The following is a 45,406-nucleotide window of genomic DNA, read 5'->3' on the forward strand; positions in this document are numbered from 1 at the left end:
TCTGAGATTTAAGCGTTACTTCATACCATGAAATATTAAGAATCTCAGCACAATCTTTAATCTCTACGCAAGTATCTTTAATTACAGTAGATAGAATTTGAGAAGTTTCAAGGGGGCTTAGATATAGACTACAAGTACTTTTAGTAGTTCCAGTCCTAAAAAGAGATGGTTTGTACTTTATTACTATAGGGACATCAGAGTCATGTAAACTTGAAATTTTTGATTTGTAATCTCTATTTTGTTTAGAACTAATCCTTAATTGAGTTTTTTGAGTTGATAATTTTTGGTTCATTGTACAATAATATACACCAAAGCATATCAAAAGAATTGAAAATAAAAAAATAAGCAAAAATATCTCTCCTTGTAAATTACTTATATGATTAAAGTCTGTTGCATATTAGTATATAGTATTCAATACTATGCAAAAAAATTCGTAAAAAAACCCATGTTTAAACATGAGTTTTAAATTGTTGCAATTAATTCATTATATTCTAGTATATACATATCTGAATTTATGATAATATCTTCTTTTTGATCTTTAGATGAAGAATCGTATACAGCTACTACCTTCATGCCAGCAGATTTTGCACCTTTGACTGCTGGAAGTATATCCTCAAATACAATGCACTGCGCAGGGTTTACCCCCAATTTCTCAGCAGCAAGTAAATATACATCAGGAAAGTTTTTGCCTCGAGACACCTCATCGGTGAGTGTTATAGAGTCAAAATAGTGGAATATGCCATTAGACTTAAGAACAACTTCTAATAGAGATTTACTATTACTTGTAGCTAGTCCAATTTTTATATTCATTGTTTTGAGTAATGATAAGAATTCAACTACACCGGGTTTTAGTTTAACGTGATTAAGGTACTGATTATAAGCAAAATCGTTCCATTCCTTTTTGATTTCGTCTATTGTGTCTAATATGCCAAAATTGTTTTTAAAATAATTTGCAGTTTCATCAAAACTAAGATGTTCTATTTGGCTTTTTAAATCTTTAGGTATTGTAATATTCCTACATCTAAAATAATTTTCATCTATTTTATTCCAAACCCACATAGAATCGATAAGGGTTCCATCTAAATCAAAAATTGCAGCTTTAATATTAGTTAGCATTTAATCACCCCTTATGTAAGTCTGATACATTTTAATTTTAAGATGATTCAAAAGAACTTATAAGTAAGTAAAGAACAAGTGGTTCCAATAAAAATACCCACAATAACATCTGTTGGGTAGTGAACTCCTATGTATATTCTAGAAATTCCTACGCATAGAGCTAAGGGTATAGTTATAAACCCAAATATAGGAAAATACAAGGCGATTATGACAGCTAATGAAAACGCACCGGTTGTATGCCCAGATGGGAAGGAGTATTTATCAATACCTATCTTCTTTATATTTAAGTTTGGAATTTTTATAAATGGTCTTAATCTAGTAACGGTTACTTTTAGTATTTTACCAATGCCAGTACTAATTGTTATTGAAATCATAGCATTAATAGCCATAGTATGAAGTAAAGCGCTATGAAATAAAAAAGTAGCAGTACAAAATATAAACATAAAAGGGAAGGAGCCTAAGTAGGTCATAGATGGCATTGTAATATCTAAAAACCTACACTTCCAAGAATTGTTTATAATTCTAAGTATGTTAATATCTTTATTACTTATATACTCAAATAATGCTTTCATAAACTCCTCCCTTTGTCATAAAAAATCATTTATATATATTACTGTATATTGTATCATAAATAAACCTATACATATAATTTTAAATATTATTTAAAATTCTCTACCAAATATTTTGGTTTTTTCTTTATCTTTAAAATCATCAATAGTATTAATCCCAATTCTACTTAGAATATCTTTCATACAATCACTATCTATGGATGTTTTAATTTTTGAGTCTTCTGCAAATTTATTTACTCTGTTTCTCCCAGAGGTTGAGTCAATCAAAGCTTTAGGCCCACCAACGCAACCACCAACGCAGCCCATACCTTCAATAAAGTTTGCATCAACTTCTTTAGTTTGAGCTTTTGTAAGCAGTACCTTACATTCTTTTACACCATTTCCTTGAATAGCATTTAATAAATGGTGTTTTTGCGGAAATAACTTCTCTATCATTTCGCCAACAGCTATAGATACTCCACCGGTTCTTGCATAAAGCCTACCACCACGAGATGCGTATTCGGTAGAGACATCTTCTTCAAGTTTTTCAGGGTTTATGCTAAGTGTCTCAAAAATATCCTTAAGTTCTGCGAAGGTAAGTACATAATCTATATCACCTAAAAGGTCCCTTTCTTTAGCTTCACCTTTTTTTGCAATGCAGGGTCCTATAAAGACTACTTTGCAGTTAGGGTTCAGTTTCTTTAATACTCTACCAGATGCAATCATAGGAGATACAGATGGGGATACATACTTAACTAAATCATTGTACACTCTCTTAACCATTCCTACCCACATAGGGCAGCAACAGGATGTAAGCATTAGATCTTCTTTTATTTTAACATGTTCATCAAATTCTACTGCTTCTTTTATTGTAAGCATATCTGCAAAAAATGCAACTTCAACCATATCTGCGAAACCTATTTTTTTGAAAGCGGTTCTAAGATTATCAACGTTAACATTTTCACCGAATTGGCCAGTAATGGCAGGGGCTACAGCTGCTATCACTGTAGAATTTCCTTTTAATAAATTTAAAAGTGGAATAAATTCTACTTTATCCATTAAAGCACCACTAGGACATGCATCTACGCAAAATCCACATTCTGTGCATTTATCATTATCAATGTAGGAAGATTTGGTTTTATTATCTATTAATATAGCATCAAAAGGGCAAGATGCTTGGCAACTTGTTTTTCCCGGGTTATCTGAACAATTCATAGTACAACCTTTAATTTTATTTACAACTTTATGATTTGTTTCATAGGTCGAGATAGCCTTTTTCAAATTTTCTATGTAATTAAGCGAAAAATCTACATCAACACCACAAAGTGAAGAAATTATGGCACTTAGGTCTTTTTTATTAACATCATCTTTAGATAGTAACTCATGAACCTTATTTTCAAAATTATCTTCATTATAAGATTTAATTAGGTCCTTAAAAAGTTCGTTATATATTTTATTCAAAATAATCACTCCTAATTTGTTATAAGTTATGTAATGATACTCCATGATATTGGGAAAACACAATAAAATGGAGTATCATTATTAATTTTGTCAAGAATGAAATTTTTTATACATTTTAATAGTGTGAAAAAGCTTGAAATAAAAAAAGAGTTGTCATTAGACAACTCTTTTTGGTCGGGGTGACAGGGATTGAACCTGCGACCTCATGGTCCCAAACCACGCGCGCTCCCAGCTGCGCTACACCCCGAAGACAATTTTAATTATACAAAACAAACTGATAAATGTCAACAAAATTTTCAAATTATTCTAAAAATATTTAATATAAAATCTATAAAATATAAATTATATTCGTTGAAGACAATACCTATTATATAAAATAAATGTATAAATGTCAAGATAATTTATATATTTACTTTTAAACACAATAAATATCAATTATCGTGTATAAAAGTAAATATAGTATTTTCAGTATACAATCCGAAAAGTAGCAATGTGTTAATTACTTTTTCTTAGCGTCAGTTTCCTTATCGCCGGTGCCTCGGGTAGGTACAGTAGACATAACAAAACCCACCAATATAGAGACTAAGACAGGAGCGGCAACATTAATATACACTATATATTGCGTCTTATATAATACTAGAGCAGTAAGGGATGTGACCAAAACACTTGCTACAAAAATAATAATTATAAATTTCGCGAAAGAACTCATAAATTTTTCATACAATCTATGACGGGTTGGTCCACTTATAACATGTACAAATAAAAAATATGAGGCAAAAATTATTACTATATCAACTACAGCCGAAACTAGAAAATTTCTCATTATATATACCTCCAAAACATTTTTTCAAGTTTAGTGTTACCCCGAAATGATATTTTTACGCAATATAATCGAAAAAAAAATCATGGGCAAGTAGCCCATGATTTATATTTATGAATTATTAAGAATATTTTATTAAGATATATAATTATTTTAGGTACATTTCTCCTACGTTAACAACGTCTCCTGCACCCATAGTTATAAGAATATCTCCCTTTTGTAAATTGGCTTTAAGATAACTTACAATTTCATCAAAGCTATGAATATTTATGCAATCTACGTTTTTTTCTCTTATTCTATCGCCAAGCATGTCTGAACTTACAACACCGGTATCTTTCTCCCTAGCAGCATAAATATCTGCGAGGATTAGAGTATCTATATCATAAAAAGAATTTGAAAAATCCTCAAATAAGCTTAAAGTTCTTGAATAGGTATGGGGCTGAAAAACACAATAAATTTTATTGTGGGGGTAATGCTTAGTAGCACTTAGTGTTGTTTTTATTTCTGTCGGATGATGAGCATAATCATCAATAACAGTTACTCCGTTCTTAGTTCCCTTTAACTCAAATCTTCTATGGGTACCATTAAATGCTGAAAGACCGGAAGTGATAGAGTTTTGCGAAAAATCAAGAATTAGTGAAGCTCCTATACTTGCAAGTGAATTTAGAACATTATGTTGCCCAGGTACATTAAGATTTATGTGAAACAGCAATAAGCCTTCTTTATATACATTAAAGTTTGCGCAACCTAATTCGTTATAAATAATATCTTTTGCTCTAAGATCTCCGTGATTTAGACCATAAGTAAGTATAGTACATTTATATTCATTATTATGGAGAATAGTTTTAACATTCTCATCTTCTATATTTGCAACTAAGTAGCCGTCTTTTGGTATGAGATTAATGAATTTTACAAAAGTGTCTTTAATGTGATTTATGTCCCTATAGTAATCTAAATGATCTGCATCTATATTAAGTATTGTTGCAATATATGGGAAGAATTTTAAAAACGAAGCCTTATATTCACAGGCTTCTGTAATAAAATAGTCACTATGTCCAGCTAGAACATTGCCGGAAATAGCATCTAATTCTCCACCGACTAATATTGTAGGATCTACATCTTCTTTTAAAATTATATGTGCAAGCATTGAAGTTGTAGTTGTTTTGCCATGTGTACCAGATATCGCTACGTTATATTTATGACCTTTCATAATTTGACCTAGAAATTCAGCCCTATCCATTAAAGGAATATTTAATTGAATAGCTTTAATATATTCAGGATTTTCAGGAGGGATAGCAGCAGTGTAAACTACTAAATCAACATCCTTTATATTAGAGGCATCATGTCCTATATATATTTCAACATCATGTTTTTTTAGCTTATCGGTTATATGTGAAGAATGCATATCAGAACCTGAAACATTATATCCGTTTTTTACAAGTATTTCAGCAAGGCCGCTCATGCTTATACCGCCAATACCTATGAAATGAATTTTTTTGCTCTTATCTTTTATAAAATCAAAAGACATTATATCAACTCCTTAAAAAAAATTATTATTATTGTTATTTAATATATGTAAATTATATTAGTATTGCTTATATTAAATAATTATTATAAGCACTTCTTAATTATATACAAAATAACAAAAAAACTATACACAATTCAAAAAAAACTAAATAAAATACAAAATAACGTTCTGGAATTGGGTTTATAAGCATTGTAATAAAGATAAAAAAGATTTACAATTAAAATACGAATGATATTATGAATTTTACTAGGCAAAATTCGTAAAATAAAAATATGGGTGATATATTATGAATAAATATAGTAGAAATCAAAGGGTTACAGGTATAACAAAGGTATTAACAGAAAATCCTAATAAAACAATAAATCTAAAAACTTTCACAGAATTATTTAATGCAGCTAAATCTACAATTAGTGAAGATATTGTTATTGTCAGGGAAACGCTTAATGAGTTATCGATGGGAAGAATTGAAACAGTAGCTGGCGCAGCTGGTGGAGTAAAATACATTTGTGGAGTCTCAAAGCAAGAAAGTAGGGTATTTGCAGACGAGATATGCAAAATTTTAATACAAAAAGATAGAGTAATACCAGGAAATTTTATATATATGACTGATATTATGTATAATCCAGAAATAGTGCACAAAGCAGGAGTGATACTTGCCTCTGCTTTTAGTGAGTTAGATATAGACTATGTAGTTACGGTGGAGACTAAAGGAATACCACTGGCATATGAAGTGGCAAAGATGTTAGGCGTCCAACTAGTTATTGTACGTAGGGATCCTAAGGTTACTGAAGGAAGTACTGTTAGCATAAATTATGCTTCGGGTTCTAGTAATAGGATTCAAACAATGTCGTTATCTAGAAAATCTATAAAAAAAGGGAGCAAATGTGTTTTTATAGATGATTTTATGAAGGCTGGAGGGACAGCAATAGGCATAATTAATTTGCTTAAAGAATTTGAAAGCGAGCTTTTAGGTATTGGGGTTCTTGTCGATAATATTGAAAGTGGACATAAATTAGTAGAAGAGTACATATCAATTATTCAGTTCACAGGAATAAATAATGAAGGCATCGCAGAGTTAACTCCATCAGAAATATTCGAAAAAGTGTAATATTCAAAATATTTAATATTTATTTATAATTTTAGAAGGAAAAATACAATTTATAGAGAAATAGTATAAATATAACGTATAATGCAACTTGGAGGTGGAGTGTATGGAAATCACAGATGTTAGAATTAGAAAAATAGCTACAGAAGGTAAAATGAAAGCGATTGTATCGATAACTTTTGACAATGAATTCGTTGTTCATGATATTAAAGTTATAGAGGGTCAAAGTGGTCTTTTTATTGCTATGCCAAGTAGAAAGACACCAGATGGAGAATTCAAGGACATAGCTCATCCAATAAATACTCAAACAAGAGAGAAAATTCAAACAGCAATTTTAGATGAGTATGAAAAAGTGAGAAATGAAGAATCCGTGGCAAGAGTAGTAGAAAAAGTAGTAGAAAAAACAGAAGAAAAAACAGAGAAAGTTTTAGAAATATAAAAAAGAGGGGGAGACCCCTTTTATTTTTTGAAGAAAAATAATGAAAAACAGTTAAGGCTAGTTGCAATTAAATGCTTTATAAAATATAATATAAAATATAATATAATGTATTTTAATTAAAGTTAATGTAATTTTTAATCTGTAAATATGTCGAATTATTGTATAAAGAGGTGTTTTATTTGTATAAATGCGCTATAATATTAGCTGCAGGTGAAGGAAAAAGAATGAACTCAAATACTCCTAAGGTTATGCATAAAGTTTGTGGTAAAGAAATGATAAATCATGTTATTGATACCATGAGAAGTGCAGATATTGATATGGTAGATGTGGTAATTGGAAGAGGAGCCGCAGAGGTTAAAAAAGGAACAGAAGATAGAAAAATCAATTATTCTGTTCAAGAAGATCAGTTAGGAACAGGTCATGCAGTTATGTGTGCCAAAGAATTTCTAAGTGGTAATGAAGGTATCGTCGCAATATTTGTTGGAGATGGGCCATTAATTAGTGAGCATACAGTTAGAGAGCTCTTAGATTATCATGAAAAAGGGAATTATAAAGCTACTATATTAACTTCAAGGATGAATGACCCTGCAAAATATGGTAGAATTATTAGGGGCGAAAATGGAGAGGTTAAGAAAATAGTTGAGTTTAAGGATTGTACTCAAGAAGAAAAATTAGTTGAAGAAATAAATTCGGGAATGTACTGCTTTAACATAAAAGAGCTACTTATTAGTTTAGATAAATTAGATAATAATAATGCTCAAAAGGAATACTATTTAACGGATGTTATTGGTATATTAAAGGATCAAGGGCTTAAAGTTGGGGCGTTTGATGTTTCAGTAGATGAAATTACTGCTGTTAATTCTAAGGTAGAGCTTGCAAATGCTGAAGCGATTATGAGAAAAAGAATAAATGAAAAGCATATGGAAAATGGAGTAACAATAATGGATCCAAGTAATACATATATTGACTGCGAAGTTATAATAGGTAAGGATACGATTGTATATCCAGGGAATGTAATACAAGGCAAGACTATTATTAAAGAAGAATGTGTTCTTTATCCAAATAATAGAATTACAGATAGTGTTTTGGAATCTGGAATTGTAATTCAAAGTTCGGTAGTAATTGAAAGCAAAATAGGAGAGAAAACAACGGTAGGACCTTATGCATATATAAGGCCGGAAAGCAATATAGGTAAACATGCTAGAATAGGAGATTTTGTTGAAATAAAAAAATCAACTATTGGGGATAATACAAAAGTATCTCATCTTACGTATATTGGTGATGCCCAGGTTGGAAGTGGATGTAATTTTGGTTGCGGAACTGTGGTTGTAAATTATGACGGGAAAGCAAAATATAAAACTACAATAGGTAATAATGTGTTTATAGGTTGTAATACTAACTTAGTATCGCCTGTAACAATTAATGATAATGCATACACTGCTGCTGGGTCTACAATTACAAATGAGGTTCCTAAAAATACTTTGGCAATAGCTAGAGCAAGGCAGAAGAATATTGAAAATTGGGTAGTAAAAAAAGGACTTAATAAATAAGTTAGCAAAGTATTCAGTAAGTAAATTACAAAGGGAGGTGGAAAACTGATTTTCGCAGTAAAATGGGTATATAAAAAATTACGTTATATAGTATGTGAGATTTTAATACTCTACACTGCCACTCTATTTAGTAAATAGAATGAAAATATATATAAATTATACTAAAATATGATTTATGAAAATTTTGAGAATCAGGACTGCAGATGATAAGCCATGGCAAAAACATTAAAATTTTCACAGGTAACTCAAATCCTAAATTAGCGTCAGATATAGCAGATATACTCGGAGTACCACTCGGAGATTCCAATGTAGGAACTTTTAGTGATGGAGAAATATCTGTTAATATTCACGAAACAGTTAGAGGAGCAGATGTATTTGTTGTTCAATCAACTAATGCCCCAGTAAATGATAATTTAATGGAATTACTTATTATGATTGACGCATTTAAGAGAGCTTCAGCAGGAAGAATAACGGCTGTTATTCCATATTATGGATATGCAAGGCAGGATAGGAAAGCAAAAGCTAGAGATCCAATTACAGCCAAACTTGTGGCAGATATTATAACAACTGCAGGAGCAGATAGAGTGCTTACCATGGATTTACATGCAGCTCAAATACAAGGATATTTCAATATCCCTGTTGATAATATGACAGGAACACCAATACTTGCAAAATATTATATTGAAAATGGTTTTAAGGATAGGGATGATGTAGTTGTAGTTGCTCCAGACCTTGGAAGTGTCGCTAGATCAAGAAAATTTGCAGATAAATTACATGCACCAATAGCAATAATCGATAAAAGAAGACCAAAAGCTAATGTTGCAGAGATTATGAATGTTATAGGTGATATTAAAAATAAGACGGTTATCATGATGGATGATATGATAGACACTGCAGGCACAATAACTAACGGAGCTAATGCCTTAGTTAAACTAGGAGCAAAAGAGGTTTATGCTTGTTGTAGTCATGGAGTGTTATCAGGTCCTGCTATTCAAAGAATAAACGATTCTGTAATAAAAGAATTAATAATACTAAACACAATTGAGATACCGGAAGATAAGCAATGCTCAAAATTCACTACATTATCAGTAGCACCAATTTTGGCTGAAGCTATAAAGAGAATATATGAAGATGTTTCTGTAAGTAAGCTATTTGAAGATACTACCAATATATAATTACATAGTTTAAAATAGTGATGTTTTATTATCTTTATAATAAAACATCGCTATTTTTTATTATAATAATATTTACAAAATATTTAAACAATGATTATAATATACATAAATGGAATTAAAAAAATAAGGAGATTACTCCATTGTAACGGTGAATAATTTGTAACATTTTAAAAAAACTAATAAGATAACATTAAAGTATGATAAATTAGTAATAAGGTAAATTATTTAGAAGAGAATTTATTCGAATTTAATTAATAAAAATAATAGATAAAAATAGATAAAATAATTTGGAGGTAATGATATGGAAGGAACTATAGGTAAAATACTAATAGTTGATGATGATAAAAATATTGCCGAGGTAATTAAAATGTATCTTGAAAGCTCTGGGTATGCTACAAAAGTAGCACATGATGGTAGGGCTGCACAGGAAGCCTTTTTAAGTTATAAACCAGATTTAGTGCTTTTAGATATAATGTTACCTTATGTTGATGGGATTGATGTTTTGAAATGGATAAGAAAAGAGCATGAAACACCTGTTATTATGCTTACAGCTAAAGGGGAAACTTTCGATAAGGTATTGGCTTTAGAACTTGGAGCAGATGATTATGTAGTAAAACCGTTTGAGCCAAAAGAAATAATTGCGAGAGTAAAGGCCGTACTTAGGCGTTATAACTTAGATAACGGTGGTAAAGAAGTTTTGAATTTTGAAGACCTAGAAATAGACATTAATTCGTACAATGTTACATATAAAGGCGCGGAGGTTAAAATGCCGCCTAAAGAATTTGAATTAGTACATTATTTAGCACTTAATAAGAATAGGGTGTTTACTAGGCAACAGCTTTTATGTGAGGTTTGGGGATATGATTATCCAGGAGACTCTAGAACTGTGGATGTTCATGTTAAAAGAGTAAGGGAAAAACTTCAAGGTGGACCTAATTGGCAGATTGAGACTGTTTGGGGAGTAGGATATAAATTTGAGGTGAAGTAAAATGGTCAAAAAAGGGCTGTTTTTTAAGATGTTAGCAACATATACTATCATAATATCTATGAGCCTAATAATTATTGCGTCATTTTTGTCTTATTGGTTCCAAAGTTATTTTTTTGATCAAAAAAAAGAACAATTTCTGGATAAGTCATATATGATACAAGGAATTGCTATGAAATACATGGAGAGGGATGGTGACGCTACGTCTCAACAAGTAAACGACATAATAACCATAATTTCCAAGTATATAAAGTCAGATATATGGCTTACAGACAGTATGGGTTATGTTTATGCTGTATCGAATAAAGATCATAAGGAGTTTATAGGGAAACAAGTTTTTGGTGAAGAATTAGATCAACTTAGACAGGGGCATACATTCGAGATTACAGGACCTTATGCTGGGATATTTGATAAAACTGTAAGAGTTTATGGTACACCAATAATTAATGATGCAGGTAGTTTTAAGGGCTCAATAATATTATACAACTCCATTGATGAAATAAGTTCCCCTTTAAAACGTGTTTATGAAATAATTTGGATATCTGCAATTTTCGCAATAATATTTTCTTGCATAGTTATATACTACTTTTCTCAAAAAATAATTATAAAGCCATTGGCAGAGATTAATTCTGTAGCTAGGAAGATATCTAATGGGGATGTTAATAAAAGGGTTTATTTAAAATCTGATGATGAAATCGGAGAACTAGCTCAAACATTTAATTTTATGGCGGATTCTGTTGAAAAAAACGAAAAAAACAGACGTGAATTTATATCAAATGTATCACATGAAATTAGGTCGCCTATAACATCAATTAAGGGGTTTATTGGAGGAATACTAGATGGAGTAATTCCAGAGGAAAAGGAAAAATACTATTTATCCATTGCATATGAAGAAATTCAAAGATTAACAAGACTCGTAAACGACTTACTAGATATGTCTGCAATTGAAGCTGGAGAGTTTAGTTTAAAGATTATTAAAGTGGATATTAACGAAATAATTAGACTTACAGTTATAAAAAATGAAACGAAAATTAAAGAGAAACGTGCCTGTGTGGATGTGTGTTTTGAAGAAGATAATTTATTCGTAGCAGGAGATCAAGATAGGCTCGTGCAAGTAATTACAAATTTATTAGATAATTCAATAAAATATGTTAATGAGGGTGGAAAAATAAAAATTAGTTCAAAAACTAAAGGTAGGAAAGCTTTCATATCTGTGTTTAATGATGGTCCACAAATAGCAGAAGAAGATTTATTGCATATTTGGGATAGGTTTTACAAAGCAGATAAATCAAGAACAGTAAAAGACAGTACTGGACTTGGTCTAGCTATAGTTAGAAATATAATAACGCAATTACAGGAAGATATATGGGTGGAAAACAAAGATAAAGGTGTTTATTTTACTTTTACATTAATGAAAGTAGAATAATTTTAATAACTTCCATAATGTAATTATAACAAGAGGGGCGGGTGAGACTATGAATAACAAGGATAACTATAAATTTAATGAAGAAATAAGGGATGCTTTATGGAAGAATGCAGAGCGAGGTCAGGATATCTTTGGAGAAATTAAATTTAGGAAAAATAATAAAAGAAATTATTTTAAAACGTTATTAAAAGTGATACTTTTTATGTTAATAGCTGCCCTTTCTGGAGGAATTACAGCAAATTATGTTATTAGTAAAGATAAATTACAAGAAAATATTAGTGGTGATTTAACCCAGAGTAAATTAGAAGAAAATAATAAAGATATATATTCAAATTCCATCTCAGAGGTTACACGGAAGGTATCACCAACAGTAGTTGGCATAATTGTTAAAGAAAAAGGTGTAGAGGAAACACCTGAGGTCAGTGGGTCTGGAATTATATTTAAAAGTGAAGGGTTTATTATTACAAATTATCATGTGATTGAAAACGCGACAGAAATAGAGGTAAAACTTAGTAATTATAAGGTTTTGAAAGCCAAGGTAATAGGTACTGATTCTATATCAGATTTGGCAGTTATAAAAGTTGAAGCTAGTAATTTGCCTGTGGCAAAACTTGGTGATTCATCAAAGGTTAATGTTGGTGATTTAGCTATTGCTATTGGTAATCCACTAGGAGAGCAGTTTTCAGGAGTGGTTACCGCAGGGATTATAAGTGCAATAGATAGAAAAATTAATATAGTTGATAAAAAGACTGGTGAGCAAACCATATATAAAGTAATACAAACTGATGCAACTATAAATGAGGGAAATAGTGGGGGAGCATTATGCAATATTAATGGAGAAGTAATTGGTATAAATAGTTTGAAAATCGGTTCAGCTAGTGAAACTTCTGGGATGGGATTTGCTATTAATACAAATGTAGCTAAAGAAATTATAAGTGATTTGATGACCTATGGTAAAGTCATAAGGCCTGCTATAGGTATTTATGGAGTAGCTGCAATCTCAGTTGGTAATAAGGGGATAGAGGGAGTGTATGTGCAAGAAGTTGTAAGTGGTAGTGGGGCATACAAAGCTGGGATTATGCCTACTGATATTATAACTCAAATAGGTGGTGTTGGCGTTAAAAATATGGAAGAGTTAAGTAATGTCTTAGATAAATATAAAGTTGCAAGGAGTGTGCAGTGCAAGGTTCAAAGAAATGGTAAAGTTAAAGATATTAATATAATTTTATCTGAATTAAAAGCTACGAATTAAAATTAAGTAGAGCGATTTTATGTATAGTTGTAGATTATAACACTTATTGGTATAATATTATAAAAAAGGTAAATGAAAAAATAATTATGTAACAGATAAATAGTCTAATCATAATAATATTTGGAGGTAATGATGTATTTAGTAGTTGGACTGGGGAATCCAGGAGATGAATATAGACATACAAGACATAATGTAGGATTCGATGTAATTGATTTGATGGCAGATAAGTATAATGTATCAATTAATAGGATAAAATTTAAAGGTGTATGCGCAGAAATTAATATAGGTTCTAATAAAGTTATTTTATTAAAACCCAGTACATATATGAATTTGAGTGGGGAAAGTGTACGAGAAGCATCCTCATTTTATAAGATTCCGAGTGAAAATATCATCATACTACATGATGATATTAGTTTGGATGCAGGTAAATTAAGAATACGAAGTAAGGGTAGTGCTGGCGGACATAATGGTTTAAAAAGCATTATTGAGAATTTGTCATCTGACATGTTTGTTAGAATAAAAATAGGCGTAGGGAAACCAGAGAGGGCACTAATACCTCATGTTTTAGGAAGATTTTCTAAAGAGCAGCGAATACTTGTCGAAAAGACCTTTGAGGCGACTATACAGGCAACCCAAACTATAATTGAAAAGGGATGCAGTGAGGCTATGAATCAGTTTAATGGGTTTAATGCTTAAAAAAAGTAATTCTATTAAAATACTATTTATACATTTATGTAATGAGTGAGAGGTGTTAACATGAGACTAAGTGGGCTTATGAAGCCTTTAAAGGAAAGTAATCAATTTAAAGATATCCTAAGTAATATAGAAAAAAATGTATACCCAATTGGAGTATATGGACTTTCAGAATCAGCAAAGGGTTATTTAGTGAATGGTGTATATGAAGAACTAGATAAATCAATACTGATTTTAACACACAGTGATGTAGAGGCTAAAAATATTTATGAGGACTTATCTTTCTATGTAAACGACGTGTATTATTATCCAACTAGAGAAATGGGATTTTATAACGCAGATGCTGTATCAGGTGATTTAAGATGGGAAAGACTTAAGGTATTGAAAAAAATTACTGAAGGTGGCAAGAAAATAATAATTACATGTATAGAAGCAATATCGGCTACCTATATACCGGTGAATTTGCTTCAAAAATATGTTTTTAAATTATCGGTAGGAGGCACACTAAATTTTAATGCCTTTTCAGAAAAATTAATTCAATGTGGGTACGATAGAGTAGATAGAGTAGAGACTAAAGGTCAATTTTGTATAAGGGGAGGGATAATGGACTTATATCCTCCTATATCTGCGTTACCATTTCGGATAGAACTCTATGACGATGAAATAGATTCTATAAGGACATTTAATAGTGAAACCCAAAGGAGTATAGATAAGGTAAAAAAAATAGAAATATTCCCAGCAAAAGAAATTATACTAACTGAGGATAGTAGAAAAAAAGGTTATGACAAGATAAAGGAAGATTTAGAAAATATGATCGGAAGTTTACATAAGAAAAAGGATAAAGAAGCTATAGAAAGAATAACGTCTCTGGTTAATATTAACTTAGAAGCACTTAAAGAAACAGGAAGTTTTAAAGACGTTGATAGTTATATGCCTTATTTTTATGATACTACATCTACTTTTTTAGATTATATGTCAGGAGCATTTATAGTAGTTGATGATGCACAAAGATGCCAAGGTAAATTAGATAGTGTATATCTTGAGTTTGAAGAAAATTATGAAACTTCTTTAAGGCGAGGAAGTATACTTCCTAAACAAGCAGAAGTTTTAATTGAGAAGCAGCGTATATATGAAGAGTTAGAAAGTCTTGAAATTATGACAATAAACGCTATTGCTAAAACTACAAAAGTGCTTAAGCCAAGATCAATAATATCTTTTTCTCAAATTACTATTTATGATTATCATGGACAATTAGATATGCTTATCGAGGACATAAAGGATAAAAAAAGTAAGGGCTACAAGACTGTAATTTTATCGGGCACAAGAACTAGAGGCGAAAGACTTATAGATACGCTTCGTGATAAAGGAATTGAAAGTGTCTATAAGGACAGTATTTCTAAAATTGAGTTTGGAGAAGTGGTTGTAACCTTTGGTAATCAATTAAAGGGGTTTGAGTACCCGCAGCTAAAATTATGCATTATATCTGACAAAGAGGTTTTTGGTGGATCAAAAAGAAAAGCTGTTAGTCGTGCTAATAAAAAGGGAGCAAGTAAACTTAAAAGTTTTACAGAACTTAAATTGGGGGACTATGTTGTTCATGTAAATCATGGAATAGGTGTATACAAAGGAATTAAGCAATTAGAAGTCCATGGTCACAAAAGAGATTATTTAGATCTTAGCTATAATTCTGGAGACACACTTTATGTTCCGGTGGAACAATTAGATTTGGTACAAAAATATATTGGTAGTGAAGGTAAGGCTCCAAAAATCAGTAAACTGGGCGGAGCAGAATGGGTTAAGGCTAAAAATAAAGTTAAAAATTCAATTGCGGATATTGCAGAGGATTTGGTAAAGCTTTATGCTACTAGGGCTACACTTAAGGGACATAAATATAGCAAGGATACTATATGGCAAAAACAATTTGAAGATGAATTCCCATTTGATGAAACACCAGATCAACTAATAGCAATTGAGGAAATAAAAAAAGATATGGAATCGGATAAACCGATGGATAGGTTAATATGCGGAGATGTTGGATATGGCAAAACAGAAGTTGCCGTTAGGGCGGCTTTTAAAGCAGTTATGGATGGTAAACAAGTAGCATTTTTAGTGCCAACTACAATACTCGCAGAGCAACATTATAAAAATCTTACCAAAAGATTTTCAGATTTTCCTGTAAAAGTTGAGATGGTAAGTAGATTTAGAACACCGGCTCAGCAAAAAGTTGTTATTAAAGCTACGAAAGAGGGAAATGTAGATATATTAATAGGGACGCACAGGATTATTCAGAGCGATGTAAAATTTAAAGATCTAGGGGTATTAATTATAGATGAGGAGCAACGTTTTGGGGTGACTCATAAGGAGAAAATAAAAAGCCTTCGAAAAAACATAGACGTAATTACGTTAACAGCTACGCCAATTCCAAGGACTCTTCATATGTCACTTACTGGTGTTCGCGATATAAGTGTAATAGAAACACCACCAGAGGAGAGGTATCCGATACAAACCTATGTGGTGGAGTTTAATGATCAATTAATAAGGGATGCTATACTAAGAGAGATGAATAGAAAAGGTCAAGTTTTCTTTGTTTATAACAGGGTAGAAACAATAAAAGATATGGCGGCATACATTGGAAATCTACTTCCAGAAGCAAGAGTGTGTATTGCACATGGGCAGATGACAGAGAGAGAACTCGAGTCTATAATGATAGAGTTTATGGAGAATAAGTATGATATATTGATGTGTACCACAATCATTGAGACAGGAATAGACATCCAAAACACTAATACAATAATAATATATGAGGCAGACAAGATGGGGCTTTCTCAGCTATACCAATTAAGAGGTAGAGTTGGTAGGTCAAATAGAATAGCTTATGCGTATTTAACGTACAAAAAAGATAAGGTATTAACAGAAGTTGCTGAGAAAAGACTTAAAGCGATTAAGGACTTTACGGAGCTTGGGTCGGGTTTTAAGATAGCAATGAGGGATCTTGAAATTAGGGGAGCTGGAAATATGATGGGTGGTGCGCAACATGGTCATATGGCAGCTGTAGGTTATGATTTATATTGTAGAATGCTTGAAGAAACAGTGAAGAATATAAGGGGCGATGTTGAAAAGGAACCTATTGAAACCTCAGTTGAAATTAAGATAGATGCATATATTCCTGGAACTTATATAGAAGATGAGTCTCAGAAAATTGAAATTTATAAAAAAATTGCAGCTATTGATTGTCTGGAAGATATGCAAGAAATACAAGAAGAGATAGAAGATAGATTCTCAGACATACCATCTTGCGTTGAAAACCTTATGAATATTGCATACCTTAGATGTATAGCTGCTAAAGTAGGAATAATAGAAATTAAAGAGGTCAAGGATGAGATAATATTAGAATTTGATAGGGCTGAACGAATAAATAAAGAAGTAGTTAAAGTTTTGGTTAGTAAATATAATAGAAGTATTGTATTCAAATTAGGAAATAAGCCAGCGTTTTCATATAAATTTAAAAATTCAATTAAAGAGGAAGTACTTACAAGTTTGATAGAAATTGTTAATCGTATAAAAAGTATAGTTGAAATAAAGTAAATTAGTGTTAAAATTAATGGTATCGTATCAAAAAAATTAATGACGATATACATAAGAATGGGGGAAGTAAAATGAAAAACGTAAAAAAAATAATTAGTGCGGCTTTAATAACGTTGTTTGCTACATCGTTAATTGGCTGTAATATGATTGAAAAAACACCAGAAGGTATTGCAAAAACTGAAGTAGCAAAGGTTTTTGGTACTAAGATAACAAAAGGACAAATAGAAGCGCAATTACCAGGTGTTATTAAACAATTGCAAACACAATATGGAGCAAATTACACAACTAATACCGAGGCTATGACGGCGTTAACGACTCAAAAACAGCAGGTATTAGCAGGCTTAATTAATGAGGAGATTGTAACTTATAAAGCGAAAGAGCTCAAATTAGTGCCTACAGATGCTAAATTAAATGCAGAAATTAATAAGCAATTATTAGAGATTAAGAAAAGCTTAGGAACGGATGCAAAGTATAAAGCAGCGCTAGCGCAAGCTGGTATAACAGAAGAGGCATTAAAGGCAAGAATTAAGCCAAGCGTTATTCAAGATGCATTAAAGACTGAAACTACAAAAAATGTTAAAGTTACAGACGCAGAGGCAAAGGCATACTATAATGCTAATTTAGCGTTATATTCAACAAAGCCAAATACAATTCATTTAGCTCATATTTTAGTTAAAACAGAAGCAGAGGCAGTAGCTATTAAGAAGCGTTTAGATGCCGGTGAAGATTTTGCTAAACTTGCTAAAGAAAAAGGGACAGATGGAACTAAAGCCGCTGGTGGAGAGTTAGGAACTTTTAAATTCGATTATACTGGAATGGATGCAACGTTTATGGCAGCTGCTATTAAGGTACCTGCAGGTAAAGTTTCAGCACCAGTTAAAACTCAATTTGGATATCATTTAATAAAAGATGTTGCAAGAACAAATTATCCTGCAAAGAAATTTGAAGTTGTTAAGGCAGAATTAGAAAAAACTCTTTTAGCAAAAAATAAAGAAACCGCATGGACAGCAGCAATGACAAAATGGACGAAAGAAGCTAATGTAACAAAAATTGATAAAAACTTATAAATTTTAAATTTTAAATTTTAAAAAACAAAGAATACCGATATAAAAAAGGTATTCTTTGTTTTTTTTACTTTGTTAATATAGAATTATAAAATTATTTAGTGAAAAAAAGCAGTAAAATAAGTAGGAATCCTCCTTATTTTCTTTTTTAAAATTAAACATATACAAATGTGCATAAAATTTCAAGTTTTGAAAGATAATAATAGAGCTAGTATATTATATAAGGTTTTATATAAGGAGGAGTATTTAAATGAAAGCAACTGGTATAGTAAGACGTATAGATGATTTAGGGAGAGTTGTTATTCCTAAGGAAATAAGGAGAACGCTTAGAATAAGAGAGGGAGATCCACTAGAAATATTTACGGATAGAGAAGGTGGGGTTATTTTAAAAAAATATTCGCCTATAGGTGAATTAAGTGAATTTTCTAGGGAATATGCTGAATCATTACAACAAACTATTGGAAATGCGATAATTATATGCGATAAGGATAATATAATATCAGTAAGTGGGTGTCCTAAGAAAGAGTATGTTGAAAAAAAGGTTAGTATTGAATTAGAAAAAGCAATGGAAAATAGGAAACCCATTGTCTTGGGTGAAGGCTTTGAAAAAGTAATATCATTGTATGATGATGAAATTGAGAATAAATACAGTGCTCAAGTAATCGCGCCTATAATAACAGAAGGAGATGCAATTGGCGCAGTACTAATAATTTCGACAGAGCCAGGAATAAAGTTTGGGAATTTAGAATTAAAATTGGCTGAAACTGCAGCATCTTTTTTAGGAAAACAAATGGAACAATAGTTGTATTAGGTTATAAAGTATATATTACTAAGCAATTGAAACATAGTTGCAGTAATATATACTTTTATTTTTTGAAGTATTAGTAATAATAATCTCTTAAATTAAATAATTATAATCGTAGGATGTATAAATTTACAGCAATATAGGATTATAAGGAGGTTATTATGAAGAAACATTCATTGATAAAAGGAACTATTATACTTGGAATGGCAGGTATATTTGCAAGATTTTTAGGGCTGTTTTTTAGAATCCCAATACAAGCACTTATAAAAGATGAGGGGATGGGATATTATCAGATGTCTTATCCTCTCTACATGTTCTTTGTGGCGGTAGCTTCAGGAGTGCCAATAGCTATGTCTAAACTTATTGCCGAGATGAACGCTAAAAATGATCAGGAGGGAGCTGGGCAGGTCTTAAGACAAACGCTTATTTTTATGATTATATTAGGTTCGGTATTTACTACATTTATGATAATGTTTGCAAGGCCCATTATATCATTGCTTAAATGGGATAGTAAATCATATTATGCTTTTTTGGCAATAGCTGCAGCACCAATTTTCGTATCTATTATGTGCACATTTAGGGGTTTTTTTCAAGGATTACAAAATGTAAGGCCTACTGCGATTTCGCAAGTAATAGAGCAAGTTGGAAGAGTTGTGGCTGGAGTTTTTTTTGCATATTTATTATTTCCAAAGGGGATTGAATATGCAGCTGGAGGAGCAGCACTTGGAACATTGGTTGGTGCAATTATGGGAAGTATATATTTAGTTTCAACATATTTTAAGGTGATACGAGAAATACCAGTAAGAAAAAAAATCAAACATAAGCATATTTTGAGTGATTTAGGTAAGGCTGCAATTCCAATATCACTTGGTGCGGCAGTAGGGACTATTATGTCATTAATAGATTCTGTTTTAGTACCACAACAACTCCTAAAAGCAGGATTTTCACATTTACAATCGGCTGTTATGTATGGTCAATTGACTGGGAAAGCATTTACCTTGATGAATGTACCTTTAGCCCTTTCTGTGGCGTTATGTGCGTCTCTAGTACCTATAATTGCGGAGGCATTCTATTTGGGTAGGCGCAGAGAGTTGATTAAAAGGGTAGATATGGCTGTAAAATTGTCTAATGTTATATCATTGCCATCTTCTTTAGGAATGTTTTTTATGGCCTATCCTATAATGCATTTAGTTTTTATGAAGGATGCAGCAGGATATGAAATACTTAAATATATTTCAATATGTATACCTTTTGTAATCTTAACACAAACGAGTACAGCAATATTACAAAGCATAGGTAATTATATGAAACCTGTATATAATTTGGCTTTAGGATGTATCGTAAAGGTTATTGTGACATACATATTGGTTTCGGTTTCATTCGTAAATATTTATGGGGCAGTTATAGGAACAATTTTAGGATATATAACAAGTTGTTTATTAAATATGCATGATTTAAAGAAAAGTTTAAATATAAAATTCAACAAGATCGATGCTTTTGTTAAACCAGCCATTGCTGCTATTATAATGATAGTTGCAGTTGTATTTAGTGATGCTATTGTCTATAATTATACAATGAGTGGAGGGTTATCTTGTATAATATCCATATTAATAGGCGGTATTGTTTATTTAATATTTATATTTTTGCTTAGGGTATTTGAGTATCAAGAAATTAAGAATAAATTTTTAAGGAATAAATAAAAAAGGAGTGGAAGTTAATGATTAAAGTTGTGGGACTTGGGCCAGGGGCGATAGATTCACTAACTATAGGGACGCTTGAAATTCTTAAAAACAGTAAAAATATTTATTTAAGAACAGAAAAACATCCTACTGTAGACTACCTAAAAACATTGTGTATTGAATTTGAGACTTATGATAATAGATATGAAGAAAATAATAATTTTGATGATGTATATAGGTCTATTGCAGAAGATCTTGCCTGCAAGCACAAACTGTATGGAGACATTATTTACGGAGTGCCGGGTCATCCCCTTGTTGCAGAAACTTCTGTTAAACTTTTAATAGAGTTATGTGCAAAGAATAAAATTGATATAGAAATTTTCCCAGCAGTTAGTTTTATAGATGCAGTAATTCAAAGTTTGAAATTAGATCCTATTGAAGGATTAAAAATTATAGATGCCTTTGATATAGAAAACCAAGTTCTAGATAAAAGAGTAGGATTATTAATAACTCAAGTATATAGTCTTTCTATAGCATCTGATGTAAAACTTGCCTTACTTGAGTATTATGAAGCAGATATGGAAATTTATTTTGTTCGCGCAGCAGGTATAAAAGATCTTGAAAGTACTAGAAAGATTTATTTATATGAATTAGATAGGCAAAAGGATATTGATTATTTAACCTCAATATATATACCTAAAAAAATAGATGCTACAAAAGATTTTTACGATTTAATTAAAGTTGTGGATACGCTTCGAGATGAAAATGGATGTGCATGGGATAGAGAACAGACCCACGAATCTTTGAAAAAATGCCTTATCGAAGAATGTTACGAAGTTTTAGAAGCTATTGATGAAAAAGATGAGGATAATCTTATAGAGGAATTGGGGGATGTGTTATTACAGGTAATATTCCATGCCAAAATTGGAAAAGAAGAAGGTTATTTTAATATAAATGATGTTATTCGCGGAATCACAAATAAGATGATAAATAGACATCCTCATATATTTAAAAGTTTAGAAAGTAAGACTACGAAGCAGGTTTTAGAAAGTTGGGAAATTATTAAGAGTAAGGAAAAACAGTTTAATAGTTATACAGATGCTCTAAAGCATGTTCCAAAAAATCTTCCAGGTTTAATGAAGGCGGTCAAAGTTCAACAAAAAGCATCAAAAGTGGGTTTTGATTTTGAATGTCTTGAAGATGCTATGGAAAAGGTGATCGAGGAATTAGGAGAAGTAAGGGATGTATATAAAGGTGAAAACAGGGCAAAAATACTAGAAGAAGTGGGAGATTTGGTGTTTTCTACAGTAAATATCGCTAGACTACTTGACATAGACCCTGAATTTGCAGTAAATTATACTATAGATAAGTTTATTAATCGCTTTGGGTACATAGAAGAAAATGCAAGGAACAAAGGTTTGGATATAAATCAGATGTCACTTGCAGATATGGACAAATTATGGAACAAATCTAAAAGATTATAAATTTATTTATAAAATAAAAATTGGTCAAAAAGAAGGAATTTCAAAATTCGTGAAGAATATGCTTTAATAGTGTATTTTATAACAAGGAGGTAACAAAAGTGAATAAGTCAGAATTAATAACAAGCATTGCAGAAAAATCTAATCTAACAAAAAAAGATGCGGAAGCAGCTCTAAAAGGAATTATAGAAAGCATTGAGGAAACATTAGAAAAAGGTGAAAAAGTTCAATTAGTTGGATTCGGAACTTTTGAAACAAGAGCTAGAGCAGCTAGAATGGGTAGAAACCCAAGAACAAAGGAAGAAATTCAAATTGCAGCTTCAACAGTTCCAGTATTTAAAGCTGGTAAAGAATTTAAAGATATAGTAAATAAATAATTTTGCTATTATGTAAAAAACCTGGATGTATATCTAGGTTTTTTATTTTAGAAACTTTGATTTATAAATTCTTATAATGCTAAAAATATTAAAAAGGGGAAGTATAAATGAGATTAGATAAATATTTGAAAGTTTCAAGAATTATAAAAAGAAGAACCATTGCAAAAGAAGCCTGCGCGAGCGGTAGAGTATCTATAAATGATAAAGTTGCTAAAGCGGGTACAGTTGTATCTGAAGGTGACACTATAGAAATAAAATTTGCAAATCAAATTTTAACAGCTAAAATTATAAATATTTCAGAACATGTTACAAAAGAAAGTGCAAAAGAAATGTATGAAATGATTTCAGGTAAAGAAGACAAAGAATAAATGTTATTAAATATAATTCTTAATTAAGATTAATAAGCATATATATTTTATAAGAATATAATAATATGTCATTAATTAAGAATTGAGAATAGCTTCTTAGTTCCCGATTTTTAATGGTAAAATTAATAAGGAGGATATTATGGAAGCAAAAAAAGAAACAAAAATAGAAGATAAGAAAAGTAATTTAACGCTTGAAAATAGAAGAAAGTTAACTATTAATGGTGTTATAGAGGTTATAAACTTTAATGAAAATCAGATATTATTAAACACAGACGTTGGAACAATGATGGTAAAAGGACAAGAATTAAAGATGAATAAGTTAGACGTGCAAAATGGAGATGTTATAATAACTGGGAAAGTTGATTCTTTTGTATACACGAGCGATAAAGGCAAAGTTAAAAAAGATAGCGTAATAGCAAGATTGTTTAGGTAGACGCGTTATGATAATTTCTATTATAGACCAAGTCAGACTTATAATCTTTAGTTTGTTATCAGGAATAATAACAGGAGTATCTTTTGATATATATAGATTGATAAGAGGATTTGAAAATCCTAATAAAATCTTAACAATAATACAGGATTTACTATTTTGGACATTAACTTCTATAGTTGTTTTTGTATTTTTGATGTATACTAATGAGGGGTACATAAACTTTTATGTGTATTTATGTTTAATAATAGGGGTATACTTATATTTAAAACTTATAAGTAGAATTTTTATTAAATTGCAATATAGATCACTAAAATTTAATGGAAAATTATTTAGAGTTGCAATGAATGTAGTATTATACCCTATTAATTTATTGTTTTATAAGCTTAAAATAAAAAAAAAAGATAAATTATAAAGAAATAGCTTGAAGTAATGTGAAATACAAATTAGAATAGGTTTAGGAAACTTAAAGAATACTCATTCCATGGAAAGGAAAAGGGTATATGATATGAAAAAAAAGTTTAATATTAGAGGCCTTGTATTAATTTTTGTGCTTGTGTATGTAAGTTATCTTTTTATTCAGCAACAAGCAACCATGGGCAGACAAAAAAAAGAATTACAAAAGTACAATGTGGAATTACAAAAGAAAAAAGAAGAAAAGAAAACATTGCAGGATGAAGTAGAGTTATCTAAAACTGACAAATATATAGAGAAATTGGCAAGAGAAATTTTAGGTCTTGTTAAAGAAGGTGAAACTCCTGTAATGGACAATAAAAACTAAACGATATAATTAATGTTATACTTATTATTAAATTAATATATAAAATAAAAAACATAATTTTTAAGGAGGAGTCTTTTTAATATGACCTTAATGGCTGGAAGTATTGTAGAAGGTAAAGTAGTAAATATCACCAATTTTGGTGCGTTCGTAGAAGTGGAGGGCAAGACAGGACTAGTGCATATATCTGAGGTCTCAGATACATTTGTTAAAAATGTTAATGATCATCTTAAAGAAAATGATATAGTAAAAGTTAAAGTAATTTCTGTTGATGATAATGGTAAAATAAGTTTATCAATAAAACAAGCGGGAGTTCCTAAAAAGTCTATTAAACCAATGGAGATAGATTGGGATAAAGAAAAAAACAAATCAAATGTAAGTGGGTTTGAAGATATAATGACTAAATTTTTAAAAGACAGTGAAGAAAGATTTCAAGATGTTAAAAAACATCAAGAAGGAAAAGGCAGAGGATATAGTAAAAAAACTTCAAGTTATTAGTAAACAGTGAATAGAATCATTTTTAGGAACTAAGTATTTAGTTCCTATTTTAAAAACAAAAAGTTATTGACAACAGTTTATACATCATATATAATAAAACATGTTGCCAAGAGGTATCGTTTTATATTGAATTAAGAAGCTAGCAAGTAGGCTGGAGTGGCGGAACTGGCAGACGCACAGGACTTAAAATCCTGCGGTGGTTAAACACCGTACCGGTTCGATTCCGGTCTTCAGCACCAAATATCGCGGGATGGAGCAGTTGGTAGCTCGTCGGGCTCATAACCCGAAGGTCGTAGGTTCAAGTCCTACTCCCGCAACCAAACATGGCGGAATAGCTCAGCTGGCTAGAGCATTCGGTTCATACCCGAAGGGTCGTAGGTTCAAGTCCTATTTCCGCTACCATATATATATTTGAAACTAATATGTTTTTTATGCGAAGGCTATTGACAAATGTATATATATTAGTATATAATTGAAAATGATTTTAAAAATTCATTTAATAGCAAGTTAAGATTACATAGTTAATAATATTTTAACCTTAAACATTAATGTCGCGGGGTGGAGCAGTTGGTAGCTCGTCGGGCTCATAACCCGAAGGTCACAGGTTCAAGTCCTGTCCCCGCAACCAATGAGTTTTAGATAACTCATTACATAGGTTAAATAATATAAAATAGTTAATAATTTTAAGTGTTAATATCGCGGGGTGGAGCAGTTGGTAGCTCGTCGGGCTCATAACCCGAAGGTCACAGGTTCAAGTCCTGTCCCCGCAACCATTAAGTTATAAACAACTTAAAATGTAAACTGAGTGAAAGTTGCTAGTAAGTTTTACTTACAATTAAAAAAGCTGGAGTGGCGGAACTGGCAGACGCACAGGACTTAAAATCCTGCGGTGGTTAAACACCGTACCGGTTCGATTCCGGTCTTCAGCACCAATATCGCGGGATGGAGCAGTTGGTAGCTCGTCGGGCTCATAACCCGAAGGTCGTAGGTTCAAGTCCTACTCCCGCAACCATTAAACTTAAATCATTAGACCTAGTAATTAAATAAATTGTTTTAATAAAAACAGTTAAAAGTAAATAAGCTGGAGTGGCGGAACTGGCAGACGCACAGGACTTAAAATCCTGCGGTGGTTAAACACCGTACCGGTTCGATTCCGGTCTTCAGCATTAAATATCGCGGGATGGAGCAGTTGGTAGCTCGTCGGGCTCATAACCCGAAGGTCGTAGGTTCAAGTCCTACTCCCGCAACCAAATATGGCGGAATAGCTCAGCTGGCTAGAGCATTCGGTTCATACCCGAAGGGTCGTAGGTTCAAGTCCTATTTCCGCTACCATAACTCATAAGGAAACTTATGAGTTATTTTTTCGTTTATTTTAAAATGCTGATAAAAAAACATATAAGTATAAATTTCTTGAATATATAATTGCAAGAAATGACAAGCTTCATTTAATAATCTGAAACCCCCTATATTAATATAGTAGGTTTTTTTATATTATAGGGAAATGTATAATTATGGTATAAAAAATATAAATTTTATTGTCTCATAAAAAATATACAATCATCTCACTTTATGACAATTATTTCCATATGAATTTGTTATAATGAAGACCTAAATATTAAAGGTGGGTGATTTGTAATATGCAATACGGAATTGATATATTTCCATATGAAAGAGTTAGAAAGGTAAAGGGCGAAATACAAAAGAAAAATGCAGTGAATATTAATTTAATCTTAAGAGGAATTCTTTATTTTACGATTGGATTATTAATAAGCAGAGTTATTCTTATTAATAATACAGCACCATTTGGAGTAGCTTTCTTAATAGCTATAATATTTGTTAATGATGACAAAATTTCAATAATTACAGCAAGCGGTACATTTTTAGGATATATCACTTTATATAAAAATATAAATAATTTACCATCATATTTAGTAATAATAGTTACTATAGCCCTTTTAAGCCACGTATTTAACAAAATGGAAGTTAAAACTAAAGCTTTAGCTAGTATGTTTGTTATTATTATGTTCGAATTGTTTATTTATAATTTTTTTATAGTTAGGATAAGTCCTTTAATGGCGTTTCTAAATTCGTTTTTTCTGGTTTTATGTATCTTCCCTTTATATTTTATTCTTGATTATAGTCTTTTATGCTTTAAGGAGATTAAAACAAAACATATATTTTCAAATGAAGAAATAATAAGCATGTCAATTATAAGTTCATTAATTATAGCAGGTACCTGGGGTCTCAGTGTTTTCACTATATCAATCACCAATATTTTAGGTCTGACATTTGTTATAATGATAGCATACATTAATGGAAGTGGAGCAGGTGCTGCATCGGGAGTTGCTATGGGTATCATTGTAGGCATGTCATCGCCAAATATGATCGTGTTTATAGGGATGTATGGCATATGTGGTTTAATAACAGGAATTTTTAAAGAGACTGGAAAAATTTTAAGTGTTATATCTTATGTAGTAGCTTTCTCAATAATAAAGATATATTGTAGTACTGGATCTACCTTTATACTATTTGAAGCGTTTGTGGCAGGGGTAATATTTCTACTAATACCACAAAACACTTACGATAAATTATCTATAGAGTTTAATTCGGATAAAAAAAAGCAAAGCATAGAGCAGGGTTATATAAATAAAATTAAGGATACATTTGTAGGGCGGCTAAATAATTTTTCAGATGTACTTTCTAATATGTCTGATATAGTAAATAATTTAGTAGATAATGATAAGTTAGCTATGAAAGGTAAAAGTAGCGCGCTCGTTGAAAATCTTGCAGATAGGGTGTGTAGTAATTGTAATATGAAATCGATGTGCTGGAAAAGAGAATTACATTATACATATGCAGCATTCGAAGAATTAATTCAGAATTTTGAGAAAAAAAGTAATATTGTACCTAATGAAATTGAAAGAAAATGTATAAAGAGAACTGCCATACTTAAAAATGCAGAGGATATTGTTAATAAACACATTATAAATGAAATGTGGAGAACAAGACTTAGTGAGGGTAGGGAGCTTTTAGCAAATCAGATTGGTAATATGGCAGATTCTGTAGGAGAAATTGTTGAAGACTTTAATTCGGAGATTCAAATAGATTCTGCTATGGAGAAACTTGTATGCAGAGCTTTAGATAAAAATAGAATTAAGCATAATGATCTTATGTGTTTGAATGATAAGTTAGGAAGACTTAGTGTTAAATTATCACTTGATGCTTGTAGTGGAAGGCAAATGTGTGTTAAGGATTTATTACCTATTATAAATGGAGTTACAGGAAAATCTATGTGCGTTAGTGATGAGGGGTGCTGCATAGATTCAAAGACAAACATGTGTAAGGTAGATATTGAAGAAACACCTAAGTTTCATGTAGTATCAAGTGTGGCTAGGCAGTGTAAAGAAGGTGAAAAACAAAACGGAGATAGTTATAGCTTTGGTAAGCTTTCCGATGGAAGTTATATGTCAGTTATTAGTGATGGCATGGGATCGGGTCCCCAAGCAGGTAGAGAGAGCGAGGCTGCTGTTGAATTAATAGAAAAGTTTACATCGGCAGGATTTAGTAAAATTACGGCTATTAATACTGTAAATTCGATAATGACATTGAGATTTTCTGAAGAAGAAAAATTTTCGACAATTGATTTAAGTAGTATAGATTTATATACTGGCAAAATTGATTTCTTAAAAGTAGGAGCAGTTGCAACATTTTTAAAATCTGGTGATAGTTTAGAAATCATAAAATCTAAATCGCTTCCTATTGGTGTTTTAGATAAGGCGGATATAGACATTCAACAAATGAAGCTAAAAAATGGGGATGTTATAGTTATGATAAGTGATGGAGTATTAGATTATAATGATGAAAATGTAGGTAGAGTAGATTGGGTAGTTGATTATTTGGGTAAAAACAACTGTAATAATCCTAAGGATTTAGCTGAAGGTCTGCTCGCGCAGGCAAAAAAATTAAGCGGAAATAAGGTAAAGGATGATATGACTGTTCTAGTTTCAAAAATATATAGTTTATATTAGCATATACAAAATTTGAAAATGGAGAAAATAATTAAAGAAGGAAATAGTCTTCTTTAGATTCTTCATTTTTATCTTTTTAAAATGATGTTTAAAGAATGTTTAAAAAAATGGAGTATATAAGTTACTATATTATATTGTAGTATGATATAGTAATATGGGAATAATATATACAATAGAGGTACAGCGTAGAATATTTCAAAAATAAATTTGGGAAGTGAAAGTTTTGTCAGAAAAGGTAATGAGTTTTATAAAAGAAAATTCAATGTTTGATGAAGGCGATAAAGTTATAGTTGCGGTTTCTGGTGGACCTGACTCAACATGTTTGCTTTATATTTTGAATGAACTAAAAGATAAGCTTGGAATTACACTTGTAGGTGCACATTTGAATCATTGTCTTCGCGGAGAAGAATCAGATAAAGATGAAGAATATGCAAAAAAAACTTGTGAGAGTTTGAATATAGCTTTTTATAGCAATAAAGTGGATATACATAAAGTATCTAGGGAAAGAAACTTATCTTGTGAAATGGCAGGAAGAGAAGTTAGATATAATTTTTTTGAGGAACTTATAATTAAATTAAATGCTAATAAGGTTGCACTAGCCCATAATGCAAATGATCAAACAGAGACTATTTTAATGAGGATAATGAGAGGAACAGGCATTGAGGGAATGGTTGGCATTAAACCAGTTCGCGATGGAATATATGTAAGACCCATACTTAAACTTAGTAGAAAAGAAATTGAAAAATACAATTCTATTAATAATATTAATCCTAGGATAGATAAATCAAATTTAGAAAATATTTATGCAAGAAACAAAGTTAGGCTTGAGCTTATTCCATATATGGAAGAAAATTTTAATAAAGATATAATTAAAACGTTAAATCGATTATCAAATATTGTGAAAAAAGATAATGACTTTTTGAAAATTGTTTCTGAGAAAGAATATGAAAAACATTGTGAGATAAGTCAGCAAAGAGTTATAATAAATAAGAGTGCATTTAGTCTGCATGAAGCAATTCTAAGTAGAATAATTAGAAGTGCTTTACTTGCTGTGAATCATAATTTATACAATTTTGAAGAAATTCATGTATTAAGTATTATAGAACTTCAAAAACATGATACAGGTAAAAACATAATGTTACCCAAAAACATAATAGTTGAGAATTCTTATGGAGATATACATATATATATGTATGTAAAAGAGATTGAAGCTAATGATAATCAATATTACTTAAATATTAATGAGGAGAATATTATTCATTCTTTAAACAGGGTAGTTAAAATTGATGTTATACCCAAACTAAAATCTACTGAATTTACAGGAACTGATTATATTAAATATTTCGATTATGATCAGATAAATGAGCCGATAATACTAAGACATAGAAAAGATGGGGATAAATTCATGCCACTTGGTATGAATGGTAATAAAAAAATAAAGGATTTGTTTATTGATTTAAAAATACCCAAGTCTAAAAGAAATGAAATACCTTTAATATGTTTTGGGGACGATATAAGTTGGGTAGTTGGGTATAGGGTTAGTGAAAAATTCAAGGTGTCAAAGGATACTAAAAATATATTGCAGATTAGAATTGGAAGAGAGGAATAAAAATGAATAACGATATTAAAGAGGTACTTTACAATGAAGATCAACTAAGGGATAAAATCAGGCAAATGGGTGAAAAGGTAAGTAAAGATTATTATGGTAAGGATCTTATACTTATTGGTATTTTAAAGGGTTCAGTTATATTTATGTCAGATTTGTTAAAAGAAATTACAATTCCATGTAAAATGGATTTTATGGCAGTATCGAGTTACGGAAATTCAACTAAAACTTCAGGAGTTGTAAGAATTCTTAAGGATTTAGACTTTGAAATTCAAGGAAAAGACGTACTGATAGTAGAAGACATTATAGATTCAGGTGTTACACTCAAATATCTAATGAAGTGTCTATCTGCAAGAAAACCAAGTAGCTTAGAAATTATATGTTTACTTAATAAACCAGAAAGAAGAAAGGTAGATATAGATGTTAAATATGTAGGGTTTGATGTACCGGACTTTTTCATTGTAGGGTTTGGTATGGACTATGCGGAAAGATATAGAAATTTACCGTATATAGGAATATTAAAAGATGAAATTTATAAATAAGTGTGTATTATAATAATTACTTATTAATATATATATATTATTGTCAAGTGCTTTTTAATGTGATAAAATTTCATAATAAATGAAAAGAGAGGGGGGGTTCTAATGAAAAAGATTTCTAGTGCATCAGTTTGGCTCGTAGTATTTGTACTCGTGATTTTTGCAGCGGTGACCTTTAAAGATGCTGATAAAAAGGATACCACACTCAGTGTTGATAAATTCCAAGAACAGTGGATTAAGAAAGATATTAAAAGTGTTCAAGTAAGAGAAGATAAAACAATAACGGGAGAATTAGCTGACGGGACACAATACGAAACGATAGTTCCACTATCGAGATTAATGCAAGTTATGGATGAACATCCTAATGACAAAGTTACAGAAACATATATAAAACCAGCAAGCATGCCGATGTGGTTGCAAATAGTACCAACACTTCTTATTATTTTAATGCTAGTAGCATTTTGGTTTATGTATATGCAACAATCGCAAGGCGGCGGTGGCGGCGGTAATAGAGGGGTAATGAATTTTGGTAAAAGTAGAGCCAAGATTGCCACGCCAGATAAGAAGAAAGTTACATTTGATGATGTCGCGGGTGAAGATGAAGAAAAGGACGAGCTTGCGGAAGTTGTAGATTTCTTAAAACAACCTAAAAGATACTTAGATGCAGGTGCAAGAATTCCTAAGGGAATATTACTTGTTGGTCCACCAGGTACAGGTAAGACTTTACTTGCAAGAGCTGTCTCAGGAGAAGCGGGAGTCCCATTTTATAGTATATCGGGCTCTGACTTTGTAGAAATGTTCGTCGGGGTTGGAGCTTCAAGAGTAAGAGATTTATTTGAGCAAGCCAAAAAAAGTGCTCCTTGTATAATATTTATTGATGAGATTGATGCAGTAGGTAGACAAAGAGGTGCTGGTGTTGGTGGTGGTCATGATGAACGAGAACAAACTCTGAATCAGCTATTAGTTGAAATGGATGGGTTTGGTGTTAATGAAGGTATAATCATGATAGCTGCGACCAATAGACCAGATATACTAGATCCGGCTCTTTTAAGACCGGGCAGATTTGACAGACATATATTAGTAGGTGCACCTGATGTTAAGGGAAGAGAAGAGATTCTTAAAGTACATTCTAAAAATAAGCAATTAGCAGATGAGGTAAAGCTTGACGTATTAGCTAAGAGAACACCAGGATTTACTGGTGCAGATCTAGAAAATCTAATGAATGAAGCTGCATTGCTTACTGTAAGAAAAAATAAACAGGTTATAGAAATGGTAGAACTTGATGAAGCGGTAACTAGGGTTATTGCAGGACCTGAGAAAAAGAGTAGGGTCATTAGTGAAAAAGATAGGAAATTAACTGCATATCATGAAGCTGGGCATGCGGTGGTAATGAAGTATTCTCCATTATCAGATCCTATTCATCAAATAAGCATTATACCAAGAGGTATGGCAGGTGGATATACAATGCATTTGCCTGAAGAAGATACATCTTATACTTCAAAGTTAAAGCTTAAAGATGAGATGGTTGGACTGCTTGGTGGTAGAGTTGCAGAAAAACTAATAATGAAAGATATTAGCACTGGTGCTAAAAATGATATTGATAGAGCATCATCTATAGCAAGAAAAATGGTCATGGAGTATGGTATGAGTGACGAGCTTGGACCAATATCTTTTGGCAATGACCATAATGAAGTATTCCTCGGGAGAGATTTAGGTAAAAGTAGAAACTTTAGTGAACAAGTAGCTTTCCAAATAGATTCAGAAGTTAAAGATCTTATTGACGAAGCATATGCAAAAGCCGAAAAGATTCTTGATGAAAATATAGGTAAACTTCATGCAGTAGCTCAAGAATTACTTTTAAAAGAAAAACTAGAGGGTGCTGAATTTGAGGCTATAATTGCTAGAACAGAATCAGCTGAAATAGAATTATCATAGATTATTGAGGTTAAAAGACATACAGAAATTACTGTATGTCTTTTTTTAGCCTAAAAATAAACTAAATAATATCTTATCATAAGAATCTTCTGAAGATTTACTTAACTCCTATTTAAACATTTGATATAAATTGTGATATAATATAAAAGATTGATTCTATAAGGGAATAAACAGAAATGGATTTTAATAATTAATCCAATTAAGTAAATTTAAAAGTATATATATGTACCACAAGAGATGATTTAACAAGATAATAATAAAATCATATTTAGAACTATAACAGGAATAATTTCTATAAAGGAATGCTTTCTGTTTAATTTATATATAAGGGGTGAAGCATATGAAAAGTGATATAGAAATTGCACAAAGTGCTAAGATGTTACATATAAGTACAGTTGCGCAGAAGATGGGATTAGGTGAGGATGATATTGATTTATATGGAAAATATAAAGCAAAGATTTCACTTGACGTACTAAGAAGAAATGAAAATAGAAAAGATGGGAAGTTAATATTAGTTACAGCTATTAATCCTACTCCAGCAGGGGAAGGTAAGTCTACTGTTACAATAGGACTTGCTGAGGCATTATGCAAACAAGGTAAAAATGCAGTGATAGCATTAAGAGAACCATCACTTGGGCCAGTATTCGGTATTAAAGGTGGAGCTGCTGGCGGTGGATATGCGCAAGTGGTACCAATGGAGGATATAAATTTGCATTTTACAGGTGATATGTATGCTATAACTGCCGCTAACAATTTATTATCAGCAGCTATAGACAATCATATTCAGCAAGGTAACGTGCTTGGAATTGATAGTAGAAAGATTATATTTAAAAGAGTTATGGATATGAATGATAGAGCTTTAAGACATATTATTGTTGGAATTGGTGGTAAGCCTAATGGATTTACTCGTGAAGATGGGTTTATGATAACTGTCGCGTCTGAAATAATGGCTATTTTATGTTTGGCGAGTAACCTTATGGACTTAAAAGAAAGAATGGGTAGGATTTTGGTTGCATATGACCTAGGAGGTAACCCAATTTATTGTAAAGATTTAGCTGTGAATGGTGCGATGGCGCTACTTATGAAGGATGCTATAAAACCAAATCTAGTTCAGACATTAGGAAATACTCCAGCCATAATACACGGCGGACCTTTTGCTAATATCGCTCATGGCTGCAATAGTCTACTAGCAACGAAAATGGCTTTAAAGTTAGGAGATTACGTTGTAACTGAAGCTGGGTTTGGAGCGGATTTAGGTGCTGAAAAATTCTTTGATATTAAATGTAGATATGGTAAATTAAAACCAGATTGCGTGGTTCTTGTTGCTACAATAAGAGCACTAAAACATCATGGTGGAGTAAAAAAAGATAAATTAAACGAACCTAACGTGGAAGCACTTTCAAAAGGAATTGGAAACTTAGAAAAACAAATAGAAAATATTGAAAAATATGGAGTTCAGGTAGTGGTATCAATAAATAAATTTGTTACAGATACTGAAAAAGAAATCGAATGTATAAAAGAATTTTGCGTTAAAAAGGGTGTTAAAGTAGATTTGACCGAGGTTTGGGAAAAGGGTGCAGATGGAGGATTAGAACTTGCGAGTAAAGTAATAGACACTATTGAAAACAATAAAAGTGACTTTAAGGTTCTATATGATGTTAAACTGCCTATAAAAGAAAAAATAAGCATTATTGCCAAGGAAATATATGGAGCCGATGGCGTAGAATATAGTCCATCTGCAAATAAGCAAATTGCTGAAATAGAAAAACTTGGGTTAGATAAAGTTCCTATATGCGTTGCTAAAACTCAAAACTCTTTGTCAGATAATCCAAAGCTTTTGGGAAGACCAACAAATTTTACAATAAATATAAAAGAAATTACTATATCTAATGGAGCTGGCTTCATTGTGGCCTTAACGGGAAATATAATGACAATGCCAGGGCTTCCGAAGATTCCTGCGGCGAATAAGATGGATATTTTTGAAGATGGTACTATTACAGGTCTATTCTAAAAAAATTAATGGTATTGCTTTATTTTGATAAGGATGTTATAGACTATATCTATAACATCCTTATTTTTGGGTAGCAATACATAGTATTAAAAATGCAAATAAATATATTTGATATAAAATTTATTATAAATATTTAACTTGACAAATATATTCAAATTGTTAGAATTAGATTGATAAATTAGCAATGTTTTATATAGATGTTTTATTGTATTTGATATGCTATTATTATGTTTTAACATAGGAAAATCATAAAGCGACTTGTAAGTCGTTTTATATTATATAGGTGGTGTATAAAGTGATTTTAGTTTTAGACGTTGGAAATACTAATACTGTATTAGGAGTTTTTAAGGAAAAGGAATTACTTGTGGAGTGGAGACTTTCTACTGATGCAAAAAGAACTGCTGACGAATATGGGATTCAAGTAATGCAATTATTTCATCAGAGAAACATAAAGGTAGAACACATTAAAGGAGTAATAATTTCCTCTGTTGTTCCCAATATTATGTATTCGCTAGAACATATGATAAGAAAATATTTTGATTTAATACCTATGATAGTTGGACCAGGTATAAAGACTGGTATAAATGTAAAATACGATAATCCTAAAGAAGTAGGTGCAGATAGGATTGTTAACGCTGTGTCTGCTCATGCAATTTATAAAAGATCATTAATTTTAATTGATTTTGGCACTGCTACAACCTTTTGTGCTATAAGTGAAGATGCTAATTATTTAGGTGGAACAATATGCCCTGGTATCAAAATAGCTTCAGAAGCTTTGTTTGAGAGAGCTGCAAAGTTACCGAGGGTGGAACTTATAAAACCAGATACAGTTATATGTAAAAATACTGTTGCAAGTATGCAGTCGGGGATAATATATGGATATATTGGACAGGTAGAGTATATTGTTAGTAAAATGAAAAGTGAAATGATTAATATGGGAGAAGAAGAACCTTTTGTAGTTGCAACAGGAGGGCTTTCAAACTTAATAACCAAAAACTCTTCGGCTATTGATGAGTTCCATCCCAATCTCACATTAGAAGGGCTTAGAATGATTTATGAGAAAAATAGGGAATAGGGGCTTTAATGACATTTCAGAAGTCATTAATATTACAGCGACCAAGGAGATGATTTAATGAAAATATCAAATATCGAATTTAAAAGTGATGTTTTTTTAGCTCCTATGGCAGGAATCACAGATATTGCATTTAGAGGGTTATGCAAAGAACTAGGTTGTGGCCTTTTGTATTCTGAGATGGTAAGTGCTAAAGGAATGTATTATGGTAGTAGTAATACGCAGTCGCTTATGCGAATATCGAGCGAGGAGAAACCTGTAGCTATTCAGATATTTGGAAATGATCCTAAGATTATGGCTAGTGCTTGTGAAATTTTCAATACAAGGGATGATATATGTATTGTAGATGTAAATATGGGGTGCCCGGTACATAAAATAGTGAAAAATGGTGAGGGATCTGCTTTAATGAAAAATCCTAAACTTGCAGCTCAAATAATAAAAGAAATGAAGAAGGTTTCTACAAAGCCTGTTACAGTCAAATTTAGAAAAGGTTTTGATTCAGATAGTATTAATGCTGTAGAATTTGCTAAATACATGGAAGATGCCGGTATAGATGCCATTGCGGTTCACGGCAGGACTCGCGAACAAATGTATGAGGGCAAAGCTGATTGGAATATTATAAGGGCTGTAAAAGAAAGCGTTAAAGTACCCGTGATAGGTAATGGTGATATATTTTCTGTAGAGGATGCTATTCGGATAAAAGAAATTACTGGTTGCGATGCTATAATGATTGCAAGAGGGGCCATGGGTAATCCATGGATTTTTAGAGAAGTTATGCAGGCAATAAATAAAGAAGAGGTCATATACCCTACGCAGGATGAGAAAATAGATATGTGTATAAGGCATTTGGATTTAGCTGTAAAATATTATGAAGAAATTAAGGCAGTTAGAGAAATGAGAAAACACACAGCTTGGTATATTAAAGGCCTTACCAATTGCACAGAAATTAAGAATAAAATTAACACTAAAAAAAATTATGGTGAAGTTAAGCAATTGCTTTTAGAGTACAAAGAGTTTTTGAAGACTGTTTAAAAGTTTTTAAAAGTTTGAGCAAGGACTATAAATATATAGTTAAAACATGAATTTATAGAATTAACACTGAATAAGATAGTAATACATTAATTTATAAGGTGTGTATGGATGAATCCAATATTATATGTAACTTCAAATATAGATAATGCCTATAATGAATTTGGATTTTCAAGTAGAATTAAGGATAAACTAAAGACGAAAATAATAACTAATGAATATATTAAAGAACTAGATATTAAATTGATAAATGTACGTATGCCTCCTAATTTTAATAAGAGAGCATACTATAATAATGTAAATTATGCTAAAAAAATATCTAAATGTGGAGAAGTACAATTATCACTAAAAACATTAAGAACTATGGACTACAAGTATTATAATCAATTTCAAAAGAGATTTTTGGCTTTTAGTGTTATAAAAAGTGTACAACTCATGCTTAGAGTGAGAAAAAAAAGTCTTAAGAACTGCTGCATTGTAGTTTACGATGCTTGTGATATGATAAACAATAATATTATTGAAGAGCTTGCTAAATACAGCAAATACATTGTACTTTTGTCATCCGATTTAGTGAAAGTTAGAAAACTTTCAGATTATATAATAGCAAGTTATGGGGTATCACCTATTGTAACAAATGATGAAATTTATGCTACTAAAATAGCAGATTTTATTATTTCATCTAAAAATCATGAATTTGGTTGTGGAAATTTAGTTTGGTTCTTAGATAATAGTATGAATAAACAACAAAATATCATTGCAGTAAATGATGTAAGTTATAATGTGCCTTGGAATATTAATGAAACCGATTTATCTATAGAACTTGTAGGAGCAATATTATGTCAAATGCAAGAAAATGATATAGAAAAGGCGCTTAAGTACAATGACATACATTTAAAAGAAATAAAATTCAATAATAATGTAATAGGTTAGTATATTTCAATAAAATATATTGACAATATCGACTCTCTGATTTATAATGGCTAAATAGTTACATGATTGTTATTATAATAATAAATTTTAGAAGAAATAATTCATTAATTTGACTTATTAGTCTTATATTATATAAAGTGCATTTCTTATATGTTTAAAAACACTATCATGGAGGGGGAGCAACATACCATGGTATTGTTAATTTATAGTGGTTTTTATAAATGGTTATTAACTTATGTAATAAAAATTTAAAAGGGGAGAAATATATGAGTGAACCAAAACAATATGTGATGACCTATGAGGGCATTACAAAGTTGGAGGCAGAATTAGAACTTCTTAAGACCGTCAAGAGAAAAGAAATAACGGAAAAGATAAAAGTAGCACTTGGATATGGGGATTTGAGTGAGAACTCTGAGTATGAGGATGCTAAGAATGAGCAAGCATTTGTAGAAGGAAAAATATTGCAATTACAAACAATGCTTAGAAATGCAAGCGTCGTAGATGAGAATGATATTGAAAAAGATGTAGTGAGTATTGGAGCTATAGTCAAGGTAAGGGACTACCAATTTGATGAAGAGGTTGAATTTTATATAGTAGGATCAGCAGAAGCAGATCCAATGGTAAATAAAATATCATATGAATCGCCAGTTGGAAGAACGCTTGTTGGTAAGAAAGTAGGAGCAGTTATAGAGGTTACTGTGCCAGACGGTATTAGTAAATATGAAATATTAGAAGTACGACGTGCGTAATTATTTAAAAGTTATTTAATATTGCAGCGACGCATTAGATGATTTAATGTAAAACAATTTTTTTATAAAACAAGTTTTTATAAATAATAAAGCTGCTACAAATAATAAGGGTACTTAACAATTTATAATTGGTAGGTACCCTAAAGAAATATATACATATATAAAACACATATATATAGAAACTGTGGTAGACTTAATTATTAATAATTATTTTCTGATCTAGAGAAAAGCAGGAGGGGTAGTAATGTCAAACGAAAAAAAGAATGAAGAAAAGAACGATGAAAAAAGCATGCATGAACTTGAATCTAAATATAATGAACAGGTAACCATAAGACGACGAAAATTATCTGCTTTAAAAGAAGAAGGCAAGGATCCATTTGATGTGTACAAAGTTGAGAGAACTCATACATCTCAAGAGGTTAAGGAAAATTATGAGAAATTGGAAGGAACTCAGGTTATTGTAGCAGGCAGACTTATGTCTAAAAGAGTTCATGGCAAGGCAGGTTTTTCTGATTTACAAGATAGATATGGAAGAATCCAATTATACATAAAAATAGATGCAGTAGGTGAAGAAAAATTAAAAGAATATAAAAGTTTTGACATAGGAGATCTTTTAAGTGTCACTGGAACAACGTTTGTTACACAAACTGGAGAGATATCACTACATATAGTTGATTTTCAGCTAATAGCAAAAGCCCTAAAACCGCTTCCAGAAAAATGGCATGGATTAAAAGATCCTGACTTAAGATATAGACAAAGAGAAGTAGATATAATATCTAACCCACAAGTTAAAGATACTTTTTTAAAGAGAATACAGATAGTCAAGGCTATTAGGCAATTTTTAGATGATAAAGGCTTTTTAGAAGTTGAAACTCCAATACTATCACCAATAGCAGGAGGAGCTGCAGCAAGACCATTTATGACACATCATAATGCGTTAGACATTGATATGTATCTTAGAATTGCTACAGAGTTATATTTAAAAAGACTTATTGTTGCTGGTTTTGAAAAAGTATATGATATGGGTAAAAACTTTAGAAATGAAGGAACTGATTTAAGACATAATCCAGAATTCACAATGATAGAATTATATGAAGCTTTTGCAGATTACAATGATATGATGGCAATCACTGAAAATATGATAGCTTATGTTTGTGAAAAAATTCATGGAACAACAAAAGTAAATTATCAAGGAACTGAAATAGATTTTACACCACCATGGAGAAGAATTACTATGGTAGATGCAGTAAGAGAATATTCAGGTGTGGACTTTACTAAAATAGCTACGAATGAAGAAGCTAGGGTTATAGCTAAAGAAAAACATCTAGAATTTAAAAAAGAATTAAAAGATTGTACAAAAGCAGATATTTTAAATGAGTTATTTGAAGTATATGTGGAAGAAAAATTGATTCAACCAACATTCTTATGCGATTACCCTGTAGAAATATCCCCTCTTACAAAAAAGAAGAGAGGGAATGAAGAGTTTACAGAGAGATTTGAAGGTTTTATATTTGGACGAGAAATTTGCAATGCATATTCAGAGTTAAATGATCCAGTTGTTCAAAGAGAAAGATTTATGCAACAAGCTAAAGAAAGAGAATTAGGCGATGATGAGGCTTATTTAATAGATGAAGAATTTATGAGCGCATTAGAAACAGGAATGCCACCAACAGGAGGCCTTGGTATAGGAATTGATAGATTGGTAATGTTCCTAACTGATGCTTATTCAATAAGAGATGTTATACTATTCCCTACAATGAAACCAATTCAGTAATATAAAAGGGTATTTTAGTTAATCTAAAATGCCCTTTTATTTTTAATATAGAGATTAACATATAAAATATTAACTTAGTGATTTTTAAATATTTTGTTTTAATAGAAATAAACTATTGCATTTTAAATCATATATGGTATAATACCATTATAGTTAAAAACAATGTTATTCCGCGATAGCTCAACGGTGGAGCACTCGGCTGTTAACCGATAGGTTGAAGGTTCAAATCCTTTTCGCGGAGCCATTTTTTATTTGAAATATATATTATAGTAATTAATGTTAATACTATGAGTATATAAATTAAGCATAATATGAGATTTAATGATACATTAATATAATAAAATATTTCACTATGATAAAGAAGAGTAGTAGTAATACTTTATAAGAGAGATTGTGGTTAGTGCAAACAATCAAAGTATTATTGTGAAAGGAACTTTTGAGTGTATAAACTTAGAGTAGGGCATGTGCCAATAAGGGTGGAACCGCGGAAGTAAATTTCGTCCCTTACGGTATAGTCCTTTTTTTTTATTGAAAATTTAGGAGGTATTAAAATGGTATTAAAAAAAAGCATGGATAAGATCGTTACTTTGTGCAAGACTAGAGGGTTTGTATTTCCGGGATCTGATATATATGGAGGACTCGCTAACTCTTGGGATTATGGTCCTTTAGGAGTTGAATTTAAAAATAACGTAAAAAAAGCTTGGTGGAAAAAATTTGTTCAGGAAAGTCCGTATAATGTAGGAGTTGACTGCGCTATACTAATGAATCCTGAAGTATGGGTTGCAACAGGTCATGTTGGAGGGTTTTCAGATCCACTAATGGATTGTAAAGAATGCAAAGCTAGATTTAGAGCAGATAAATTAGTGGAAGATCATATGACAAGTCTTGGAGCAGAAGTAGCTACTGCTGATGGATGGACAAATGAAGAGTTAAAAGATTATTTGGAGAAAAATAAAATAGTATGTCCTAAATGTGGGAAAAATAATTTCACTGATATTAGAAAGTTCAATTTAATGTTTAAAACATCTCAAGGAATAACGGAAGATGGAAAATCGGATATATATTTAAGACCAGAAACTGCTCAAGGTATCTTCGTAAATTTTAAAAATGTTCAAAGGGCATCAAGAAAAAAGATCCCATTTGGTATAGGTCAGGTAGGCAAGGCTTTTAGAAATGAAATAACACCAGGAAACTTTATTTTCAGAACAAGAGAATTTGAACAAATGGAATTGGAGTTTTTTTGTAAGCCAGGTACAGATTTAGAATGGTTTAAATATTGGAAAGAACATTGTGCTAGCTTCTTATATAACTTGGGAATGGAGAAAGAAAATTTAAGATTTAGAGACCATGATAAAGAGGAATTATCATTTTATAGCAATGCTACTTGTGATATAGAATTCTTGTTTCCTTTTGGATGGGGAGAATTATGGGGAATTGCCGATAGAACTGATTATGATTTAAAGAAACATATGGAACATTCAGGAAATGATTTAAGTTACTTAGATCCTATTACTAATGAAAAATATGTACCATATTGTATAGAGCCATCACTTGGAGCAGATAGAGTTGTTCTTGCATTTTTAGTTAATGCATACGATGAAGAAGAACTTGAGGGTGGAGACGTAAGGACGGTGCTTCATTTGCATCCAGCACTTGCACCATTTAAGGCAGCTGTTTTGCCACTCAGCAAAAAATTATCAGAGAAATCTCTTGAGGTTTTTGATATGCTAAGCAAGAAATTTAATGTAGATTACGATGAAGCTGGGAGTATAGGAAAGAGATATAGAAGAGAAGATGAAATAGGGACTCCGTATTGTATAACTGTAGATTTTGATACTTTAGAAGATAATGCTGTAACGATTAGGGATAGAGACACAATGCTTCAAATAAGAGTAAGCATAGGTGAACTTGAAAAGTTTATAGAAGAAAAGCTTGTATTTTAAATACAAGAGGAACCAGAAGTTTAAATGAAAATTAGCAGTTTGAGCTAAAGTATAGTGTGTGGTATGAAGGCAGGCTTAAATAGTCTATGTTTATACTATGCGCTATTTTTTTGTAGAATAACTTAAACAACATTTATTATATTAAAATAAATATTAATATGCGGTAAAGAGGATTATGAACATCGTCGCACATTGTGATTTAAGTGTTATAATTAATATAAACAATTATGCGAAATTGATAATATAATATGAAATATATAAAGATTACATGGAGGGTTATATGGAAAGGAATTTTAGCGAGTTTAAAGAATTTATAAAAGGCAAGAAAGTTGGAGTTGTAGGTATAGGGGTTAGCAATATTCCTTTAATACATTTTTTGGTGAAACTACAGGCTACTGTTACGGCGTTTGATAAGAAAAATCAAAACATGCTTGGCGCGGCAGCAATAGGTTTAAAGGAAGATGGAGTTAAATTAATTTTAGGCGAAAATTACTTAAATGATTTAACGGGATTTGATGTTATTTTTAAAACACCGTCTATGAGAATAGATAATCCTGCTCTTTTAAGAGCGAAGCAAGAGGGCACATATATAACATCAGAAATGGAAGAGTTTATAAAGTATTGTCCTGCAAAAACTTTTGGTGTGACTGGTAGTGATGGTAAAACAACAACAACAACAATAATATATAATATATTAAAAAGCGAGGGTTATAAAACATGGGTTGGAGGAAACATAGGAAATCCATTGTTTGCAAACATTGAAGAAATAACTAAAGATGATAAAGTAGTATTAGAGTTATCAAGTTTTCAACTTATGACAATGAATGTTTCGACAGATGTTGCAGTAGTAACAAATTTAAGCCCAAATCATCTGGATATCCATAAGAATATAGAGGAATATATAGATGCAAAGAAAAACATATTCAAATATCAAAGTGATCAGGATCTTCTTATTCTTAATAAGGATAACGATTTAACTTATGAATTAAGAAAAGAAGCAATGGGTAGAGTTAAGCATTTTAGTATAATAGATAAGGTGGAAGACGGTGCATATTTTCAAGATGATAAATTATTCATTATGAATAATTTAGTATGTAACCTTGATGAGATTAAATTAAAAGGGATGCATAATGTGCAAAACTTATTAACTGCCTTTTGTGCGACTCAGGAAGAGGCATCGGTCGCAAGCATGAGAAAGGTTGCGACAACTTTTATAGGAGTGGAACATAGAGGCGAGTTCGTGCGTGAAGTAGAGGGAGTTAAGTATTACAATGATTCAATAGCTTCTACTCCAACGAGAACAATAGCAAGTCTTAAAGCTTTTGAAAAGCCGGTTATATTAATTGCAGGTGGATATGATAAGAAAATACCTTTTGAACCACTAGCGGAGGAAGCTTATCTGAATATTAAAACACTAATATTGGTAGGTGCCACTAAATATAAAATAAAAGAAGTTTTTGAGTCAATGTTAAAGGAGAAGAAAATATTTTTAGAAATTATACTTGTTGAAGATTTTAATGAAGCAATACTCAAAGCTAAATTGGTTGCTAAACCTGGGGATATTGTGACATTGTCGCCAGCGTGTGCAAGCTTTGATATGTTTAAGGATTTTGCAGCACGTGGTAATAAGTTTAAGGAAATAGTAATGGCATTAAAATAAAAAGTATATTATAATAGGCATTAATAAAAACTTCGGTAAAAATCACTGGAGTTTTTATTTTATTTATAAGAATAAAATGTTATTATAGCTAATAATGAGATGATTTTAATGAATGTCAATTAAGATAATTAACATATAATATAAATTTTTATATACAGTGGTGTTAAATCAATAACAAACGCTCCAAGCGTATCATTATGAGTAAAACCGAAGATATGATAGAAATAAGGATAAAAATGAAAATAAATAGGTAAAACGGGGAAAAATAAACAAATTGTGTTTTATACATATGATATTATATTAATTGTCGCTGGAACACACAGTTATAAATTAACTTAGAGTGATTAGTGATTTTATAAAATTTATTATTAATTGTTTTTAAATGGTTGACAATGAATTAAAAAAGATTTATAATAGTAAAAGTCATCACATGATGACAAAGCAAATTGGTCTTTGAAAATTAAACAGAGAAATAGGTAAAGAAATGAAATAATATTTTATTTTAACCAGTCAATTACTTTAGTAAAAGTAATATTTTAGTCGTAAGACTAAAAAGTATGTAATGAGCTTGCTAACCAACTTAACAGTTGGCGCAGATTAATTATTTCAACTAAAAAAGTGTAAACTTTTAAATTGAGAGTTTGATCCTGGCTCAGGACGAACGCTGGCGGCGTGCCTAACACATGCAAGTCGAGCGATGCGATCCTTCGGGATCAATTAGCGGCGGACGGGTGAGTAACACGTGGGTAACCTGCCTCAAAGAGGGGAATAGCCTCCCGAAAGGGAGATTAATACCGCATAATATGTTTTGATCGCATGATCTTAACATCAAAGGAATAGTCTTCGGATTATTTCACTTTGAGATGGACCCGCGGCGCATTAGCTAGTTGGTGAGGTAAAGGCCCACCAAGGCAACGATGCGTAGCCGACCTGAGAGGGTGATCGGCCACATTGGAACTGAGACACG

The 45,406-nt window shown here is 31.2% G+C and carries 37 protein-coding genes, 12 tRNA genes, 1 rRNA gene and 1 other annotated feature (1 of these 51 running past the window's edge); of the genes, 43 read left to right on the forward strand and 7 right to left on the reverse strand.

Features of this window, described 5'->3' with window-relative positions; translation table 11 throughout:
* The 7 genes from KPL44_RS17055 to murC form a co-directional block, all read right to left on the reverse strand.
* Positions 1-349, reverse strand: partial view of a hypothetical protein gene (locus KPL44_RS17055; protein WP_216252666.1) — the 5' portion only. The gene continues 104 nt to the left of window position 1, outside the view; the window shows 349 of its 453 coding nt (coding positions 1-349); the start codon lies at positions 347-349; the stop codon falls past the left edge of the window.
* Positions 350-462: 113 nt separating this feature from the next.
* Complete coding sequence (locus KPL44_RS17060; protein WP_216252669.1) at positions 463-1,116, reverse strand: HAD family hydrolase; 654 nt, start codon at positions 1,114-1,116, stop codon at positions 463-465.
* A gap of 47 nt (positions 1,117-1,163) precedes the next feature.
* On the reverse strand, positions 1,164-1,688 hold the full coding sequence (locus KPL44_RS17065) for a phosphatase PAP2 family protein (RefSeq protein WP_216252671.1): 525 nt from the start codon (positions 1,686-1,688) through the stop codon (positions 1,164-1,166).
* A 90-nt stretch (positions 1,689-1,778) separates the two neighbouring features.
* The gene (locus KPL44_RS17070) at positions 1,779-3,125 is read right to left on the reverse strand and encodes a [Fe-Fe] hydrogenase large subunit C-terminal domain-containing protein (protein WP_216252673.1); all 1,347 of its coding nucleotides are present in this window, start codon (positions 3,123-3,125) and stop codon (positions 1,779-1,781) included.
* 171 nt (positions 3,126-3,296) lie between these two features.
* Positions 3,297-3,372 (reverse strand) — tRNA-Pro (locus KPL44_RS17075).
* Positions 3,373-3,624: 252 nt separating this feature from the next.
* Positions 3,625-3,948: a hypothetical protein gene (locus KPL44_RS17080; protein ID WP_216252675.1), complete on the reverse strand. Its 324-nt coding sequence runs from the start codon at positions 3,946-3,948 to the stop codon at positions 3,625-3,627.
* A 145-nt stretch (positions 3,949-4,093) separates the two neighbouring features.
* Positions 4,094-5,473, reverse strand: coding sequence for a UDP-N-acetylmuramate--L-alanine ligase (gene murC, locus KPL44_RS17085; RefSeq protein ID WP_216252677.1), 1,380 nt, complete (start codon positions 5,471-5,473; stop codon positions 4,094-4,096).
* Positions 5,474-5,759: 286 nt separating this feature from the next.
* Between murC and purR the strand changes: the two genes are divergently transcribed.
* The 43 genes from purR to KPL44_RS17300 form a co-directional block, all read left to right on the forward strand.
* Positions 5,760-6,581, forward strand: coding sequence for a pur operon repressor (gene purR / locus KPL44_RS17090; protein WP_216252678.1), 822 nt, complete (start codon positions 5,760-5,762; stop codon positions 6,579-6,581).
* 103 nt (positions 6,582-6,684) lie between these two features.
* Complete coding sequence (spoVG, locus tag KPL44_RS17095) at positions 6,685-7,017, forward strand: septation regulator SpoVG (protein WP_216252679.1); 333 nt, start codon at positions 6,685-6,687, stop codon at positions 7,015-7,017.
* A gap of 179 nt (positions 7,018-7,196) precedes the next feature.
* The gene (glmU, locus tag KPL44_RS17100; protein ID WP_216252681.1) at positions 7,197-8,567 is read left to right on the forward strand and encodes a bifunctional UDP-N-acetylglucosamine diphosphorylase/glucosamine-1-phosphate N-acetyltransferase GlmU; all 1,371 of its coding nucleotides are present in this window, start codon (positions 7,197-7,199) and stop codon (positions 8,565-8,567) included.
* A gap of 203 nt (positions 8,568-8,770) precedes the next feature.
* Positions 8,771-9,742: a ribose-phosphate diphosphokinase gene (locus KPL44_RS17105; protein ID WP_216252683.1), complete on the forward strand. Its 972-nt coding sequence runs from the start codon at positions 8,771-8,773 to the stop codon at positions 9,740-9,742.
* A gap of 301 nt (positions 9,743-10,043) precedes the next feature.
* Complete coding sequence (locus KPL44_RS17110) at positions 10,044-10,730, forward strand: response regulator transcription factor (protein WP_216252685.1); 687 nt, start codon at positions 10,044-10,046, stop codon at positions 10,728-10,730.
* A 1-nt stretch (position 10,731) separates the two neighbouring features.
* A complete protein-coding gene (locus tag KPL44_RS17115) occupies positions 10,732-12,153 on the forward strand; it encodes a sensor histidine kinase (RefSeq protein ID WP_216252686.1) in 1,422 nt (473 codons plus the stop codon).
* Between the two features lie 49 nt (positions 12,154-12,202).
* Positions 12,203-13,405, forward strand: a complete 1,203-nt coding sequence (locus tag KPL44_RS17120; RefSeq protein WP_216252687.1) for a S1C family serine protease — start codon at positions 12,203-12,205, stop codon at positions 13,403-13,405.
* Between the two features lie 132 nt (positions 13,406-13,537).
* Positions 13,538-14,101 (forward strand): aminoacyl-tRNA hydrolase, encoded by a 564-nt coding sequence (pth, locus tag KPL44_RS17125; RefSeq protein WP_216252722.1) that lies wholly within the window; start codon positions 13,538-13,540, stop codon positions 14,099-14,101.
* A gap of 60 nt (positions 14,102-14,161) precedes the next feature.
* Entirely contained in the window at positions 14,162-17,683 is a 3,522-nt protein-coding gene (gene mfd / locus KPL44_RS17130) for a transcription-repair coupling factor (protein ID WP_216252689.1), read from the forward strand.
* A gap of 71 nt (positions 17,684-17,754) precedes the next feature.
* Positions 17,755-18,750, forward strand: coding sequence for a peptidylprolyl isomerase (locus KPL44_RS17135; protein ID WP_216252690.1), 996 nt, complete (start codon positions 17,755-17,757; stop codon positions 18,748-18,750).
* Positions 18,751-18,997: 247 nt separating this feature from the next.
* On the forward strand, positions 18,998-19,549 hold the full coding sequence (gene spoVT, locus KPL44_RS17140) for a stage V sporulation protein T (protein WP_216252692.1): 552 nt from the start codon (positions 18,998-19,000) through the stop codon (positions 19,547-19,549).
* Positions 19,550-19,713: 164 nt separating this feature from the next.
* Positions 19,714-21,252 (forward strand): putative polysaccharide biosynthesis protein, encoded by a 1,539-nt coding sequence (locus KPL44_RS17145; protein WP_216252694.1) that lies wholly within the window; start codon positions 19,714-19,716, stop codon positions 21,250-21,252.
* Between the two features lie 17 nt (positions 21,253-21,269).
* Positions 21,270-22,715 carry a nucleoside triphosphate pyrophosphohydrolase gene (mazG, locus tag KPL44_RS17150; RefSeq protein ID WP_216252696.1) on the forward strand — a complete coding sequence of 482 codons (1,446 nt, stop codon included), beginning with the start codon at positions 21,270-21,272 and terminating at the stop codon, positions 22,713-22,715.
* A gap of 98 nt (positions 22,716-22,813) precedes the next feature.
* Positions 22,814-23,089 (forward strand): HU family DNA-binding protein, encoded by a 276-nt coding sequence (locus tag KPL44_RS17155; protein ID WP_216124296.1) that lies wholly within the window; start codon positions 22,814-22,816, stop codon positions 23,087-23,089.
* Positions 23,090-23,196: 107 nt separating this feature from the next.
* Positions 23,197-23,457 carry an RNA-binding S4 domain-containing protein gene (locus tag KPL44_RS17160; RefSeq protein ID WP_216252699.1) on the forward strand — a complete coding sequence of 87 codons (261 nt, stop codon included), beginning with the start codon at positions 23,197-23,199 and terminating at the stop codon, positions 23,455-23,457.
* 139 nt (positions 23,458-23,596) lie between these two features.
* A complete protein-coding gene (gene yabP, locus KPL44_RS17165) occupies positions 23,597-23,890 on the forward strand; it encodes a sporulation protein YabP (protein WP_216252701.1) in 294 nt (97 codons plus the stop codon).
* Between the two features lie 7 nt (positions 23,891-23,897).
* Positions 23,898-24,302 carry a spore cortex biosynthesis protein YabQ gene (gene yabQ, locus KPL44_RS17170; RefSeq protein WP_216124292.1) on the forward strand — a complete coding sequence of 135 codons (405 nt, stop codon included), beginning with the start codon at positions 23,898-23,900 and terminating at the stop codon, positions 24,300-24,302.
* 93 nt (positions 24,303-24,395) lie between these two features.
* Complete coding sequence (locus KPL44_RS17175) at positions 24,396-24,668, forward strand: FtsB family cell division protein (RefSeq protein WP_216252702.1); 273 nt, start codon at positions 24,396-24,398, stop codon at positions 24,666-24,668.
* An 81-nt stretch (positions 24,669-24,749) separates the two neighbouring features.
* On the forward strand, positions 24,750-25,163 hold the full coding sequence (locus KPL44_RS17180) for a S1 domain-containing RNA-binding protein (RefSeq protein ID WP_171298551.1): 414 nt from the start codon (positions 24,750-24,752) through the stop codon (positions 25,161-25,163).
* 150 nt (positions 25,164-25,313) lie between these two features.
* Positions 25,314-25,402, forward strand: a tRNA-Leu gene (locus KPL44_RS17185).
* A 5-nt stretch (positions 25,403-25,407) separates the two neighbouring features.
* Positions 25,408-25,483, forward strand: a tRNA-Met gene (locus KPL44_RS17190).
* A gap of 5 nt (positions 25,484-25,488) precedes the next feature.
* Positions 25,489-25,565 (forward strand) — tRNA-Met (locus KPL44_RS17195).
* Positions 25,566-25,715: 150 nt separating this feature from the next.
* Positions 25,716-25,791: transfer RNA gene (locus KPL44_RS17200), tRNA-Met, on the forward strand.
* Between the two features lie 69 nt (positions 25,792-25,860).
* Positions 25,861-25,936, forward strand: a tRNA-Met gene (locus tag KPL44_RS17205).
* A gap of 70 nt (positions 25,937-26,006) precedes the next feature.
* A tRNA-Leu gene (locus KPL44_RS17210) sits at positions 26,007-26,095 on the forward strand.
* Positions 26,096-26,099: 4 nt separating this feature from the next.
* Positions 26,100-26,175 (forward strand) — tRNA-Met (locus KPL44_RS17215).
* 68 nt (positions 26,176-26,243) lie between these two features.
* A tRNA-Leu gene (locus KPL44_RS17220) sits at positions 26,244-26,329 on the forward strand.
* An 8-nt stretch (positions 26,330-26,337) separates the two neighbouring features.
* Positions 26,338-26,413, forward strand: a tRNA-Met gene (locus tag KPL44_RS17225).
* A 5-nt stretch (positions 26,414-26,418) separates the two neighbouring features.
* Positions 26,419-26,495 (forward strand) — tRNA-Met (locus tag KPL44_RS17230).
* A 305-nt stretch (positions 26,496-26,800) separates the two neighbouring features.
* A complete protein-coding gene (gene spoIIE, locus KPL44_RS17235) occupies positions 26,801-29,191 on the forward strand; it encodes a stage II sporulation protein E (protein ID WP_216252704.1) in 2,391 nt (796 codons plus the stop codon).
* A gap of 214 nt (positions 29,192-29,405) precedes the next feature.
* Positions 29,406-30,800 (forward strand): tRNA lysidine(34) synthetase TilS, encoded by a 1,395-nt coding sequence (gene tilS, locus KPL44_RS17240; RefSeq protein WP_331702778.1) that lies wholly within the window; start codon positions 29,406-29,408, stop codon positions 30,798-30,800.
* 2 nt (positions 30,801-30,802) lie between these two features.
* The gene (hpt, locus tag KPL44_RS17245; RefSeq protein ID WP_216252708.1) at positions 30,803-31,339 is read left to right on the forward strand and encodes a hypoxanthine phosphoribosyltransferase; all 537 of its coding nucleotides are present in this window, start codon (positions 30,803-30,805) and stop codon (positions 31,337-31,339) included.
* Between the two features lie 102 nt (positions 31,340-31,441).
* On the forward strand, positions 31,442-33,271 hold the full coding sequence (gene ftsH, locus KPL44_RS17250; protein WP_216252709.1) for an ATP-dependent zinc metalloprotease FtsH: 1,830 nt from the start codon (positions 31,442-31,444) through the stop codon (positions 33,269-33,271).
* A gap of 340 nt (positions 33,272-33,611) precedes the next feature.
* Positions 33,612-35,282, forward strand: a complete 1,671-nt coding sequence (locus KPL44_RS17255) for a formate--tetrahydrofolate ligase (protein ID WP_216252711.1) — start codon at positions 33,612-33,614, stop codon at positions 35,280-35,282.
* Positions 35,283-35,577: 295 nt separating this feature from the next.
* Complete coding sequence (locus tag KPL44_RS17260) at positions 35,578-36,357, forward strand: type III pantothenate kinase (RefSeq protein ID WP_216252712.1); 780 nt, start codon at positions 35,578-35,580, stop codon at positions 36,355-36,357.
* A gap of 57 nt (positions 36,358-36,414) precedes the next feature.
* On the forward strand, positions 36,415-37,386 hold the full coding sequence (gene dusB, locus KPL44_RS17265; protein ID WP_216252713.1) for a tRNA dihydrouridine synthase DusB: 972 nt from the start codon (positions 36,415-36,417) through the stop codon (positions 37,384-37,386).
* A gap of 108 nt (positions 37,387-37,494) precedes the next feature.
* On the forward strand, positions 37,495-38,313 hold the full coding sequence (locus tag KPL44_RS17270) for a hypothetical protein (protein WP_216252714.1): 819 nt from the start codon (positions 37,495-37,497) through the stop codon (positions 38,311-38,313).
* 266 nt (positions 38,314-38,579) lie between these two features.
* Positions 38,580-39,062, forward strand: a complete 483-nt coding sequence (gene greA, locus KPL44_RS17275; RefSeq protein WP_216252715.1) for a transcription elongation factor GreA — start codon at positions 38,580-38,582, stop codon at positions 39,060-39,062.
* 289 nt (positions 39,063-39,351) lie between these two features.
* Positions 39,352-40,836, forward strand: coding sequence for a lysine--tRNA ligase (gene lysS / locus KPL44_RS17280; protein WP_407935023.1), 1,485 nt, complete (start codon positions 39,352-39,354; stop codon positions 40,834-40,836).
* 169 nt (positions 40,837-41,005) lie between these two features.
* Positions 41,006-41,080, forward strand: a tRNA-Asn gene (locus KPL44_RS17285).
* Between the two features lie 99 nt (positions 41,081-41,179).
* Positions 41,180-41,344: a binding site (T-box leader), on the forward strand.
* 43 nt (positions 41,345-41,387) lie between these two features.
* Positions 41,388-42,779, forward strand: coding sequence for a glycine--tRNA ligase (locus tag KPL44_RS17290; protein WP_216252717.1), 1,392 nt, complete (start codon positions 41,388-41,390; stop codon positions 42,777-42,779).
* A 280-nt stretch (positions 42,780-43,059) separates the two neighbouring features.
* The gene (murD, locus tag KPL44_RS17295; RefSeq protein WP_216252718.1) at positions 43,060-44,439 is read left to right on the forward strand and encodes a UDP-N-acetylmuramoyl-L-alanine--D-glutamate ligase; all 1,380 of its coding nucleotides are present in this window, start codon (positions 43,060-43,062) and stop codon (positions 44,437-44,439) included.
* Positions 44,440-45,068: 629 nt separating this feature from the next.
* Positions 45,069-45,406: ribosomal RNA gene (locus KPL44_RS17300) — 16S ribosomal RNA — on the forward strand; the annotation flags it as partial.

Source organism: Clostridium sp. DSM 17811, assembly GCF_018861905.1.
In the GTDB taxonomy this organism is placed as follows: Bacteria; Bacillota; Clostridia; order Clostridiales; family Clostridiaceae; genus Clostridium_AD; species Clostridium_AD frigoriphilum.

Excerpts from the sequence above, each read along its gene's own strand:
- KPL44_RS17060 (WP_216252669.1), bottom strand. The coding sequence starts at position 1,116 with ATGCTAACTAATATTAAAGCTGCAATTTTTGATTTAGATGGAACCCTT.
- KPL44_RS17065 (WP_216252671.1), bottom strand. The coding sequence starts at position 1,688 with ATGAAAGCATTATTTGAGTATATAAGTAATAAAGATATTAACATACTT.
- KPL44_RS17080 (WP_216252675.1), bottom strand. The coding sequence starts at position 3,948 with ATGAGAAATTTTCTAGTTTCGGCTGTAGTTGATATAGTAATAATTTTT.
- murC (WP_216252677.1), bottom strand. The coding sequence starts at position 5,473 with ATGTCTTTTGATTTTATAAAAGATAAGAGCAAAAAAATTCATTTCATA.
- purR (WP_216252678.1), top strand. The coding sequence starts at position 5,760 with ATGAATAAATATAGTAGAAATCAAAGGGTTACAGGTATAACAAAGGTA.
- spoVG (WP_216252679.1), top strand. The coding sequence starts at position 6,685 with ATGGAAATCACAGATGTTAGAATTAGAAAAATAGCTACAGAAGGTAAA.
- KPL44_RS17105 (WP_216252683.1), top strand. The coding sequence starts at position 8,771 with ATGATAAGCCATGGCAAAAACATTAAAATTTTCACAGGTAACTCAAAT.
- KPL44_RS17110 (WP_216252685.1), top strand. The coding sequence starts at position 10,044 with ATGGAAGGAACTATAGGTAAAATACTAATAGTTGATGATGATAAAAAT.
- KPL44_RS17115 (WP_216252686.1), top strand. The coding sequence starts at position 10,732 with ATGGTCAAAAAAGGGCTGTTTTTTAAGATGTTAGCAACATATACTATC.
- KPL44_RS17120 (WP_216252687.1), top strand. The coding sequence starts at position 12,203 with ATGAATAACAAGGATAACTATAAATTTAATGAAGAAATAAGGGATGCT.
- pth (WP_216252722.1), top strand. The coding sequence starts at position 13,538 with ATGTATTTAGTAGTTGGACTGGGGAATCCAGGAGATGAATATAGACAT.
- mfd (WP_216252689.1), top strand. The coding sequence starts at position 14,162 with ATGAGACTAAGTGGGCTTATGAAGCCTTTAAAGGAAAGTAATCAATTT.
- KPL44_RS17135 (WP_216252690.1), top strand. The coding sequence starts at position 17,755 with ATGAAAAACGTAAAAAAAATAATTAGTGCGGCTTTAATAACGTTGTTT.
- spoVT (WP_216252692.1), top strand. The coding sequence starts at position 18,998 with ATGAAAGCAACTGGTATAGTAAGACGTATAGATGATTTAGGGAGAGTT.
- KPL44_RS17145 (WP_216252694.1), top strand. The coding sequence starts at position 19,714 with ATGAAGAAACATTCATTGATAAAAGGAACTATTATACTTGGAATGGCA.
- mazG (WP_216252696.1), top strand. The coding sequence starts at position 21,270 with ATGATTAAAGTTGTGGGACTTGGGCCAGGGGCGATAGATTCACTAACT.
- KPL44_RS17160 (WP_216252699.1), top strand. The coding sequence starts at position 23,197 with ATGAGATTAGATAAATATTTGAAAGTTTCAAGAATTATAAAAAGAAGA.
- yabP (WP_216252701.1), top strand. The coding sequence starts at position 23,597 with ATGGAAGCAAAAAAAGAAACAAAAATAGAAGATAAGAAAAGTAATTTA.
- yabQ (WP_216124292.1), top strand. The coding sequence starts at position 23,898 with ATGATAATTTCTATTATAGACCAAGTCAGACTTATAATCTTTAGTTTG.
- KPL44_RS17175 (WP_216252702.1), top strand. The coding sequence starts at position 24,396 with ATGAAAAAAAAGTTTAATATTAGAGGCCTTGTATTAATTTTTGTGCTT.
- KPL44_RS17180 (WP_171298551.1), top strand. The coding sequence starts at position 24,750 with ATGACCTTAATGGCTGGAAGTATTGTAGAAGGTAAAGTAGTAAATATC.
- spoIIE (WP_216252704.1), top strand. The coding sequence starts at position 26,801 with ATGCAATACGGAATTGATATATTTCCATATGAAAGAGTTAGAAAGGTA.
- hpt (WP_216252708.1), top strand. The coding sequence starts at position 30,803 with ATGAATAACGATATTAAAGAGGTACTTTACAATGAAGATCAACTAAGG.
- ftsH (WP_216252709.1), top strand. The coding sequence starts at position 31,442 with ATGAAAAAGATTTCTAGTGCATCAGTTTGGCTCGTAGTATTTGTACTC.
- KPL44_RS17255 (WP_216252711.1), top strand. The coding sequence starts at position 33,612 with ATGAAAAGTGATATAGAAATTGCACAAAGTGCTAAGATGTTACATATA.
- dusB (WP_216252713.1), top strand. The coding sequence starts at position 36,415 with ATGAAAATATCAAATATCGAATTTAAAAGTGATGTTTTTTTAGCTCCT.
- KPL44_RS17270 (WP_216252714.1), top strand. The coding sequence starts at position 37,495 with ATGAATCCAATATTATATGTAACTTCAAATATAGATAATGCCTATAAT.
- greA (WP_216252715.1), top strand. The coding sequence starts at position 38,580 with ATGAGTGAACCAAAACAATATGTGATGACCTATGAGGGCATTACAAAG.
- lysS (WP_407935023.1), top strand. The coding sequence starts at position 39,352 with ATGCATGAACTTGAATCTAAATATAATGAACAGGTAACCATAAGACGA.
- KPL44_RS17290 (WP_216252717.1), top strand. The coding sequence starts at position 41,388 with ATGGTATTAAAAAAAAGCATGGATAAGATCGTTACTTTGTGCAAGACT.
- murD (WP_216252718.1), top strand. The coding sequence starts at position 43,060 with ATGGAAAGGAATTTTAGCGAGTTTAAAGAATTTATAAAAGGCAAGAAA.